The sequence below is a fragment of the Streptomyces sp. NPDC002403 genome (assembly GCF_053593015.1).
The window spans coordinates 1-56,203 of record NZ_JBSFBQ010000013.1 but is presented as its reverse complement, the minus strand read 5'-3'; the positions used below and the strand labels follow the sequence as shown (position 1 = coordinate 56,203).

General features: G+C 72.0%; 49 protein-coding genes and 1 pseudogene (1 of these 50 cut by a window edge). 25 read left to right on the top strand and 25 right to left on the bottom strand.

Annotated elements, in window-relative coordinates:
- From ACWCPY_RS16915 to ACWCPY_RS16890, 6 genes are all read right to left on the bottom strand, one after another.
- Positions 1-64, bottom strand: partial view of a 6-phospho-beta-glucosidase gene (locus tag ACWCPY_RS16915; RefSeq protein ID WP_451265616.1) — the start only. The gene continues 1,283 nt to the left of window position 1, outside the view; only the first 64 of its 1,347 coding nucleotides appear in the window; its start codon is at positions 62-64; its stop codon lies beyond the left edge, outside the window.
- A 99-nt stretch (positions 65-163) separates the two neighbouring features.
- The gene (locus tag ACWCPY_RS16910) at positions 164-1,702 is read right to left on the bottom strand and encodes a cytochrome P450 (RefSeq protein ID WP_451265614.1); all 1,539 of its coding nucleotides are present in this window, start codon (positions 1,700-1,702) and stop codon (positions 164-166) included.
- Between the two features lie 71 nt (positions 1,703-1,773).
- Positions 1,774-2,388 (bottom strand): GTP-binding protein, encoded by a 615-nt coding sequence (locus ACWCPY_RS16905; protein WP_072485036.1) that lies wholly within the window; start codon positions 2,386-2,388, stop codon positions 1,774-1,776.
- A complete protein-coding gene (locus tag ACWCPY_RS16900; protein WP_451265612.1) occupies positions 2,369-2,740 on the bottom strand; it encodes a DUF742 domain-containing protein in 372 nt (123 codons plus the stop codon). Before ACWCPY_RS16900 ends, ACWCPY_RS16905 begins: the two co-directional genes overlap by 20 nt.
- Positions 2,737-3,144, bottom strand: coding sequence for a roadblock/LC7 domain-containing protein (locus ACWCPY_RS16895; protein WP_072485038.1), 408 nt, complete (start codon positions 3,142-3,144; stop codon positions 2,737-2,739). The genes ACWCPY_RS16900 and ACWCPY_RS16895 overlap by 4 nt, the downstream gene beginning before the upstream one ends.
- The gene (locus ACWCPY_RS16890; protein ID WP_451265610.1) at positions 3,141-4,778 is read right to left on the bottom strand and encodes a sensor histidine kinase; all 1,638 of its coding nucleotides are present in this window, start codon (positions 4,776-4,778) and stop codon (positions 3,141-3,143) included. The genes ACWCPY_RS16895 and ACWCPY_RS16890 overlap by 4 nt, the downstream gene beginning before the upstream one ends.
- 430 nt (positions 4,779-5,208) lie before the next feature.
- Between ACWCPY_RS16890 and ACWCPY_RS16885 the strand changes: the two genes are divergently transcribed.
- Positions 5,209-6,033, top strand: coding sequence for an IclR family transcriptional regulator (locus tag ACWCPY_RS16885; protein WP_451265608.1), 825 nt, complete (start codon positions 5,209-5,211; stop codon positions 6,031-6,033).
- Between the two features lie 70 nt (positions 6,034-6,103).
- On the opposite strand, the gene thrS is transcribed toward ACWCPY_RS16885, so the two are convergent.
- From thrS to ACWCPY_RS16870, 3 genes are all read right to left on the bottom strand, one after another.
- Positions 6,104-7,318, bottom strand: coding sequence for a threonine--tRNA ligase (gene thrS / locus ACWCPY_RS16880; protein WP_451265606.1), 1,215 nt, complete (start codon positions 7,316-7,318; stop codon positions 6,104-6,106).
- 219 nt (positions 7,319-7,537) lie between these two features.
- The gene (locus ACWCPY_RS16875; RefSeq protein WP_451265604.1) at positions 7,538-8,044 is read right to left on the bottom strand and encodes a MarR family winged helix-turn-helix transcriptional regulator; all 507 of its coding nucleotides are present in this window, start codon (positions 8,042-8,044) and stop codon (positions 7,538-7,540) included.
- Entirely contained in the window at positions 8,041-9,654 is a 1,614-nt protein-coding gene (locus ACWCPY_RS16870; protein ID WP_451265821.1) for an FUSC family protein, read from the bottom strand. The genes ACWCPY_RS16875 and ACWCPY_RS16870 overlap by 4 nt, the downstream gene beginning before the upstream one ends.
- A gap of 236 nt (positions 9,655-9,890) precedes the next feature.
- Here ACWCPY_RS16870 and ACWCPY_RS16865 point away from each other — a divergent pair, with 236 nt between their 5' ends.
- Complete coding sequence (locus tag ACWCPY_RS16865) at positions 9,891-10,658, top strand: VOC family protein (RefSeq protein WP_451265602.1); 768 nt, start codon at positions 9,891-9,893, stop codon at positions 10,656-10,658.
- A 36-nt stretch (positions 10,659-10,694) separates the two neighbouring features.
- Complete coding sequence (gene pcaB, locus ACWCPY_RS16860) at positions 10,695-12,056, top strand: 3-carboxy-cis,cis-muconate cycloisomerase (RefSeq protein WP_451265600.1); 1,362 nt, start codon at positions 10,695-10,697, stop codon at positions 12,054-12,056.
- Between the two features lie 15 nt (positions 12,057-12,071).
- On the opposite strand, the gene ACWCPY_RS16855 is transcribed toward pcaB, so the two are convergent.
- Complete coding sequence (locus ACWCPY_RS16855; protein WP_451265598.1) at positions 12,072-13,274, bottom strand: amidohydrolase; 1,203 nt, start codon at positions 13,272-13,274, stop codon at positions 12,072-12,074.
- 55 nt (positions 13,275-13,329) lie between these two features.
- Positions 13,330-14,070, bottom strand: a complete 741-nt coding sequence (locus ACWCPY_RS16850; protein WP_451265596.1) for a GntR family transcriptional regulator — start codon at positions 14,068-14,070, stop codon at positions 13,330-13,332.
- Between the two features lie 226 nt (positions 14,071-14,296).
- Here ACWCPY_RS16850 and ACWCPY_RS16845 point away from each other — a divergent pair, with 226 nt between their 5' ends.
- Positions 14,297-15,805: an APC family permease gene (locus ACWCPY_RS16845; protein WP_451265594.1), complete on the top strand. Its 1,509-nt coding sequence runs from the start codon at positions 14,297-14,299 to the stop codon at positions 15,803-15,805.
- 53 nt (positions 15,806-15,858) lie between these two features.
- Here ACWCPY_RS16845 and ACWCPY_RS16840 read toward each other — a convergent pair whose 3' ends face one another.
- Positions 15,859-16,467 carry a GNAT family N-acetyltransferase gene (locus ACWCPY_RS16840; RefSeq protein ID WP_451265592.1) on the bottom strand — a complete coding sequence of 203 codons (609 nt, stop codon included), beginning with the start codon at positions 16,465-16,467 and terminating at the stop codon, positions 15,859-15,861.
- A 63-nt stretch (positions 16,468-16,530) separates the two neighbouring features.
- Entirely contained in the window at positions 16,531-17,112 is a 582-nt protein-coding gene (locus tag ACWCPY_RS16835) for a helix-turn-helix domain-containing protein (protein ID WP_451265590.1), read from the bottom strand.
- Between the two features lie 117 nt (positions 17,113-17,229).
- On the opposite strand from ACWCPY_RS16835, the gene ACWCPY_RS16830 reads away from it, so the two are divergent.
- The 5 genes from ACWCPY_RS16830 (at position 17,230) to ACWCPY_RS16810 (ending at position 21,658) form a co-directional block, all read left to right on the top strand.
- The gene (locus tag ACWCPY_RS16830; RefSeq protein WP_451265588.1) at positions 17,230-18,354 is read left to right on the top strand and encodes an aryl-sulfate sulfotransferase; all 1,125 of its coding nucleotides are present in this window, start codon (positions 17,230-17,232) and stop codon (positions 18,352-18,354) included.
- Between the two features lie 8 nt (positions 18,355-18,362).
- Entirely contained in the window at positions 18,363-19,718 is a 1,356-nt protein-coding gene (locus ACWCPY_RS16825; protein ID WP_451265586.1) for a uracil-xanthine permease family protein, read from the top strand.
- A gap of 125 nt (positions 19,719-19,843) precedes the next feature.
- Positions 19,844-20,266: a hypothetical protein gene (locus tag ACWCPY_RS16820; RefSeq protein ID WP_451265584.1), complete on the top strand. Its 423-nt coding sequence runs from the start codon at positions 19,844-19,846 to the stop codon at positions 20,264-20,266.
- A gap of 88 nt (positions 20,267-20,354) precedes the next feature.
- Positions 20,355-20,999 (top strand): DUF3105 domain-containing protein, encoded by a 645-nt coding sequence (locus ACWCPY_RS16815; protein ID WP_451265582.1) that lies wholly within the window; start codon positions 20,355-20,357, stop codon positions 20,997-20,999.
- A complete protein-coding gene (locus tag ACWCPY_RS16810; protein ID WP_451265580.1) occupies positions 20,996-21,658 on the top strand; it encodes a DUF305 domain-containing protein in 663 nt (220 codons plus the stop codon). Before ACWCPY_RS16815 ends, ACWCPY_RS16810 begins: the two co-directional genes overlap by 4 nt.
- A 76-nt stretch (positions 21,659-21,734) precedes the next feature.
- On the opposite strand, the gene ACWCPY_RS16805 is transcribed toward ACWCPY_RS16810, so the two are convergent.
- On the bottom strand, positions 21,735-21,914 hold the full coding sequence (locus ACWCPY_RS16805; protein ID WP_451265578.1) for a hypothetical protein: 180 nt from the start codon (positions 21,912-21,914) through the stop codon (positions 21,735-21,737).
- 364 nt (positions 21,915-22,278) lie between these two features.
- On the opposite strand from ACWCPY_RS16805, the gene ACWCPY_RS16800 reads away from it, so the two are divergent.
- Positions 22,279-23,532, top strand: coding sequence for an ROK family protein (locus ACWCPY_RS16800; RefSeq protein ID WP_451265576.1), 1,254 nt, complete (start codon positions 22,279-22,281; stop codon positions 23,530-23,532).
- A gap of 54 nt (positions 23,533-23,586) precedes the next feature.
- Here ACWCPY_RS16800 and xylA read toward each other — a convergent pair whose 3' ends face one another.
- Complete coding sequence (gene xylA, locus ACWCPY_RS16795) at positions 23,587-24,756, bottom strand: xylose isomerase (RefSeq protein ID WP_451265574.1); 1,170 nt, start codon at positions 24,754-24,756, stop codon at positions 23,587-23,589.
- Between the two features lie 205 nt (positions 24,757-24,961).
- Between xylA and xylB the strand changes: the two genes are divergently transcribed.
- The 5 genes from xylB to ACWCPY_RS16770 all read left to right on the top strand — a co-directional run bounded on the left by xylB (position 24,962) and on the right by ACWCPY_RS16770 (position 31,030).
- Positions 24,962-26,443, top strand: coding sequence for a xylulokinase (gene xylB / locus ACWCPY_RS16790; RefSeq protein ID WP_451265572.1), 1,482 nt, complete (start codon positions 24,962-24,964; stop codon positions 26,441-26,443).
- A 63-nt stretch (positions 26,444-26,506) separates the two neighbouring features.
- Positions 26,507-27,784, top strand: coding sequence for a VWA domain-containing protein (locus tag ACWCPY_RS16785; protein WP_451265570.1), 1,278 nt, complete (start codon positions 26,507-26,509; stop codon positions 27,782-27,784).
- Complete coding sequence (locus tag ACWCPY_RS16780) at positions 27,784-28,632, top strand: hypothetical protein (RefSeq protein ID WP_451265568.1); 849 nt, start codon at positions 27,784-27,786, stop codon at positions 28,630-28,632. Before ACWCPY_RS16785 ends, ACWCPY_RS16780 begins: the two co-directional genes overlap by 1 nt.
- Positions 28,633-28,903: 271 nt before the next feature.
- Positions 28,904-30,271, top strand: a complete 1,368-nt coding sequence (locus ACWCPY_RS16775) for a cytochrome P450 (RefSeq protein ID WP_451265566.1) — start codon at positions 28,904-28,906, stop codon at positions 30,269-30,271.
- 222 nt (positions 30,272-30,493) lie between these two features.
- The gene (locus ACWCPY_RS16770) at positions 30,494-31,030 is read left to right on the top strand and encodes a DUF4232 domain-containing protein (RefSeq protein ID WP_451265564.1); all 537 of its coding nucleotides are present in this window, start codon (positions 30,494-30,496) and stop codon (positions 31,028-31,030) included.
- An 82-nt stretch (positions 31,031-31,112) separates the two neighbouring features.
- Here ACWCPY_RS16770 and ACWCPY_RS16765 read toward each other — a convergent pair whose 3' ends face one another.
- Both ACWCPY_RS16765 and ACWCPY_RS16760 read right to left on the bottom strand, forming a co-directional pair.
- Positions 31,113-32,375 (bottom strand): cytochrome P450 family protein, encoded by a 1,263-nt coding sequence (locus ACWCPY_RS16765; RefSeq protein ID WP_451265562.1) that lies wholly within the window; start codon positions 32,373-32,375, stop codon positions 31,113-31,115.
- Positions 32,372-33,685, bottom strand: coding sequence for a cytochrome P450 (locus tag ACWCPY_RS16760; RefSeq protein ID WP_451265560.1), 1,314 nt, complete (start codon positions 33,683-33,685; stop codon positions 32,372-32,374). Before ACWCPY_RS16760 ends, ACWCPY_RS16765 begins: the two co-directional genes overlap by 4 nt.
- Before the next feature lie 347 nt (positions 33,686-34,032).
- Here ACWCPY_RS16760 and ACWCPY_RS16755 point away from each other — a divergent pair, with 347 nt between their 5' ends.
- Positions 34,033-36,705 carry a TIM-barrel domain-containing protein gene (locus ACWCPY_RS16755; protein WP_451265558.1) on the top strand — a complete coding sequence of 891 codons (2,673 nt, stop codon included), beginning with the start codon at positions 34,033-34,035 and terminating at the stop codon, positions 36,703-36,705.
- A gap of 66 nt (positions 36,706-36,771) precedes the next feature.
- Here the strand turns inward: ACWCPY_RS16755 and ACWCPY_RS16750 are convergent, their stop codons facing one another.
- Entirely contained in the window at positions 36,772-37,602 is an 831-nt protein-coding gene (locus ACWCPY_RS16750) for an SAM-dependent methyltransferase (protein WP_451265556.1), read from the bottom strand.
- Positions 37,603-37,727: 125 nt separating this feature from the next.
- Positions 37,728-38,552: an SAM-dependent methyltransferase gene (locus tag ACWCPY_RS16745; RefSeq protein ID WP_451265554.1), complete on the bottom strand. Its 825-nt coding sequence runs from the start codon at positions 38,550-38,552 to the stop codon at positions 37,728-37,730.
- A gap of 232 nt (positions 38,553-38,784) precedes the next feature.
- Here ACWCPY_RS16745 and ACWCPY_RS16740 point away from each other — a divergent pair, with 232 nt between their 5' ends.
- Positions 38,785-39,273 (top strand): GtrA family protein, encoded by a 489-nt coding sequence (locus ACWCPY_RS16740; protein ID WP_451265552.1) that lies wholly within the window; start codon positions 38,785-38,787, stop codon positions 39,271-39,273.
- Between the two features lie 106 nt (positions 39,274-39,379).
- Positions 39,380-41,209 carry a hypothetical protein gene (locus tag ACWCPY_RS16735; RefSeq protein ID WP_451265550.1) on the top strand — a complete coding sequence of 610 codons (1,830 nt, stop codon included), beginning with the start codon at positions 39,380-39,382 and terminating at the stop codon, positions 41,207-41,209.
- Between the two features lie 13 nt (positions 41,210-41,222).
- Here the strand turns inward: ACWCPY_RS16735 and ACWCPY_RS16730 are convergent, their stop codons facing one another.
- Positions 41,223-43,349 carry a tetratricopeptide repeat protein gene (locus ACWCPY_RS16730; protein ID WP_451265548.1) on the bottom strand — a complete coding sequence of 709 codons (2,127 nt, stop codon included), beginning with the start codon at positions 43,347-43,349 and terminating at the stop codon, positions 41,223-41,225.
- Positions 43,350-43,667: 318 nt separating this feature from the next.
- Between ACWCPY_RS16730 and ACWCPY_RS16725 the strand changes: the two genes are divergently transcribed.
- Positions 43,668-45,467 (top strand): AAA family ATPase, encoded by a 1,800-nt coding sequence (locus tag ACWCPY_RS16725; RefSeq protein ID WP_451265546.1) that lies wholly within the window; start codon positions 43,668-43,670, stop codon positions 45,465-45,467.
- Between the two features lie 3 nt (positions 45,468-45,470).
- On the opposite strand, the gene ACWCPY_RS16720 is transcribed toward ACWCPY_RS16725, so the two are convergent.
- Together ACWCPY_RS16720 and ACWCPY_RS16715 are read right to left on the bottom strand one after the other, a co-directional pair.
- Positions 45,471-46,286: a maleylpyruvate isomerase family mycothiol-dependent enzyme gene (locus ACWCPY_RS16720; RefSeq protein ID WP_451265544.1), complete on the bottom strand. Its 816-nt coding sequence runs from the start codon at positions 46,284-46,286 to the stop codon at positions 45,471-45,473.
- 661 nt (positions 46,287-46,947) lie between these two features.
- Complete coding sequence (locus ACWCPY_RS16715) at positions 46,948-47,592, bottom strand: dihydrofolate reductase family protein (protein ID WP_451265542.1); 645 nt, start codon at positions 47,590-47,592, stop codon at positions 46,948-46,950.
- A 104-nt stretch (positions 47,593-47,696) separates the two neighbouring features.
- On the opposite strand from ACWCPY_RS16715, the gene ACWCPY_RS16710 reads away from it, so the two are divergent.
- On the top strand, positions 47,697-48,194 hold the full coding sequence (locus ACWCPY_RS16710) for a winged helix-turn-helix transcriptional regulator (RefSeq protein ID WP_451265540.1): 498 nt from the start codon (positions 47,697-47,699) through the stop codon (positions 48,192-48,194).
- A 93-nt stretch (positions 48,195-48,287) separates the two neighbouring features.
- On the opposite strand, the pseudogene ACWCPY_RS16705 reads toward ACWCPY_RS16710, so the two are convergent.
- The 3 genes and pseudogenes from ACWCPY_RS16705 to ACWCPY_RS16695 form a co-directional block, all read right to left on the bottom strand.
- Positions 48,288-48,400, bottom strand: a pseudogene (locus ACWCPY_RS16705) (IS5/IS1182 family transposase); the annotation flags it as partial.
- Between the two features lie 81 nt (positions 48,401-48,481).
- On the bottom strand, positions 48,482-49,255 hold the full coding sequence (locus ACWCPY_RS16700; protein WP_451265538.1) for an ABC transporter permease subunit: 774 nt from the start codon (positions 49,253-49,255) through the stop codon (positions 48,482-48,484).
- Positions 49,252-50,172: an ATP-binding cassette domain-containing protein gene (locus ACWCPY_RS16695; protein ID WP_451265536.1), complete on the bottom strand. Its 921-nt coding sequence runs from the start codon at positions 50,170-50,172 to the stop codon at positions 49,252-49,254. The genes ACWCPY_RS16700 and ACWCPY_RS16695 overlap by 4 nt, the downstream gene beginning before the upstream one ends.
- Before the next feature lie 178 nt (positions 50,173-50,350).
- On the opposite strand from ACWCPY_RS16695, the gene ACWCPY_RS16690 reads away from it, so the two are divergent.
- The 5 genes from ACWCPY_RS16690 to ACWCPY_RS16670 all read left to right on the top strand — a co-directional run bounded on the left by ACWCPY_RS16690 (position 50,351) and on the right by ACWCPY_RS16670 (position 56,026).
- A complete protein-coding gene (locus ACWCPY_RS16690; protein WP_451265534.1) occupies positions 50,351-51,559 on the top strand; it encodes a sensor histidine kinase in 1,209 nt (402 codons plus the stop codon).
- A complete protein-coding gene (locus ACWCPY_RS16685; protein ID WP_451265532.1) occupies positions 51,556-52,302 on the top strand; it encodes a response regulator in 747 nt (248 codons plus the stop codon). The genes ACWCPY_RS16690 and ACWCPY_RS16685 overlap by 4 nt, the downstream gene beginning before the upstream one ends.
- A 489-nt stretch (positions 52,303-52,791) precedes the next feature.
- The gene (locus ACWCPY_RS16680) at positions 52,792-53,502 is read left to right on the top strand and encodes a response regulator transcription factor (RefSeq protein ID WP_451265819.1); all 711 of its coding nucleotides are present in this window, start codon (positions 52,792-52,794) and stop codon (positions 53,500-53,502) included.
- Entirely contained in the window at positions 53,492-55,471 is a 1,980-nt protein-coding gene (locus ACWCPY_RS16675) for a sensor histidine kinase (RefSeq protein WP_451265530.1), read from the top strand. The genes ACWCPY_RS16680 and ACWCPY_RS16675 overlap by 11 nt, the downstream gene beginning before the upstream one ends.
- A 126-nt stretch (positions 55,472-55,597) precedes the next feature.
- A complete protein-coding gene (locus tag ACWCPY_RS16670; RefSeq protein WP_451265528.1) occupies positions 55,598-56,026 on the top strand; it encodes a hypothetical protein in 429 nt (142 codons plus the stop codon).
- The last annotated feature ends 177 nt before the right edge of the window (positions 56,027-56,203 follow it).

Sequence of the window (56,203 nt, the reverse complement as noted above, 5' to 3'; positions counted from 1 at the left end):
CGAGCAGCGCCCCGTACACGAGTGGAACCCGGAATCCGCCGCCGCCCAGAATTGTCAGCTTCACGCTTGTGGATGGTACGGCCCGGGGCCGTGTCCGCGAAGGAGCGCCGTCTGCCCGCGGGGCAGGCGGGACTTCATGGACACGGCCCCGGAGCGGCTCGGATCAGCCGCCGCTCCACCAGCGCGAAACGGCCCGCCACAGCCGCGTCGGCGCGGACTCGCCGCGCTGCTGCGGGATCCGTCCGACGGCGGCCGGGGCGAAGGCCGCGCCCTCCGGCTCCTCGACAGCGGTGGCTGTCGCGGCCGTGGCCGGGGCGCGCCCGGGCGTGGGTGCGGTGTGCCGGACGGTCGACTGCACCTCCCAGTCCTCGCGCGGCGGGTTGGGCCTCCCCATGGACGGCGGCTCCTTGTCGTCCTGCGGGGCGCGCGTGGCGAAGTCCGCCGGGAGCTCCACCAGGTGCCGGCCCATGATGTTCCCGATCCAGCTCAGCTCGCTCTCCTCGACGGCGAGTTCGAGGTCCGGCAGTCGCATCAGCAGGGCGTCGACGCCGACGTCCGCGATGGCGCGCCCGATGTCCTGGCCGGGGCATTCGTGGGGGCCGCCGCTGAACGCGAGGTGGGCGCGGTTGCCCGCCATGTCGGCGGTCAGATCGGGCCGGACCACCGGGTCGGTGTTGGCCGGTGCGATGCCGACGATCAGCGCGTCGCCGGCCTTGATCTGCTTGCCGCCGAGCTCGGTGTCCCCGACCGCCCAGCGGCCGAAGACCGCGGTGAACGGCGGCTCGTCCCACAGTGTCTGCTCGACCGCCTCGGGCACCGTCATGTGCCCGCCGCTGAGCCTGGCCCGGAAGCGCGGGTCGGTGAGCACCATGCGCAGGACGTTGGCGATCAGGTTGGCGGTCGCCTCGTAGGAGGCGATGAGGATCAGCCGGAGGTGCTCGCTGACCTCCTGGTCGTTCAGCCCGGCGGGGTGTTCGACGAGCCAGGTGGCGAAGTCGTCCGCGGGTTCGCGCCGGCGGCGCTGGACGAGCCGGGTCAGCGCGTCGAGCACATAGGCGTTGCTGGCGACCGCGGTCGCCGTGCCGCGGGTCATGTCGCGGGCGGCCTGGACCATCCGATCGTTGTACTCCTCGGGCATGCCGATGATCGCGCACATCACCATCATCGGCAGCCGCTCGGCGAACTGGCTGACCAGGTCGACGCGCCCCTGCTGGCAGAACTCGTTGACGAGCCGGTTGCTGTAGCGGTTGACGTGGCGGCGGACGCCGCGGGTGTCGATCCGGCCCATGCTGTCGGTGACGGCGCCGCGCAGGCGCTCGTGGGTGGCGCCGTCGGCGAACACGCACATCGGCTGCCAGGTGAAGATCGGGGCCAGCGGGTGGTCCGGGGCGACGCTGCCGTCCTGCAGGGCCCGCCACCGCCGGGAGTCGCGGGAGAACTGCGAGGGCGTACGGGTCATGTGCAGGTTCTCGCTGTGCCCGAGGACCAGCCAGGCGGGCACGTCCCCGTGAAGCAGCACGGGGGCCACGGTGCCGTGTTCGGCTCGCAGCTTGTCATAGAGCCCGTGGGGGTCCCGCTCGGCCTCCGGGCCGTAGAACCGGCGCAGCCCGCCGGGGCCGATGCCGAGGCCGTGGGCCGGGCATCCGGGGGGCGGAACCGGCCCCTGGGCCGCTCCGGGCTCGTAGTGGAATGGGGTTGTCACGATCGCTCCAGGGATCAGGCTTCCAAGTACCGGACTGATGGGGATGCGCGCGGGGGGTTCTGGTACTGCGGTCAGGCGAGCGGGAGGGCCAGACTGTGCAGATAGCGCATCAGGGTCATCAGCACGTCGCGGCTGGAGCCGCGCAGTCGGGCGTCGCAGTCGATCATCGGGACCTCCTCGGGGAGGTCCAGGGCGCTCCGCAGCGCCTCGACGGGGTGTTTCGGGGCGTCGGGGAAGGTGTTGATGGCGACGACGAACGGCACGCCGCGCTCCTCCAGTCTCCCGATGACGTCGAAGCTGACTTCGAGACGCCGGGTGTCGATGAGGACCACCGCGCCGAGGGCACCCTCGAACAGGCCGTTCCACAGGAACCAGAACCGTTCCTGGCCCGGGGTGCCGAACAGGTAGAGGATCAGTTCCTCGCTGATGGAGATCCGGCCGAAGTCCATGGCGACCGTGGTGGCGGTCTTGCTCTCCACCCCGTAGTTGTCGTCCACACCGACACCGGCCTGGGTCATGGTCTCCTCGGTGGTCAGCGGCCGGATCTCGCTGACGGAACCGACCATGGTCGTCTTGCCGACCCCGAACCCGCCGACGATCACGACCTTCACCGCGGCTGTCGCCGTGGTGGGAAGGACGTCCTCGCGCCGGGGGCCGGTGATCGTGTCAGAGCTTCTGAAGTCCATGCATCACCGCTTCGAGAAGGGACCTGTCCGGGAGAGTGGCGCGGACGATGGGTGCGCGCGATTCGATGAGTCCGGCAGCGAGGAGCTCGGTGAGGAGCGAGGTCACCACGCTGAAGGGCAGACTGAGGTACGCCGAGATCTCGGCGACGGATAACGGCGCCTGGCACAGCCGCAGGATCACGGCCTGCTCGGGCTGGACCGTCGGCGTCGGCTGTGCCTGCGCGACGATCATCGTGACCAGGTCGAGCTGTGCCCGCTCGCTGCCGTCGGGATCGCCGGTGATCACATAGAGCCGTTCCGGATCGCTCAGAGCCGGATCGGCCTTTCGGCGTTCTCTTCGGGGAGAGTTCATCCGGCCTGCCCGTCATGGCGCGGCGGACTCGTCAGGTGGGCACCGATCCTGACGACCATGTCGCGCATCCGCGATCCGACGAGTCCCGCGTCGACCGTCTCGCCGGCGAGGACCGCGAGGTACGCGCCCGTTCCGGCCGCCATCAGGTAGAAGAATCCGCCGGTGACTTCGATGACGACCAGTCGCATCACGCCGTCGCTGTACGGGATTTCGGAGGCGACCGCGGCGGCCAGGCTCTGCAGCCCGGCGCAGGCCGCCGCGAGGCGGTCGGCGACATCGGGGTCGCCGCCGTGCCGGGCGATGCGCAGACCGTCGGCGGAGAGCACCACGATCTGGTGGATGTCCGGTACGTCGTCGGCCAGTTCCTTGAGCATCCAGTCCATGTTTCCCCGCTGCTGGATCACTTCAGGTCTCCCTTGTCCCACGCATCGTCAGAGTCTTCGTCGGTCGTCGGGTCCTGCGGCACGCCGTTGACCGCGTTGGTGAAGGCCTCCAGCCAGAGTCCGGGGGGCTGCTCCTTGCCGCCGGGTCCGTGACCGTTGGTGTGGCCGTTCGCGTGGCCGTTTGTGTGGCCGTTGGTGTAGCCGTTGCGCTGTCCTGCGGCGGGGTCGACGGGCTGGGCCGGGAGGTTGTGCGAGCCCAGGGGCGCCCGGCCGCGGCTGCGGCGCTGCGGGAGCCCACCCGCGGTCCACTCGGTCACCACGGGGACGTCTTCCTCCATGGCGGCCGCGGGAACGACCGGCCGGGTGACGGGCGCGACCGGTCCGGTGGCGGGTCGCTGGGCCACTGGGGTACGCGGCTTGCGGCGGGCCGGCACGACGTGCTTCATGGCCTCCTGGTCGATGTCGCTGGTGGGCCTCGACGTGGCACCGATGCCGTGCGCGATCCCGGGAGCGGGCCCGGTGGTGATCATGGCGCGGGGCACGATGAGCACGGCGCGGACACCGCCGTACGCGGACTGCCGCAGCGAGACCTGGAGGTCGTACATCCGCGAGAGCCGGCCGACGACGGCCATGCCGAGGCGCGGGGACTCGCCGAGGTCGTTCATGTTGGAGCCGGCCTGGGCCCTGGCGAGCATGTTCTCGGCCCGCGAGCGGGCCTCCTCGCTGAGCGAGACGCCGCCGTCCTCGATCTCGATGGCGATGCCGGTCTGCACCTCGACGGCGGTGACGTGCACCCGGGTCTGCGGGGGCGAGTAGCGGGTGGCGTTGTCGAGGAGTTCGGCGCAGGCGTGGATGAGCGGTTCGACGGCGGTGCCGATGATGGCGACCTTGGCGATCGAGTGCAGATCGACGCGGGGGTATTCCAGGATCCGCGACATGGCACCGCGCAACACGCTGAACAGCGGTACGGGCTTGGGCCACTGACGGCTGGGCCGGGCACCGCCGAGTACCGCGATGGAGTCGGCGAGGCGGCCGATCAGCGCGGTGCCGTGGTCGATGCGGAGCAGGTCGTCGAAGACGTCGGGGTTGCGCCCGTGGTGCTCCTCCATCTCGCGCAGTTCGCTCGCCTGACGGTGGACGATCGCCTGGACGCGCCGGGCGACGTTGACGAAGGCGCGCTGCGCGGAGTCACGCATCGCCTCTTCGTTGTCGATGATGTTCAGCACCGTGTAGACGAGGGTGCGCTGGGCGTCGGGGAGGTCGCGGTACAGCTCGTCCGCGTCGACGACGTCGCGGAGCACCTCTTCGGGCGAATTGCCCACGCGCAGCCGGTGGATGGCGGCCGGCAGGAGCTCCTTGCTGATCCGCACGGTCTCGTCGTCGTGGGTGGCGATGCGCCGCTCCAGCTCGGCGAAGCGCCGTTCGTACACCGCGCGCTGGCTGCGCAGGTCGCGCGCCCGGCGGGCGAGTTGGACGCTCAGCACGACGACCGCGACGGTGGCGACGGCGCCGCACCATACGACTGGTATGCGCGCGGCCGCGGAAACCAGTGCCACCGCGGCGGCGGTGGCGCCGCCCATCAGGAGCACGGGCAGCAACACGGCACGAGCGACGCGGACTTCTCGGTCGATCGGCGGTGATTCAACACGAACCATCTAGGACCTCTGGCGGTTGATTCGGGAGGTATGCACACTTGCAGGGCAGTCGGGAACAAGCGCTCGAATTCATATCAACTCGACTTCACTGCGCGTGAGCTTAGTCAGATCGAATCAGTGCTTCGGCACATTCACCCAACCCCCTGCGCGAGCGCTCCAGCGGTAATACACTCACGAGTTTTTGCACGCACCGCCGTCAGGCGCACACAGGGAGTGATGTTCGGGGTGGTCCGGCGAGACATCGAGTCATCCGTACCGGAGAACGGGACGGTTTCCGAGTCCGTCATGGCATCCGGTCGGGTCAACCCGCCCATCTCGTACGGTGGTTAAGGCGAAGGTGGCGCGATCCGCCCTGGTCTGCCACTCCATCGCGTCCCGCATCGCGGGACAGACGTACATGTGATCGAACCGGATCGAAAGGAGCACATTCATGTCGCATCGGCGGGTGGACGGCCCGGTCACCGAACTGACGTCGGAGCCGGAGGGGAAGGGACACCTCCCGGGGCCCGGCCGTGGCTGCACCATCGAATCGCTGGACACCGGGCTGCGGCTGATGCGGCTCTTCCTCACCCATGACATGCTCACCGTCTCCGAGGCCGCCGGGCTGCTCTCCGTGGGCCGGTCCACCGCGCACCGGGTGCTCAGCACCCTGGAGGGACGCGGTTTCGCGATCCGGGACTTCTCCGGCCGCGGTTACTCGGCCGGTCCGGAGCTGGTCCGGCTCGGCCGCCCGGCGGGATTCGGCACGGCCGTCCGCGAACGGCTGGGAGCGGTACTGGAGGACGCGCTGCGCCGCACCGGCGAGACGGTGCAGAGCACGGCGCTGATCGGCGACCGGATCATCGTCACCGACGGCCGCGAGTCGCCGCATCCGGTGCGGGTGATGCCCGGAGTCGGCGGTACGCACCCGGCCCACGCCACGTCGGGCGGCAAGATGCTGCTCTCCCGGATGGCGCCGGAACAGGTCTGCGCCCTCTACCCGCACGAGGAGCTGCCCGTGGCCACGCCGGCCGCCCCCGCCTCGCGCTCCGCGCTGCTCGCCGAGCTGGCAGAGGTCCGCTCCCGCGGATTCGCGGTCAGCCGGGGGGAGTCGGTCCGGGGCATGCACACGGTGGCCGTGCCACTGGCGGGTTCGAGCTGGCGCGACCGGCTCGCCCTGATGGCCTCGGCGCCCGCCGACCGCGGCGACGACGCGGCTCTCGCCCGCCGGGCCGGGGAACTGCGCCTGTCCGCCGCACTGTTGAGCGCGGACTGACCGTCCCCCGCGGTGCGGGAGGCGGCAGCGGACCGCCGCGCCGGGCGGGCCGCCGCCGCATCCGTCGGCCCTACGACCGGAGTTCGATGCTGTGCGCGTCCACCAGCGCGGCGATCCGGGCGAGAACCTCGTCCGCGGGCCGCGGATCGAGGCGGGTTCCGTCGCGCAGGCGCAGGGCCACGTGCCCCTCGGCCGCTTCCCTGGCCCCGATGACCGCCTGGCCGGGCGCCAGGCGGGCCTCCCGGATACGGGCTCCCAGGGTGCCGCGTTCCGGTCCGGCGATCTCGGCCCGCAGCCCCAGGCCGGCACACTGCCGGGCGAGCACCTCGGCCTCCGGCAGTTCGGCCCCCGAGACCGGGAGGATCGCCAGCTGGACGGGGGCGAGCCAGGCGGGAAGGGCCCCGCCATGTGCCTCGATCAGATGGGCGACGGCCCGCTCCACACTGCCGATGATGCTGCGGTGGACCATGACGGGCCGGTGTTTCGCGCCGTCGGCGCCGATGTAGTGCAGTGCGAACCGGACCGGCTGGTGGAAGTCGATCTGGACGGTGGACAGGGTGGACTCCCGGCCCGCGCCGTCGACGACCTGGACATCGATCTTGGGGCCGTAGAACGCGGCCTCGCCCTCGACCGCCTCGTAGGGCACTCCCGAGCGTTCGAGGACCTCGGCCAGCAGAGCGGTGGACCGCTGCCACATCACGGGGTCGTCGACGTACTTGCCGCCCGCTCCCGGGAGGGAGAGCCGGTAGCGGGCCGCGCTGATGCCCAGGGCGCGGTACGCCCCGCCGATCAGTTCCAGCGCGGCCCGCGCCTCCTCGGCCACCTGGTCCGGGGTGCAGAAGATGTGCGCGTCGTTCAGCTGGATGGAGCGCACCCGGGTCAGTCCGCCGAGCACTCCGGAGAGTTCGGAGCGGTACATGCCGCCCAGCTCGGCCATGCGCAGCGGCAGTTCGCGGTAGCTGTGCGAGCGGGAGCGGTAGATGACCGCGTGGTGCGGACACAGGCTGGGTCGCAGCACCATCTGCTCCCCGCCCAGGTCCATCGGCGGGAACATGTCGTCGCTGTAGTGCGACCAGTGCCCGGAGATCTCGTACAGCTCCCGCTTGCCGAGCACCGGCGAGTACACGTGCCGGTAGCCCGCCCGCTGTTCGGCGGTGCGGATGTACTCCTCCAGGGTGTGGCGCACGGCGGCGCCGTCGGGCAGCCAGTAGGGCAGTCCCGCGCCGATCAGCGGGTCGGTGTCGAACAGGTCCAGCTCGCGGCCGAGCTTTCGGTGGTCGTGCACGGTGGTCTCCTCGCGGTCGTCGGGCGGGTGACCGCAAGGCGAAGCCCCGGGGCACTCGCCCCGGGGCTTCTCACTGCACAGCTGTCAGCGCGCCGGGACACTCTCCGGCGTCGTCGTCATGGCAGCGCGCTTCATGCGGTGGACGCTAGCAGTGGCGCACCGGCGTCCGCGCGGCATTTTCCCGCGCGCTGCCGGCAGGGCCCGCACACCTGGCCCGGTTCAGCGCCGGCCGCCGCCGATCCGTCCCTCCAGCTGCACCAGCAACTCGCTGAGCTGGGCGCTGAGCCGAGTACGGGACTGTTCGTCGAGGCCGGAGAGCACCGCGCGTTCGTACGCGAGCTGCCGGGGCAGCAGCATGTCCACCAGCTCGCGGCCCTGCCCGGTGAGGCGGATGTGGTTGACGCGGCGGTCGCGGTCGTCGCCGCGGCGGTCGACGAGACCGCGCTCCTGGAGGATCCGCAGGCGCTTGGTGACCGCGGCGCCGGACGAGAAGGTCTCCCTGGCCAGTTCACCGGGGGTGAGTTCGCGGTCGGTACGGCGTACGGCACCGAGCAGGTCGAACTCGGCGCGGGTCAGCCCGGCGGCGCGCAGCGGGGCGTCCTCCGCCTGCTGGAGCAGGGCCGCGCAGCGGTTGATGCGGCCGATGAGTTCCATCGGTCCGGTGTCCAGTTCCGGGTTGACGGCCTGCCACTGCCGTACCACCGAGGCGACGATGTCGTCGGTCACACCGCTCCGTTCTCCGGGGCGTGGGCGATCGACCCCCGCCGTGTTGCTGTAGCGGCGAGCGTACGGTGTCCGGCCTGCTCGGCGGCGAGGACCTGCTCCTGGGGCAGGGCGCGCTGCCACCACTCGCCCGCCGCGGTGTCGTCCGCCTCGCGCAGTTCGACGAGCGATCCGGTCAGCCCGCGGTGGGCGGCGTCGAGCGCGGCAAGTGTGGCCTGCGGGGCGGCCAGTGTGCGTACGGCGTGGGCGCGGGCCAGGTCGGTGGCGGCCAGGGCCTTCTCCAGGCGCCCGGCGGCCCGGCGGTTGGTCACCAGCATGGCGGCGAGCAGGCCCGCGGCGGCGCCGATGACGGTGTCCAGCACCCGGTCGCCGATGAGTTCACCCGCCGGGTGGGTGCCGGCGAATTCCAGGACCAGCAGGGCCATCGGGGTGACGGCGACGGAGCCGAGCCAGTAGTTGCGGGTGATCAGGGCCTCGGCCGCGAAGCCGAAGAACAGACAGAAGCCGATGAGGGCCAGCGGTCCGGTGCGGCTGACCGGGAGGACGGCGGCGAAGACGAGGACACCGAGCAGATTGCCGAGGGTGCGCTGGAGGGCCCGGTTCCAGGACAGCGTCACGTTCGCCTGGTACAGGGAGGCGGCGGTGACGATCGCCCAGTAGGGACGTCCGACGCCGACCGCCTGGGAGACGTATCCGGCCAGGGCGCAGCCGACGAGCGCGCGGGCGCCGATGGGCAGCAGCGGGGAGCCCGGGGCGAGGCTGCGCAGCAGGGCGCGGCGGGCGTCGCGGCGGCCGCCACCGTGCCGGGCGGCCCGTTCGGCGGCGATGCCGGACAGTTCCTCGGACGTGCCGGGGGCGGCCGGCGGGGTGGGGACGGGGCCGCGGGCGCGGATCTGCCGGGCCCAGGTCCGGAGCCGGTCGGGGTCGGGTGCGAGCGGGGAGGCGCCGGGGGCGCCTCCGGCCAGGGCGGCTTCGGCATGGACCACGAGGCGTTCGAGAGCCCGGCGTGCGGGCGTGGGGCGTCCGGCGGCGAGCAGGGTCTGCCAGGCCCCGTGCACGGCGGCGGCCGCGGCGTGCCGGGTGCGGTGGCCGGGGCGGGCGAGGTACGCCGCGGCGGCGTCGAGGGCGCGCGCCGTCGCCCGGCGCTCCGGGCCCTCCCGGCGCAGGAGTGCGGGGCCGGCCGTGACCAGCCAGGCGATCGCGCCCGCTGCCAGGGTCAGCGCGAGATGGCCGGGCACCTGGCCGAGACGCTGTGGGGCGAAGAGCGCGGCGGAGGTGACGAAGGTGAAGATCACCGGTCCGGGCGGTCCGATGCGGGTGGCGTCGCAGAGCGTCTTCTGCCCGGCGGCGAGCAGGGCCCCGACCGCGATCAGCACAGCGGTGGCCCCGGTGAGAGAGGCCGCGACCAGGGATATCGCCATGCCGATGACCATGGCCACGACGACTCCGGCGACGGCCCTGGCACGGCGGGCGTACGGCAGGTTGTGGCCGTACAGCGCACAGAGCGAACCGGCCATCGTGTACATCACGAGGTCGAGCCGGTCGACGGCGAGGAGCAGCAGATCGGGTACGGCAGTGGCGACGACCACGCTCAGTGCCGGTTTGAACCACATGTCCGAGGGCCGGGCGAGACGCAGCGGGGACGCCAGCGGGAGTCTGCGGACGGAGGGCTGCCGGGACCAGGTAGTTGTATCGCTCACCCAAATACTTTAACAGGTATTACACCCGTAAAACATTCCTCCCCGATGGCCGCACCGGGCACGAGGTCATAGCGTTTCGACTGCGCAAGGACGGACAGGTTCGAACGCGCGCACGTATCCCTGTGTCGGCGTCTCACGGAGGAACCCGAATGAAGCTCACCGAACCGGTGACCGGCGGCCCCTGCTGGATCGAGCTGAGCACCTCCGACATCCCGGCCGCCAAGTCGTTCTACACGGCCCTCTTCGGCTGGCGCGCCGAGACCGATCCGCGCGAGGAGGCGGGCGGCTACACCATGGCGCACCTCGGCGACGCACGGGTGGCCGCGCTGAGCCCGATCTACCAGCCGGGTCAGCCGACCGCCTGGACGGTCTCGTTCGCCACCGAGGACACGGACGCCACGGTCGAGCAGGTGAAGTCGGCGGGCGGCTCCCTGCTGGTCGGCCCGATGGACGTGTTCGACCAGGGCAGGTTCGCGGTCGTCACCGATCCGTCCGGCGCGGTGTTCTCGCTGTGGCAGAAGCGCGCCTTCGCCGGTGCCGAGCGGCTGAACGACCCCGGCGCACTCGGCTGGGTGGAGCTCGTCACCCGTGAGGCCGACCCGGCGCTCGCTTTCTATCCCGCGGTCCTCGGGTGGACGGTGAACGCCGCGTCCGAGCGGTACACCCAGTGGGGCGTGGCCGGTGACGACTTCGGCGGGATGCTGATCATGGACGACAGGTTCCCGCCGGAGGCGCCGCCGAACTGGCTGCCGTACTTCGCCGTGACGGATGTCGACGCGACGGCCGCCACGGCGCAGGGGGCCGGCGGCGAACTGCTGATGCCTCCGACGGACATCCCGGACGGCCTGCGGATCGCGGTCGTCCGGGACCCGCAGGGCGCGGTGTTCGGCATCCACCGGACCGGCAGCGAAGGCTAGGGCCGAGTGGCCCCGGGGTTCCCTGGAGTTCAGCCGATGCACGAGAGCGACGCCGGACTGCTCGCCCCCGGGCGCGCCGGCTCCCCCGCCGAGACGGCCACCGGCGACAGCGCCCTTCTGCAGGCGATGCTCGACGCCGAGGCGGCGCTCACCCGCGCCCAGGCCGCGTGCGGGCTCGCTCCCGCCGAGGCGGGCCGGGCGGTGACCTCGGCGGCGGCCGACGCGGGCCGCTTCGACGTACGGGACCTGGCGCTGCGCGCACGAGCGGGCGGCGATCCGGTCGGCCCGCTGGCCATGACCCTCGCCGCCGCGGTGGAGCCGGACGTCCGGCCGTATGTGCACCGGGGCGCGACCGGCCAGGACATCCTCGACACGGCCGCCATGCTCGTCGCCGCGCGGACCCTGGCCCCGCTCCTCGACGACCTGGCACGGAGCGCGGACGCGGTGGCGCGGCTCGCCGTCGCGCACCGCAACACCCCGATGGCCGGCCGGACGTTCGCCCAGCACACCGCGCCGACCACCTTCGGGCTCAAGGCGGCGGGGTGGCGGTCACTGATCCTCGACGCGAGGGACCGGCTCTCGGCCGTACGGGAGTCGCTGCCCGTACAGCTCGGCGGCGCAGCAGGAACGTTGGCCGCCTTCGAGGCGTACGCGCCCGCCGAGGACGTGGACGGGATCGACCCCGGGCTGCCCCTGGTCCAGGCGTACGCGGGTGAACTCGGTCTCGCCGAACCGCTGTTGCCGTGGCACACCCTGCGCACCCCGATCGCCGATCTGGCGGGCGCCCTCGCGTTCACGGCCGGTGCGCTCGGGAAGATGGCGGCCGATGTGCTCGTTCTGTCCCGTACCGAGATCGGTGAGGTAACCGAGGGACAGGGCGACGATCCGTCCGTCATGACGCACCGGGCCGAACCGGTGCACGCCACGCTGATCGCGGCGGCCGCCCGTCGCGCCCCGGGACTGGCGGCGACGCTGTACGGCTCGCTCGCCGCCGAGGACGAGCGGCCGGCCGGGGCCTGGCACGCCGAGTGGGAGCCGCTGCGCGAACTGCTGCGGCTGGTGGGCGGGGCCGCGCACCACGCCGCCGAACTCACCGGCGCACTGCGCGTCGTCCCGTACGCCATGCGGGAGAACCTCCAGCTCACCGACGGGCTGATCGTCTCGGAGCGGCTGGCCGCCGTGTTCGCCGAACGGATCGGCCGCAGACGCGCCGAGGAAGTCCTGCTCGGCGCCGCCGACCGGGCCCGCGCGGAGACCACGGACCTGGCCGACGTGCTCGCCGACGTGCTCGACGAGGAGCCCGAACTCGCCGGCCTCGACCTGGGCGAACTGACCGACCCCTCCCGGTACACCGGCTGCGCGGGCTCCCTCACCGACCGCGCGCTCGACCGCGGCTGACCGGTCCGGTACGCCTCAGACCAGCCGGCCCTCGCGGGCGATGACCCGGCCGGCGCGGACGACCACGGCCGGAACCGGACGGTCCACGACGGCCTCGGGCAGCGAGCCGGCCGCCACCAGGACGAAGTCGGCCGGGTCACCGGGCTCCAGCCGGGAGGCGGGCAGGCCGAGCAGGGAGGCGCCGCCCTGGGCCACCGCCTCGTAGCAGGCGGCGAGTTCGGCATCGGTGCGGGCGTCCGTGCGGTAGGCGAGCAGATGGGCCCGGGCGATCATGTCGCCGTCACCGAACGGCGTCCAGGCATCGCGCACCCCGTCCGAACCGACGGCGACCCGCACACCGTGCGGGGTGAGCCGTGCGGGGTCCAGGACCGGGTCGCCGCCCAGCGCGCAGGTGACCAGGGAGACACCCGCATCGGCCAACTGCGCGGCCACACGGTCGCGTTCGGCGCCTTCGAGCTCGGCCACGGCGAAGGCGTGACCGAGGGTGACGCGTCCCCGCATCCCGGCGGCGACGGTGCGCCGGGCGATCTCGGCGACCTGGCGCAGGCCGTCGGGCCCGCCGTCGTGCAGATGGATGTCGAGCGGTACGCCCTTGCGCTCGGCCAGTGCGAACACGAAGTCCAGCTGGCCGTCCATGTCGGCGTCGATGCCGACCGGGTCGAGGCCGCCGACGACGTCGGCGCCCTCGGACAGGGCCTGCTCCATGAGCTCGGCGGTGCCGGGCTCGCTCAACAGGCCGAGCTGGGGGAAGGCGACGATCTGGACGTCGAGGAGGTCCTTGCGGGCGTCGGCCGCCGCCCGCACCCCGTGCACCCCGGAGAGGCCGTGGACGGGGGCGACATCCACATGGGCCCGCATCGCGCGGGTGCCATGGGCGATGGCCCGGTCCATGAGCGCCCCGACCCGCTCCTCCACCGGAGTCGTGAAGGCGTTCCTGGCCCGTACGTCGCCCTCGATCAGGTCCCGCAGCGTCCCGGCGGGTTCGCGGCTCAGCCAGGGCCCGCCCCAGGTCGACTTGTCCGGGTGGATGTGCGCGTCGACGGGCGAGGGCAGCGCGAGGGCTCCGGCGGCGTCCACGGTCGCACAGCCGTCGGGCAGCTCCGCCGGGTCGTACGCGGCGATCCGGCCGTCGGAGACCAGCAGCTCCCGGGTGCGGCCGTCGAGGGAGCGGACGGCGGTGAACAGGACGTGGGGGCGGGCGGGGGCGGGCGTCGCCATGGGGCGGGGTCTCCTTCGGTGGTGCGCGACGTCGCGCGCGGGACGGTCGTCTTGGTCAGGGCCGGCGCCGGGAGCCGGGCTCCGCCGGTTCGTCGGTGGCCGCGGTGGCGGCGGCGAGCATCTGCATCGCGGTCTCACGCGTCCCGGCCACATGAGTGCGGGCGATCCGTTCCGCCGCCTCCGCGTCGCCGCTCCTGATCGCCTCGTAGAGCAGTTCGTGCTCGCCGCACATCACCGGACCGTCTCCCGGCTCGGAAGTGAGGCTGAAGAGCCGGCGCAGCCGGCCGTCGAGCGGGGCCATCAGGCCCTGGAGCAGCGGATTGCCGGACATGACGACGATCTGCTGGTGGAAGTCGGCGTGGACCGAGCCCAGTTCGCGGGTCCGGCGGGAGGAGTCCGCGACGCGCCGGGCGCGGTCCAGGAGTCTTTCCAGGGTGCGCAGTCCGTCCCGGTCGGCGCGCCGGGCGGCCAGCGAGGCCGCCAGCGCCTCCAGGTGTTCGCGGATGTCGAAGAAGTCCGCGGCCTCGGCCGGGCCGAGCGGGGCGACGAACGCGCCCCTGCGCGCCTGGGCGGCGATGAACCCCTCGGTCTCCAGCCGCTGGATGGCCTCCCGTACGGGGATGCGGGACACCCCCAGCTCGTCCGCGAGTTCCCGTTCGACGATCCGGTGCCCGGAGGGGTAACGGCCGTCGATGATCCTCTCGCGCACTTCCACGTACACCTGGTCACGCAGGGACTGATGTGCCGCACCGATGGTGCCGGTGGCGGTGGGGCCGGCGGTTCGGCTGCTGCTCATGGACTCGCTTCCTGCCCGTCCGAGCCGGTCTCTTCCGACTCCCGTGCCGTGATCATCGCAGATTCCGGAAAGGTTCCGCAGACCCTTGCTTGGTATTCGGTATACCAGATAGCTTGAGCGCCGCGCCCAATCCGGCCGCCCTGAACTGGTCTTTTGCGCTGACCCATGCCTGGTGCAGGCAGCAGCTTCGGCGTCCAGTCGCCCGTTCGCACCTGAGGAACCACCGATGACGCAACCCTCGACGGCCGTCCCGCCGCCCGCCTCCCCCTCCTCCGACCTCCCGAACGCCGCCCCGCCGTCCGGCGGTCCGGCCGGGCGCCTCGCCAAGGGGCAGATCGGCACCTTCGATCTGGTCTTCTTCGTCGTGGCCGCGGCCGCGCCGCTGACCGTGCTGGCCGGTGTCGCACCGTTCGCCATCGGCATCGGCGGTCCCGGCACCCCGCTCGGCTATCTGGTCTCCGGCGCGCTGCTGGTGCTGTTCGCCGCCGGGTTCACCGCGATGAGCCGCTACGTACGCAACGCCGGAGCCTTCTACGCGTACGTCGCCCGAGGTCTCGGCCGGGCGCTGGGCGTCGCCACCGCCTACCTGGCGACGCTCTCGTACAACCTGGTCGCCCCGGGTGTCGCCGCCGGATTCGGCTACTTCGCCTCGACGACGCTGAGCGATCTCACCGGTGCGGAGCTGCCCTGGTGGCCGCTGTCGACCCTCTGCGTGCTGGGTACCGGGGTGCTGGGCTGGCTGCGGGTCACGCTGAGCGCGAAGGTGCTGGGGGTGGCGCTGGTCCTGGAGGTCCTGGTGCTGCTGGTGATGGATGCCGGGGTGCTGGCGGACCGGGGCACCGCCGCCCTGGACCTCACGTCCTTCGACCCGTCCGTGCTGGCCTCCTCCGGCGGTATGGCCGGGATGTTCGTCCTGGTCATCGGCGCGTTCACGGGCTTCGAGGCGACCGCGATCTACGCCGAGGAGGCACGCGACCCGGAACGCACGGTGCCGCGCGCCACCTTTGTCGCGATCGGGTTCCTGGCGCTGTTCTACGCCGTCGGGGTGTGGATCCTGATGGGCAGCTTCGGCACGGACGGGTCGGTCGCGATGGCCCGGTCGTCGGACGGCCCGCAGCTGACGTTCCACGCGGCCGACCGGTTCGTCGGGCCGTGGCTCGCCGACTCCATGCATGTGCTGATCGTGGTCAGCGCGTTCGCCGCCACCCTCGCCTTCCACAACGCCGCGGCCCGTTACCTCTACGCCCTGGGCCGCGAGGGCCTGCTGCCGCGCCGGCTGGGCCGGGTGTCGGCCCGGCAGGGTTCACCGGTGACGGCGGTCGTCGTGCAGAGCGCCTTCGGCCTGGTGATCGTGGTGGGCGGTGCGCTGATCGGCGCGGATCCGTACTCCGAGATCTTCCTGTGGACCAACAGCACCGGCGTCCTCGGCATCATGATCATGCAGGCGCTGGCCGCACTCGCCGTCTGTTTCTTCTTCCGCCGCGACCGGTGCGGCATGTCGGTCTGGCGGGTCGCGGTCGCGCCGCTGATCGCCTTCGTGGGTCTCGCGGTCCTGTCGGTGCTCGCGACGCTCCACTTCGATCTGCTCACCGGGCGCACGGGTGCGGTCAACACGGCGCTGCTGGTACCGCTGCCGGTGGCACTGGTGGCCGGGTTCGTGGTGGCACTGCGGATCCGCCGCACCGATCCCGGGCGGTACGCGCGGCTCACCGAGGTGGACGTCGAGCGGGACTGAGCAGCGGAGCTGCGCGGGGGTGACGCGCACGGCCGTCGCCGCGTCCGCCGCGGTCAGCCGCTCGCCCCGTCCCCGCGGAGCCTGGCGTGCAGATGCATGTCGTGCCAGCCGTCGGCGTGCAGGTGGGAGTGGCGCCGGGTGCCTTCCAGGGCGAAGCCCGTCTTGGCCGCGACCCGGCAGGACGCCTCGTTCCGCACGGAGTGCGCGAGTTCGAGCCGTTCGAACCCGATCTCGTCGAAGGCCCAGTGCGCGAGCGCCGAAACGGCCCGGGGCGCCACACCCCGTCCGCGGGCGGCAGGCAGCACCCAGTAGGCGCATTCCGCCTGACCGATCTCCGGGATCAGGGAGCGGAGCGAGGCCCGGCCGAGCACTTCCCCGCTCCCGTCGCCCGCTCCCCCGGGGCGCACGACGGCCCAGTGGGCCGCGGTCTCGCTGTACCAGGCGTCCTGCCACTGCTCGATCCAGTCGCGTGCCTCGTCCTCGCTGTCGGCCCGGCGCAGATGCCAGTGCTGGATCGCAGGATCGGAGAAGGCGGCCAGGACCGCCGGCGCGTCCTGACGCCGCCACGGCCGCAGGAGCAGGTCGTCGGCGACGGGCAGAGCCGGTTGGGCGGAGTCCGCGAGGCGGCCCGGAGGAAGGTGGGGCGGCACCAGGTACGGCATGGACGCATCTTCGCACGGGGGCGGATGCCGGCGGGGCCGGTCGCACACCGGCCGGCCCGCCCGTCAGCCCACCTGCTCGTCGGTCGCCTGGACATGATCGGCGATGCCGACCACGAGGACCCTGGTGTCCGGTTCGATGGGCCGCCACCGGTGGACGAGGCCGCCCGCGCAGTAGAGCGTGTCGCCCCGTTCGAGGCGGTAGAAGTTGCCGTCCGCCTCGACCTCCGCCGAGCCGTCGGCGACGTACAGGATCTCGTCGTTGCGGTGCCGGAACTCCCGCCCCCAGTCGTGCGCACCGGTGAACTCCAGGGCGTGCAGTCGCTGATGGCCCCGGACCAGCGGGCGCATCCGGCCGTCGCTCTCGCCCTGCGCCCCGGTCTCGCGCACGGCGGCGGAGCTGTGGCGCACCACGTCGACGGGGCGCGGGGCCTCCGCCGCCGACAGCAGCTGGACCGCGCTGGTGTCGAGTGCGTCGGCGATCCGCTGGAGGGAGCCCATGCTCGGCCGGGAGCGGCCGTTCTCGATCTGGCTGAGGAAGGGGACCGAGAGTCCGGCCCGCCGCGCGACCTCCGCGAGGGTCATCTCCAGGGCGCGGCGCCGTCGGCGAATTCCCGGGCCGACCAGCGGGGTGTCCGCCTCGCTCATCTCACTCACTCCGTGTCCTGAGTGCCGCACACCACAACCGGCGGGGCGGAGAGCAGCCTACCGGGCCGGTTAATCTTTTAAGTCCCACCTAAAAAAGTTAACCGGGAGGACCGATCCATGCCCCTCGTGGACCAGAACCAGCGACGACGCCGCGGCACCGGACTCATGGCCCTGGACGAGGAAGCCAGCTACGGCGGATACACCCTCTTCGCCCCGCTGACCGGCAGCGGCGAGGTGTACCTCATCGACATGCGGGGCGAGGTCGTCCACCGGTGGAACCTCCCCTACCGACCCGGCCGGCACGCCCGGATCCTGCCCAACGGCAACCTGGCGTACAGCGGTGTCCTCCCGGACGAGCCGGCTCTCTTCCCGATGTGGCACAAGTACCGCGGCGGGATCATGCAGGAGATCACCCCGGACGGCACGGTGGTCCGCGAGCACCGTGACCGCTACCAGCACCACGACGCGTACCACTACGGCGACGGCCGTCTGCTCTACTCCGCCCTGGAGCCGCTGACCGGCGAGGCCGCCGCCGCGGTCAGGGGCGGGGTGCCCGGCTCGGAGCCCGGGGGCACGGTGTGGGCGGACACCATCGTGGAGGTGGACGCCGAGGGCAGGACGGTGTGGGAGTGGAAGGTCTCCGAGCACCTGGACCGCGAGGCGTTCCCGCTGCACCCCGACTACTCGCGCGAGCACTACCCGCTGATCAACAGCGTGCTGCCGACCAGCGACGGCAACATCCTGGCGAGCTTCCGCTCCGTCTCGGCCGTCGTCGTCATCAGCCGTGGGACCGGCGAGATCATCTGGCGCAGCGAGCCCGGTGTCGTATCGCAGCAGCACTGCCCGACGGAGCTGGAGAACGGCAACTTCCTGGTCTTCGACAACGGCGTCTTCCGCCCGCACTGGGACGTCCCCTTCAGCCGGGTCATCGAGATCGAGCGTGCCAGTGGCACCATTGCCTGGGAGTACCACGACCCGGCGCGCGAGTCGTTCTTCGCCCCGTTCATGGGCAGCGCCCAGCGTCTGCCCAACGGCAACACGCTCGTCACGGACTCCCCGGCCGGCCGCCTCTTCGAGGTGACCGCGGACGGATATCTGTGCTGGGAGTACATCGTGCCGTTCTTCGGCGGCTACCAGGAAGAAGAAGTGCGCAAGCTGTTCCCGTCGGAGCCCAACGCCGTGTTCCGCTCCTACCGCTACTCGGCCCAGGAGCTCCCCTGGCTCGACGTCCCGAAGGGCTGAGCCGGACCATGGCCTCCGCCGACACCGCCGCCCCCGTCGCACCGGCCGCCTCCGTCGCCCCGGTCGACGAGCGGCTTCCCCTCCCCCGGCTGGCGCCCCTGGCGTTCCAGCATCTGCTCGCCGGGATCGCCGCCCCCGTCTCCTCGGTGATCCTGATCGGCACCACGCTCTCGCTGACGGCCGCCCAGACGGCTTCGCTGCTCAGCGCGACGCTGGTGCTGTGCGGTGTCGGGGCGCTGCTCCAGTCGCTGGGAGTCAGGGCGCTGCGCATCGGTGCCCGGCTCCCGTTCCTGATGCTGCCGGGCGGGGCGGCGGTGGCGATCTTCCTCCAGGTGGCGAAGGAGCACGGGCCGGCCACCGCCTCCGGCTCGGTGCTGATCGCCGCGGTCTTCCTGATTCTCGTACTGCCGCTGTACGGGCGTCTGGTGCGGTTCTTCCCGCCGCTGGTGATGGGGACCACGGTGGTTCTGATCGGCATCAACATGATCAAGATCACCGCGCCGATGATCGCCTCGGGACCGGGGCTCGGCTTCGCCACGCTCGGCATCACCGCGCTGTTCTTCCTCGTCATGCGGGGCGTGTGGCGGCAGATGTCGGTGCTGTTCGGCCTCGCGGGCGGCACCCTCGTCGCCGCGATCAGCGGTACGGCGTTCCACATGGCGCACGGCAGCACCTTCGCGCTGCCCGACCCGTTCCCGTACGGCACTCCGCATTTCGACCTGCTGGCCGCCGTGCCGTTGCTGGTCTTCGCGCTCGCCTCGCTCGCGGAGGCCACCGGCCAGACCGTGCTCAACAGCGAGGCCGTGGGCCGGACACCGGACGCCGCCCGTGACGTTCCCCGGATCTCGCGGGCCGACGCGGTGACCTCGCTGGGCGCCGGGGTCTTCGGTACGTCGCTGATGGTGACGAGCGCCGAGAACATCGGCATCGTCCAGCTCACCCGGGTGCGCAGCCGGTTCGTCACGGCGGGTGCCGGGGTGCTGCTGATCGTGTGCGGTCTGATCACGCCGCTCACCCGGCTGCTCGCCGCGATTCCGGAGCCGGTGGTCGGCGCCGCGGGGCTGATCATCTACGCGGTGATCGCGACGATGGGGTTCGGCATGCTCAGCCGCGAGAACCTCGGACACGGCACCAACGGCATCGTGGTCGCGCTGGCGCTCTGCGTCGGTCTGCTGCCGGTCTTCGCCCCGGAGATGTACGCGGACCTCCCGGTGTGGGCGCGCACGGTCTTCGGCAGCGGTGTCGCGGCCGGGGCGCTGGCCGCGGTGGTCCTCGCGGCCGTGTTCGCCAGACTCGGCCCGGACGAGGAGAAGACGGCGGAGCAGAAGGCGGAGGAGCGGACCGGGGCCGGAGCGGCCGCGTAGCGACCGGCCGCTGCCGCACACCCCGGGTGCCCCCTCGCACGGACGATCGCGCGAGGGGGCACTTGCCCGGCATCCACCCCCTCCACCCCCTCATTGAAACTTCACACACCGCGTACGATGGCGGGATGACCGGGCCGAGCGAAGAGACGCGCCGACGGACGCAGGGCATCTGCGCGTCGGCCGTGTTCGGCTGGCTGTTCGTGCTCTTCGCCATGGTCTCGTGCTGTTCGATCACGGCCCCGGCCGCGCACGCCTCCGACAACCGGCCGGCGGCCGTCGCCCGGACCATCACACCCACGCACCAGGCACTCGCGCGGATCGTGGTGGCCGACTCCCCCGAGGACCGGGGCATGGGCAGCTCCTGCCACGGAACCTCCGAGCACTCGACCCCGGTCGTGCTGCCGGGCCAGAGCGCCCCCGCGGCCCTTCCCGGCACGACCGTCACCGTTCCGGTCGCCCCGCTGACCGGCGCGGCCGCCATCCGCGGCCCGTCCAACGACGCCGTGCGGGAAGTCGACCATCTGCGTCTGCAGGTTCAACGGATCTAGAGGCAGGCCCCCGTTGCCCGGGACACCCGGACAACGGCCTCCGCATGCCCTCGACCCGATCATTTCCGTTGAACCGAAGGACTCCCCCATGGCATCCGCCAAGCAGCAGAACACCTCCGCACGCCGCGCCAAGCTGGAGGAGGCCCGCCGCAAGGAGCGGGCCCGCGAGCGGCGCGGCCGCGTCATCACCATCACCGCCTCCGTCGCCGTGGTCGCGGCGCTCGTCGCGGGCGGCGGCTATCTGATGTCCGCCGCCGACGACAAGGAGAAGGCCGAGGTCGAGGCCAAGTCCTCGCCGGTGAAGGGCGAGCGGACCTGGGGCAAGCTCACCCAGAACCATGTCGAGAAGAAGGTCGACTACCCGATGAACCCACCGGTGGGCGGCGATCACAACCCGGTCTGGATGAACTGCAACGCCGATGTCTACACCAAGGCGATACCGAAGGAGAACGCCGTCCACTCCCTGGAGCACGGCGCGGTCTGGGTCACATACACGAGCAAGGCGAAGCCGGCCGACATCGAGAAGCTCCGTGAGCGCGTCGGGTCGACGCCCTACTCGCTGATGAGCCCGGTCGAGGACCAGGCCGCCCCGCTCATGCTCAGCGCCTGGGGCAAGCAGGTGACGGTGACCGGCGCCGCCGACGCGCGCGTCGGGCAGTTCTTCACCAAGTACGTGCAGGGCCCGCAGACCCCGGAGCCCGGCGCGGCCTGCACGGGTGGGGTCGCCCAGTGACGTCCGCGATCCGTTCCTCGCGCCCGATGATGCTGGCCGGCGGTGTGGTGCTGCTGCTGGCGCTGGGCCTGGTCGTGCTCATGCTCGTACGGCCGTCCTCGTCCGCGGGCTCCGCGTCCGCCAAGGGCTCCGCCGCCGCCTCGGCGGCGCCCTCGGACACCTCGGTGGATGTCGGGTTCGCCCGTGACATGTCGATCCACCATCAGCAGGCGGTCGAGATGTCGTTCATCGTCCGGGACCGCACGTCCGACGAGGCGGTGCGCCGGCTCGCGTACGACATCATCAACACGCAGGCCAATCAGCGCGGCATGATGCTCGGCTGGCTGGAGATGTGGGGCCGGGCGAAGTCCTCCTCCGCTCCGCCCATGGAGTGGATGGGTCACGCCTTCACCCCGAGGGGCGACGGTTCGCTGATGCCCGGCATGGCGACCGACACCGAGCTCGACAGGCTGCGGGCGGCGAAGGGCAGGGACGCCGAGGTGCTGTTCCTGAAGCTGATGACCTCGCACCACCGGGCCGGCGCCGAGATGGCTCAGGCCGCGGCCGGCTCCGCGGACACGGATGCGATCCGGAACCTGGCGGCGGGCATGGTGCGGGGCCAGCAGTCGGAGATCGCGCTCATGGCGGACATGCTGGAGGAGCGCGGCGCGAAGGCCTGAGTGCCGGACGTTCCGGCACCCCACGCGCCCGGCTCGTTCGCGGCGGGCTCCTGCGCCGCGAACGAGCCGGGCCCGGTCATGACACGGCGACCTCCACCCGCGCGGGTACCAGCGCGGTCCCGTCCGGCAGCCGGAAGGCCAGCGTGATCCGCTGCGCTCCGGCCGCTGCCCCGGCGGTGGCGCGCACCGTCACCCCGGCGGCCGCGCCCCGGGTGCCGTGCACCTTCAGCGTGCCGCTCGCCGGTTCCAGTACCACGCCGTCGGGCGCGGTCGCCGTCCAGTGGACGGTGTGACCGGTGAAGTCGACATCCTGTGCCTCGACAACGAGTGCCGAGGCGTCTCCGTACCGGCCGAGCGCGAGGAATCCCGGGTCGCCGAACCCGGCGGCGGGGGCCGCGTAGGTGTCGACGACGTCCTGGCGGACCCTGGCGTCGTCGTACGGCGTCTGGGCCTGCCGGACCGTTCCAGCGCCACCACACCCGCTACCGGGTGGCCGCCCGCACCTCCAACACCCCGGACAGCACGACGGGCCACGGCGGATTCCTCTGCGCCCTCTGGGCGGGGGGCGGGGGCATCGCGGAAAGGGATCGCACAGGGGATCGCATAGGCTCGGCTCCGACATGAAGAGCAACGTCACACCGCTGGGGCCCAAGGCCGACAAGGACACCGTGCGCCGGAGCAACCTCAGCCTGGTACTGCGGGCCGTCCGCGACGAGGCCGAGGGCGGGGCGACCAGGGCCACGGTCGCCGCGCGGGTGGGACTGACCCGGGCCGCGGTCTCCTCGCTCGTCGAGCAGCTGCTCGGCATCGGTTTCCTCACCGAGTCCGGCAAGACCTTCAGCGGGCAGGCGGGCCGCCCCGGGACCGCGCTCAAGGTGGCGCGCACCGGGCCCGCCGGGCTCGGTGTGGAGGTCAACATCGACTACGTCTCGGTGTGCGTCGTCGACCTGGCGGGCACCGGACGGGTGCGGCTGACCGAACACCTCGACAATCGCGGCGCACCACCGGCCGAGGTCCTGGCGCGGGCGGCCGGGATCGCCGCACGCACCCTGGAGTCGGCGCGCGAGCAGGAGTTGTTCCCGGTGGGGGTGGCGCTCGCACTGCCCGGGCTGGTGTCCGGCGGTGCGGTGCGCCAGGCGCCCAACCTGGGCTGGAACCGGGTTCCGGCCGATGAACTCTTCGCCGCGGCGCTCGCCGCCGAGCGGCCCGGTGGTGCGGCGCTGCCGGTGCGTTCCGAGAACGAGGCCAATCTGGCGGCGCTGGCCGAGCTGTGGTTCGGCGGGCTCGACGCGGTCCGCAGCTTCCTCTATCTGACGGGCGAGATCGGTGTCGGCGGCGCCCTGGTCATCGGCGGTGAACTGCTGCGCGGCGCGCATGGGTTCGCCGGGGAGATCGGGCATGTGGTGGTGGACGCCGAGGGGCCGGAGTGCCGGTGCGGTTCGCGCGGCTGTCTGGAGCAGTACGCGGGACAGGCGGCGCTCCTGCGGGCCGCCGGGATCGGGGAGCCGGGCGGCGGGGCCGGGGTGGCGGAGCTGGAGCGGCGCGCCCGGGCGGGGGACGAACGGGCGGTGGCCGCGGTCGCGGAGGCCGGCCGGATGCTGGGGCGGGTGCTGTCCGGGGCGGTGAATCTGCTCGACCCGGACGCGGTGGTGCTCGGCGGGATCTACCGGAACCTGATGCCGTGGCTGTCGCCGCCCGCCGACGAGGAACTGACCGGCCGTGTGGTGTCGGGGCTCTGGTCCCCGGGCGGCGGGCGGCTGCGCGCCTCCTCCGTCGCGGGTGACGCGGCACGGGGCGCGGCGGCGCTGGTGCTGACCGAGGTGCTGGCCGACCCGGTGGCGTACGCGGGCCACGCGACCGGCCCAGCGGGCTGAGCGGGACACGGGAGGCGGCCCGTCCGGCCTCCCGTGTCCCGCGGGCCCCCCGGCTCAGCGGACCCCGAGCAGGTGGTCCATCGCCAGCTGGTCCAGGGCCTCGAACGCCATCCCCCGCTCCGCGGCCGCGTCCACGTCGAACTCCTCGAACGCCGACCGGTCGGCCAGCAGCCCGGCCACGCCGTCCTGTGCGGTGGGGCGGGCCAGTTCGTCGAGCCGGGACGCGCGCAGCGCCTCCCGTACGGCGGGATCGGCGCGGAACGCGGCGGCGCGCTCCTTGAGGATCAGATAGTTGCGCATGCAGCCCGCGGCCGACGCCCAGACGCCGTCGAGGTCCTCGGTGCGCGGCGGCTTGAAGTCGAAGTGGCGCGGGCCCGTGTAACCACCCGTCTCCAACAGGTCGACGAGCCAGAACGCCTGGCGCAGATCGCCCGCGCCGAAGCGCAGGTCCTGGTCGTACTTGATGCCCGACTGGCCGTTCAGGTCGATGTGGAAGAGCTTGCCCGCCCACAGCGCCTGCGCGATGCCGTGCGGGAAGTTCAGCCCGGCCATCTGCTCGTGCCCGGTCTCCGGGTTGACGCCGACCAGCTCCGGGCGCTCCAGGCGCTCGATGAAGGCGAGGGCGTGACCGATGGTCGGCAGCAGGATGTCGCCGCGCGGCTCGTTCGGCTTGGGCTCGATGGCGAACCTCAGGTCGTAGCCCTGCTCGGTGACGTAGTCGCCGAGCAGGTCGAAGGCTTCCTTCATACGGTCGAGGGCGACCCGGATGTCCTTGGCGGCGCCGGACTCGGAGCCCTCGCGACCGCCCCAGGCCACATAGGTGGTGGCGCCCAGCTCGACGGCGAGGTCGATGTTGCGGAGGGTCTTGCGCAGCGCGTAGCGGCGTACGTCGCGGTCGTTGGCGGTGAACGCGCCGTCCTTGAACACCGGGTGGGTGAAGAGGTTCGTCGTCGCCATGGGAACAACCATCCCGGCCGCGTCCAGCGCCTGCCGGAACCGCTTCACGATCCCCTCGCGCTCGGTGTCCGTCGAGCCGAACGGGATCAGGTCGTCGTCGTGGAAAGTCACCCCGTACGCGCCCAGCTCCGCGAGGCGCCGCACGGATTCGGCCGGGTCGATCGGTGCGCGGGTCGCGTCACCGAACGGGTCGCGCCCCTGCCAGCCCACCGTCCAGAGCCCGAAGGTGAACCTGTCGTCGGGGGTGGGCGTGAAGCGTTCCGTCATCTTCTGGCCGCCTTCGGTGCCGTCGGGCCCAGGGCCGGTCGAGGCAACCGGGCCTTATTTGTTCAGTGCCATGACTAATGATGCACGGGCCGCGCCGGACACGTAACCCCTCGCCGCGAATCACTGTCGGGCAGGCCCTGTGTGACGTAATTTGTTCTGCACACGATCAAATCCCGCGCCGCACACAGCACAGGAATGAGGGCCCATGCCGCCGCGTACCGTCGTCATCGGTGTGGACAGTTCCACCCAGTCCACCAAGGCGGTCTTCGTCGACGCCGAGAACGGACGGCTGCTCGCCGTCGGCCGCGCCCCGCATGCGGTCAGCGGCAGGGCGGGGGCCCGCGAGAGCGACCCGGAAGGGTGGTGGCAGGCCCTGTGCGAGGCCGTCGCCGCCGGGCTCGCGCGGTCCGGAGCCGCCGCTTCGGCCGTGACCGGCATCGCGATCGCCGGCCAGCAGCACGGGCTGGTCGCCCTCGACCGGTCGGGCCGACCGGTGCGCCCCGCGATGCTGTGGAACGACACCCGCTCCGCCCCGCAGGCGGCCGCGCTGACCGAGGCCCTCGGCGGACCGGGCGCGTGGACCGCGCGGACCGGGTCGGTGCCGGTGGCCGCCGTCACCGCGTCGAAGTGGCGGTGGCTGCGGGAGAACGAGCCGGAGAACGCCGCCGCGACCGCGGCCGTGCGCCTTCCCCACGACTTCCTGACCGAACGGCTCGCGGGCACCGCCGTCACCGACCCCGGCGACGCCTCGGGCACCGGCTGGTACTCCACGGCGACCGGCACCTACGACCCGAAGATCCTCGAACTCCTCGGTCTGGACGCCGCGTTGCTGCCCGAGGTGGCCCGGACCGGCGCGATGCGCGTCGGCTCGCTGACCGCCGAAGCGGCCGAGGCGCTCGGGCTGCCCACCACGACCGCGGTGGCCGCGGGCACCGGGGACAACATGAGCGCCGCCGTCGGCCTCGGGCTGGGCGGCGCCGGACTCCTCGACCACCCCGTCCTCAGCCTCGGAACCTCGGGCACGGTCTTCGCCGCCTCCCGGGCCCGGCCCGACTCACCGGCGCTCTCCGGCTTCGCCGCGGCGGACGGTACGTACCTCCCGCTGGCCTGCACCCTCAACTGCACGCTCGCCGTGGACAAGGTCGCCGCACTGCTCGGCCTGGACCGCGACGACACGTCCCCCGGCGGCGAGGCCGTGCTCCTGCCCTACCTCGACGGCGAACGCACCCCCGATCTGCCCACCGCCTCTGGCCTGCTCACCGGACTCCGGCACGACACCACGCCGCGGCAACTCCTCGGCGCGGCCTACGAGGGCGCCGTCGTCACCGTGCTGCGCGCCCTCGACGAACTGCTGCGGGCCTGCGGCCTCGACCCCGCCGATCCCGAGGTGGCCGCCCGGCCGCTGCGTCTGATCGGCGGCGGCGCGCAGGGGCGGTCCTGGGTGGAGACGGTACGACGCCTCTCCGGCCGTCCCGTGATCGTGCCCGGCGGCGGCGAACCGGTCGCGATGGGCGCCGCCGCACTGGCCGCGGCTGCGGCCACCGGAGCCGACCCGGTCGCGACCGCCGCCGTCTGGGGATCCGGCGAGGGCACCCAACTTCCGCCCATGGAAAGGGACTCGGCCACCTGGGAGCGGATCGGTTCGGTGCTGGACCGGGCCTCGGGCCCACTGCTCGGAGGTTTCTGACGGTCCCACGGCCGGCCCCGGACCGGTTTGGGGTAGCGAAGCGATCTTCACTACTATCCGGCGATGATCATAAGAAAAAGGCTGACGGTCGGGGTGGGCATCCTGCTCGCCACTCTGACCGCCGGGCTCGGTTCGGCGCTCCCCGCCGCCGCCGACGAAGCCCCCGCCAAAGCCTCCCCCAAGGTCGAGCTGGTGCTCGACGTCAGCGGCTCCATGCGGACCCGTGACATCGACGGCCAGTCCCGGATGACAGCCGCCAAGCAGGCTTTCAACGAAGTCCTGGACGCGGTGCCCGAGCAGGTGGAGCTCGGCATCCGGACCCTCGGCGCCGACTACCCGGGCAACGACCGCAAGGTCGGCTGCAAGGACACCAGGCAGCTCTACCCGGTCGGCCCGCTGGACCGCACCGAGGCGAAGACCGCGGTCGCCACCCTGGCCCCCACCGGCTGGACCCCGATCGGCCCGGCCCTGCTGGGCGCCGCCGACGATCTCAAGGGCGGTGACTCCACCCGCCGGATCGTACTGATCAGTGACGGCGAGGACACCTGCGGCCCGCTCGACCCGTGCGAGGTCGCCCGCGACATCGCGGCCCGCGGCATCCACCTCGTCATCGACACCCTGGGCCTGGTGCCCAACGCGAAGATCCGCGAACAGCTGACCTGTATCGCCGAGGCCACCGGCGGAACGTACACCGCGGTCCAGCACACCGATGAACTCTCCGGCCGCGTCAAGCAGTTGGTCGACCGGGCCGCGGAGCCCGTGGTCACCCCGGTGGCGACCGAGGGCGCGGACAGCTGCTCCTCGGCACCGCAGCTCAAGCCCGGCCTGTACACCGACCGCGAGAAGTTCGGCGAGCACCGCTGGTACCGGGTCGATGTGCTGCCCGGCCAGGAACTGCGCGCCTCGGTCAGCGTCTTCGCCGACCGCGCCGTGAACAACGACTACGGCGTGCTGCTGCGCGCGCTGACCGTGCACGGCCGGGAGATCGTGCGGGGCTCGGAGTCGGGCACCGGCCGTACGGACGCGATCTCCTCCGGCCTGCGCTACCCCAAGCCCGAGGTGGACGGCGCGGACAGCGATGACAAGCCGGCTGCCGAGACCGTGTGCATCCAGGTCGGCAACTCCTTCTCGGCCCCCGCCTCGGTGAAGACCTCGCCCGGCATGCCGGTCGAGCTGACCGTGGACCTGGTGGACGCCCCGGACGCCGCCGCGGACGCCGCAGCGTTCGGTCTCGGCCGCGGCTGGTGGCTGCTGGGCGTGCTGATCCTCACCGGACTGATCGCGGGCCTGCTCTTCGGCTGGATCTCGCGCTGGCGCGTCGCTGTCTGGAGGACCAACTGATGATGCGTAGAACACGTGCGTTCGCGGGTGCGCTGCTCGCCGGGCTCGCCCTGCTGACCTCGGCGGGCGCCGCGGCGGCCGACGACCCGTCGGCGAGCCCGGGCCCGAGCGCCTCCGAGGACGGGGCCGGCCCCACCGAGGCCGGCACCACCTTCCGTACGGCGACGGCCCTCCAGCAGAACCAGCGCGCCACCGCCGGGGCGTCCACGGGCGACTACCTGTACTGGGTGTTCCCCGCCGACGCCGGCCAGCGGGCCACCGTCAAGGCGAAGATCACCCTGCCCGAGAGCGCCGCCCGGCACGGCGCGTCGACCTGGCAGGTCGACGTGTACGACGGGCTGCGGCGCCGCCAGGCCTGCATGTACGGCCGCCAGACCGGCAAGGCCGCCGCCGACGCGACGGCGGTCGAGCTGACCTGCGTGCTGCGGACCGTCCGCGCCTGGTCCGAGCCGTGGGCCAACGACCCGCTGCCGGGCAGCTACTACGTACGCCTGACGGTCGTCGATCTGCCCTCGGCCGACCTCGGCCTCCCGGTGCGGACCGAGGTCGAGATCACGGCCGCCGACAAGGGCGGCGCCGCCGATGTCGACGGCACGCTCGCCAAGCCGCTGGTACCCGGCGTGTCCTCCGTCGAGCAGGCCTCGGACGGCTCGGCGGACGGCGGCGAGGACACCTCGTCCAAGGTCTCGCTCGGCAGCGAGCCCGAGGACGGCTGGGCCTCCGGCTGGTGGACCGACCGCTGGCTGTGGACGGTCGGCGGCGGGGTCCTGGGGGCGCTGGCGGCGCTCTTCGGCTACTCCCTCACCCGCGGCAACGGCCGCCCGTCCCGGGTTCCGCCGGGCGTCTGACCCGCGCACCTCGCGACACGGCCCCGGACCGGGCCCGTGTCGCGAAACCGCACCGCCGGACGGGCCCGGGGCCCGGGGCCGTCCGGCGGTGGCGGACCGTCTCTTCTCCGCCATCCCTGCCGCCCGCCCGTCCCCGGGAACGGCACCACGCGACTAGTCTCGACAACTCACGTACCGCACAGGGCCGATGGCATGTTCCACGGCAGGCGGTAGCACTGATGTCAGGTCGCCGCGCACCGAGTCGGGTGCGCCACAAGGAGCGGAGACTCTCATGTCCACGGAGACCGGCCCGGCCGTCGTCGCCGAGCCGCGGAGCCACAGGATCGTGCCGGGCCCGAAGGGGCTGCCGTTCCTCGGGAACCTGCCGCAGTTCGGAAAGAACCCCCTCGCCTTCTTCGAGCGGCTGCGCTCCCACGGGGACATGGTGGGCTGGCGATTCGGCCCCAACTCCTGCGTGTACATAGCCGATCCGGACTGCATCGGCGAGCTGCTCACCGAGACGGAACGCTCCTTCGACCAGCCGGCCCTGGGCATCGCCTTCCGGACCGTGATGGGCAACGGCGTGGTCGTGGCCCGGGGCACGGACTGGCGACGGAAGCGGTCGCTGGTGCAGCCCTCCGTCCGGCCCAAGCAGGTGCGGTCGTACGCGGCGACGATGGCGGGCAGCACGGTGGAGCTGGCGGACACCTGGTCGGGCGGTGAGCGCATCGACGTCAAACGGGAGATGGCGGCGCTGACGCAGCGGATCGCGGTGCGCACCATCTTCGGCGTCGACACGGCGGCCGACGCCGAGGCGATGGGCCGGGCGATGGATGTGGCGCAGCAGGAGATCGGCAAGGAGTTCGCCGGGATCGGCGCCCTGTTGCCGGACTGGGTCCCGACCCCCGGACGGGCCAGGATCAAGAAGGCCGCGGCGGTCATCGACGCGGAGGTGGGCCGGGTCGTCGCCCGTCACCGCGACGGCGGGGACGAGCGGCCCGATCTGCTGAGCCGGCTGTTGACCGCGGTCGACGAGACCGGTGTCCACCTCACCGACCGGGAGATACGCGACGAGACGGTCACGCTGTACATCGGCGGCCACGAGACGACCAGTTCCACGCTGGTGTGGGCCTGGTACCTGCTGTCCCGAGATCCGCGGGTGCGTGCCGCGCTCACCGAGGAACTGGACCGGGTGCTCGGCGACCGGGAGCCGGAGTTCGACGACTACGCACGGCTGACGTACACCCAGTCCGTGGTCAAGGAGACGCTGCGCCTCTACCCGACGATCTGGCTGGTCACCGGTGTCGCGAAGGAGGGGGCGCACATCGGCGGTGTGCCGATGCCGGAAGGCACCCGGGTGTGGACCAGCCAGTGGGTGACACAACGCGACGCCCGGTGGTTCCCCGAGCCGGAGGAGTTCCGCCCCGAGCGCTGGGATCCGGAGGAGGGCGACGACATCGCGGAGTACGCCTGGTTCCCGTTCGGCGGCGGCCCCAGGGTCTGCCTGGGCACCCGGTTCGCGATGGTCGAGGCGGTGCTGATCCTGGCGGTGCTGGCGCGCCGCTTCGAGCTGGACGTGGACCCGGGCGACATCGGCCCGGTGCCCTCGCTGACGCTCCAGCCGGACCGGGAGGTGATGGCCACGGTCCGGGCGCGGTGACGGCGCGCGGGACGGGGCTCGGCTCGGCTCGGCTCGGCGAGCAGCGGGCGGCCCGCCCCGGTCCACGCGTGCGACCCGCTCCGGCACCGCATACAGCGAAGCGACATGTCCGATCTGTCGCGGAGATCGGGTCATACGGTTCACACTGTCCCTGTCGGCCGCACGGGCCGGCAGGGCCGTCCGGCCGCTTCCGCAGGCTGTCGATCCAACGGGAGAAACACCATGCGCCTCCGTTCCGCACTCACCCCCGCGCTCTCCGTGACGGCCTTCCTGGCCCTGGCCGGCACCGTTGCCCCGACAACGGCCGGCGCCGCGCCCGCCGGCACCGCGAGCCGCCTCGGAACCTGCCCGGAGAAGGCCCTCGAAGTGCACGCCGAACCCGGTGGACAGCGGAACGTCGCCCGGATCAGCGTCACCAACAACGGCGCCCGGGACTGTGTGGTGGACCGGATCCCCACGATCACCTTCAGGGGCCTGGACGGCTCCGCCGAGGCGGTCCCGCCCGCCGGGAGCGGACCCTACGTACTGGCCGGCGGCGAGCGGGCGTACGCCGCCGTGCGCACCGCGGACCCGGCGGCCGGCGAGGGCCATGTCGTCGGCAGCCTGTCCGTCGCGGCGGACCCCTCCCATCTGGGCGTCACCTTCCGCGGGGCCTCCGTGGGCATGCCCGCGGGAGTCCACGTGTGGGAACCGGTGACCACGCTGTGGCAGGAGTCGCGCGCCGCGGCGGACAGTGCGCTGGCGGACGCGCTGGGCTGACGGGCCTGCCGGACGGGCGCCGCGGGCCGCAGGACGCGCCGCCGACTCCCACGGACGGCGGTGCCCGACGGGTGGCCGGGTCTCAGCCGCGCAGCAGGGCCGGGAAGGCCTCCATGTCGTTCTGCGTCATCACCGGGAGCTTGCGGACCTCTCCGTCCGCGACGGCCGCCCGCAGTCCGGGGAAGCGCGCGAACAGTGCGGGCAGGGCGATCCCGGCCTCGACGCGGGACAGGGCCGCCCCGGGGCAGATGTGGGGGCCGTGGCCGAAGGTCATGTGGCGGATCGGGGTCGGCCGGGTGATGTCGAAGTCGTCGGCGTCGGGCCCGTGGTGCTCGGTGTCACGACCGATGGCGCGGTAGGAGATCACCACTCCCTCGCCCTTCGCGATCACTTCGTCGCCGACCTGGATGTCCTCCGTGGCGAACCGCATCAGCAGATGGGTGGTGGGGGTGTCCCAGCGCAGGGTCTCCTCGATCACCGTCTCCCACGGGATCTCGCCGTCGAGCACCTTGCGCAGCTGCTCGGGGTGGGTGAGCAGGGCTCGTACGGCGTTCAGGATCAGCCCGATCGTGGTCTCGTGCCCGGCGGCCACCATCGCCTTGAGGGTGCCCACCACCTCTTCCTCGGTGAGCGGTTCGCCGCCCTCCTCGGCAAGGATGAGCGCGCTGGTGAGGTCGTCGGCCGGACGCGCTGCCTTCTCACGCACGAGAGCGGTGTAGAAGACGTCCAGCTCGGCGAGGAGCGCCAGGCGTTCCTCCTGCGGGGTGAGCATGGAGAAGAACGCCTTGTACCGCTTCATCAGCATGGGGTGCTCGGCCTCGTCCACCCCCATCAGCATGCCGACGACCCGCATCGGCAACGGCTGGGCGAACACGGACTTGAGATCGACCACACCGTTCTCGCTCCTCTCGCCCTGTTGGGCGAGGGCGTCGAGCAGTTCGTCGGTGAACTTCTCGATGTCCGGGCGTATTTCCTCCAGTCGGCGCGGTGTGAGCGCCTGGGAGGTCTTGGTACGCAGCCGCCGGTGCTCGGCGCCGTCCACGGTGAACATGGAGCGTCCGGCATCGATCATGCCGATCAGCGGCCACTCGTGGGTGACCTCGCCGCGCTGCCAGAGCCCCCAGGCGTCGAGGTCCTTCACCAGGCGTGGGTCGACGAGCAGTCGGCGGGCGAGGGCGTGCCGGGTGACGGCCAGGGCCGGGACGCCGAGCAGTTCGATCCGGGCGAGCGGACCGGCGTCACGCAGCCGTGCGGTCTCACCGTCCAGGTCCTGGACCAGTGGGTCGATGACGACGGCCGCGCCGCTCGAAGCGGTCTCCCGGGCTGCTGCGTGCGGGCAGTTCAAGACGGGTCTCCTGTCGGACGTACGGGGGCGAACCGAACGGGCAGCGCGGTCGTTCCCCGCAGGAAGGCGGACTGTCTGCGGACCAGTTCCTGCGCGGGGACGGCCAGTTCGAGGTCGGGCAGCCGGTCGAGAAGCACCTCGATCCCGGTGCGGGCGATGATCTCGGCGATCTCCTGCGCGGGAAAGGGGCAGCGGTACTCGCCGTGGCTGAACGCCAGATGCGCGCTGTTGCCGCTGTGGCCGGACGGACCCGGCGAGGCCGAGAGGTGCTGCCGGATGTGCGGATCGGCGTTGGCGGCGCCCAGACCCAGCAGCAGCATGTCCCCGGCCCGGATGTTCCGGTCCCCCAGCCGGGTGTCGCGGGCCGCCCAGCGACCGGCGAGGATCTGCGTGGGACCCTCCTCCCAGAGGACCTCGTTCATGGCCTCGGCCACGCTGTGCCGGCCGCCGGAGAGCGCGACGGCGAACTGGTGGTCGGTGAGCATCAGCCGCAGCGAGCTGCCGATCCAGTCGGCCGTGGTGAGGTGTCCCGCGGCCGTGATGGCCATCAGGTCGAGTACGTACTCCTCGTCGGTGAACTCCCCGCCGTACGCCAGCATGCGCGAGGTCACGTCGTTTCCGGGCGCGGCCCGGCGGGCCGCCAGCAGCCGCTGCATGTGCCCGCCGAACCGCAGATGGGCCTCCTGCGCGTCCGGCCCCCCGTCGGCCAGGTCCCTGAGCACCTCGGCGATCCGCGGCCCGTCGGCATCGGGGAATCCGAGCAGCCGGGCGAGGACGAGTACCGGCAGCGGTACGGCGAAGTCGGCGATCAGGTCCGCCGTACCGCGGTCGCAGAACCCGTCGGTCAGACGGTCCGCCAATTCCTCGCAGACTCTGCGGAGTTCGAAGTGCTCGACGTCCTCCAGGGCCTGCCCGACCATCGCGGCGTGGCGCCGGTGCTCGGCCCCGGCGGTGAAGTAGATGGAGGGCATCGGGCGGCCGACCATCGGTAACAGCGGCCAGTCCTCGGGGATGTTCCCCCACTGGTTCCACAGCCCGACGTCCCGGGGGAACAACTCGCCGTCGCTGGTGACCTGGTGGAGTTCGCGGTAGCCGATGACCAGCCAGGCGGGAACCCCGCCGGGCAGTTCGACAGGTACGACCGGGCCGTGTTCGCTCCGCATGGCGCGGTAGACGACCTGGGGTTCGGTGTGGAACCCGGGACCGCTCAGCGGTACGGCGGCCGTGCCGCCGCTCACCGGGCAGCCCCCGGCCGCGGGCGGCGGGGACATGGACGGTCGCTCGGGCACCGCGGATGCGGGCGTCGTCATCGTACGGAATCTCCTGCGACGAAGGCTTCGCTCGGTGCGGTGGTCGGTTGATCAACGCGGCTTCACTATAAGGAAATTCAGTGAGCCTTTCGGCACTGTTCGCGACCGTTCTCGCCATTTTTTCGATCTCGCGAGACCGTTTTCTGAGCATGGCTGACCAAAAGGATGAGGTTGTTCCCCACCCCGCCCGCATCGGCGCAACGCCGCGGGCGAGGCGGTCATCACCCACCGGAACGTTGACATGCACCGGTCGGGCGGTGAATTCTGATGCGCGAATCTCCGGAGTTTCAAGCATGTCTGCGCAGGCATCACCTACTTAACTGTTCGGTACGAACGGAGAACACTCCTTGCGGATCCTTCAGAACCGTTCCAGCCAGGCGGCGGCCGGCACGCTGTCGGTGATCGTCCTCGCACTCACCGCCCTGACCGCACCGGCCCCGCAGGCGCACGCCGCGGCCACGCCCTCGGGCACCCTGGACAGCACCACGAAGAGTGTGACCTGGCAGAGCCCGGTCTACGCCGAGGGAACCGTCGACTCGCCCGCCAAGTGCGGCACACCCGACGAGGACCCCGACAACGCGGTCTGCGCCCGGTTCGACCTGACCGTCGACCCGCCCGCGGGCCAGTGGGACGACAACCCCGAGGGGGGTGTCCCCGTCTCCATCCAGTGGGAGACACCCACGGACGACTTCGACATGTACATCTACGACTCGGCCGACAAGCAGGTGGCCTCCAGCGCGGGCACCGCCGACCCCGAGTCCACGGTCATCCCGAAGGCCTCCGGGACCTACCACGTGGTCGTCGTCCCCTACGACGTCCACAACAACTCCTTCACCGGCAAGGCCTACCTCCGAGAGGCCACCGACGCCGGGAACCTCACCGGATTCAACGGCTCGCACGGCAGGTACGAGTTCGAGGCCGGTGCGCTCAGGGCCCGCGCCGAGTTCTTCACCGACGACACACTGCGGCTTCAGGCATCCCCGGACGGCGTGATCGCCGACCCGAAGGACAGCCACATGATCCGGCGGCAGCCCACCGCCCAGCCGCACACCACGTCCTTCGACGCGGGCGGCTATTACGGCATCCGCTCCAAGGGCGTGGTGCTGCGCGTGTACAAGAAGCCGCTGCGCTTCGCCCTCTACAAGGCCGACAACCGCACGGCCGTCTGGCAGGAGGCCGATCCGCTGCGCTGGACCGGCGGCGGCATGCGGCAGAGCCTGAAGCGCGGCACCGACGAGCAGTTCTTCGGCGGCGGCGAGCAGAACGGCAGCTTCTCGCACCGCGGCCAGGTGATGAACGTCGGCAACAACACCAACTGGAACGAGGGCGGTTACAACAACTCCCAGCCGTTCTACCTCTCCACGGCGGGCTACGGCGTGTTCCGCAACACCATGACGCCCGGCATCTACGACTTCGACTCACCGGTACGCACCGGTCAGCAGGAACGGCGCCTGGACGCCTACTACTTCACCGGTGACACCAAGACGGTCATCGGCAAGTACACCTCGCTGGTGGGCAAGCCGTTCATGCCCCCGGTGTACGGGCTGGAGCCCGGGTCCGCCGACTGCTACCTCCACAACGCCAACCGGGGCGAGCGCCACACCCTCGACGCCCTGAAGGTCTCCGACGGCTACGTCGACAACGGGATGCCGCTCGGCTGGATGCTCGTCAACGACGGCTACGGCTGCGGATACGAAGACCTTGCCCAGACGGGTACCGGCCTCAACAAGAACCATGCCCAGCTCGGCCTCTGGACACAGAACGGACTGCCCGACGAGGCCGCGGAGGCCAAGGCCGGGGTACGCGTCCGCAAGCTGGATGTCGCCTGGGTCGGCGGTGGCTACGGCTTCGCGCTGGACGCCTGCGACCAGGCGAAGGCCGGCATCGAGAACAACAGCGACGCCCGCGGTTTCGTCTGGCTGCCGGTGTCCTGGGCCGGTGCGCAGCGCTGCGGTGTGCTGTGGAGCGGGGACCAGAGCCTGTCCTGGGACTTCATCCGCTGGCAGATCCCGACGTACGCCGGCGCGACGATGTCCGGCATCGCGTACAACACGGGTGACGTCGGCAGCATCTACCGTCACGACCCCGAGATGTACACCCGTGACCTGCAGTGGAAGGCGTTCCTCCCGGCCATCATGACCATGGACGGCTGGGCCAGCGACATCACCACCAAGAAGCCGCACGACCAGCAGCCGTGGCTGGACGGCGAGCCGTACACCTCCATCAACCGCAAGTACCTCCAGCTGAAGGAGCGGCTGCTGCCGTACATGTACACCCTGTCGAAGGAGGCCACGAGGACCGGCGTCGGCCCGGTCCGGCCGCTCTCGCTGGAGTACCCCGACGACCCGGCGGCGCTCGGCCCGGACGCGAAGTACGAGTTCCTGGCCGGACCCGACTTCCTGGTCGCGCCGGTGTACAGCGACACGGACGTCCGCAATGGCATCTACCTGCCGAAGGGCACCTGGACCGACTACTGGACGGGCAGGACCTACCAGGGCCCGACCACGGTCGATGGCTACAAGGCACCGCTCGACACCCTGCCGCTCTTCGTCAGGGGCGGATCGATCGTGCCGATGTGGCCCGAGGGCACGCTGTCCTGGGAATCCCGGGACAAGTCCCGGCTCGGCTACGACATCCACCCGCAGGGCACCTCGGAGTACACGCTCTACGAGGACGACGGTGTGACGAGGAAGTTCGCGGAGGGAGCCTCGGCCACCCAGCAGGTACGGGTCCAGGCACCGGCCCGTGGCAAGGAGGGCAGCACCACCGTCAGGATCGGTGCGAGCGTGGGGCATTACGACGGCAAGGTGTCCACCCGCTCTTACGACCTCACCGTGCACGGCGGGAAGGCCCCGTCGCAGGTGGTCATGGACCACAGCCGGCTGCACCGGGTGAACTCCGCGGCGGAGCTCGCCGCGGCCGGATCGGGCTGGTTCACCGACCCGGCGACCGGGGTCACAGAGATCAAGACGCCCTCCGTATCCACCGGGCGCGGCTTCACCGTCGAGCTGCGGAAGTAGCCGGCGGGCGGAGCACCACAGGGCCGGGGCCGTCCGCGGACGGCCCCGGCCCATGTGCCCGGCACGCTACGGCTTGCCGGCGACCGCTCCGTAGATCGGCACCGGCTGCGTCTCCACCGGGAGTTCGCCGATGCTGAGCTCCGGATGCCAGTCGACGACCTGGACGAGCCCCGGCTCCACCACGTCCAGCCCGTCGAAGAAGCGGGCGACGCCGCGGCGCGACCTCGGCACGAGCGTGACACCACCCGCCGCGTACGAGGCCACGCCCTTCTCCACGCTCTCGGGGTCGAAGTCACCGGTGAGCTGCGACAGCACGAGGAAGCTCCCGGCGGGAAGTCGCTCCACCAGCCGTTCCACCAGTGCGTACGCCCCCTCCCCCGCCCCGTCGCCGTCGCCGTCGCCCACGAAGTGCAGCAGGGCGATGAGGGAGAGCGCGACGGGCCGGTCGAAGTCGATCACATCTGCCGCGAGTCGGAGGATCTTCTCCGGCTCGCGCACGTCGGCGTCGAGATACGCCGTCACACCTTCCGCGCTCCCGCTCAGCAGCGCTTCCGAATGGGCCAGCACGATGGGGTCGTTGTCCACGTACACGACCCGTGCGCCGGGAGCCGAGCCCTGGACGATCCGATGCAGATTGGGCTCGGTGGGAATGCCGGAACCGATGTCGAGGAACTGCCGTATCCCCGCCTCGCCCGCGAGCCAGCGCATCGCACGGTGCATGAACCACCGGTTGTGGCGCGCGATGCGCTTCGTGTCCGGTGAGAGCCCGGTGATCTGCCTGCCGAGTTCCTCGTCGACGGGATAGTTGTCCTTCCCGCCGAGGAACCAGTCGTACACCCGCGCGGGATGCGGCCTGGTGGTGTCGATGCGGTCCGCACCGGATCCGTACCCTGTCATATGGCACTCCCCCTGGTACTGATCGGCTTCCTGCCCCGGCATTCAGCATCTTGCAGCAAACACCCCGCCGGACAGCGGACATCCGCGGTCCGGCGGCCGGATCCGGGCTCGGGCTCCGGGACGCGTCACTCCTTGACGCCGATGCCCCCGAAGGCGTCGACCTCCGCGGGCACGGTCGCGCTGTCGGCGTCGGGCCGCCACTCGCTGAGCCGGACGAAGCCGGGGTCGAGGATCCGCAGCCCGTCGAAGAGCGTGACGATCTCGTCGGGCTCGCGCACGTAGTACGGCACCGCGCCGCTCTCGATGTACGCCTTCTCCGCGGCGATCATGCCCTCGCTGGTGCGCGTCCCGTCGTACACCACGAGGAAGCTGCCGGCCGGCAGCCCGGCCATCAGCCGGCCCACCACCTCACGGGCCTTCGAGAAGTCTCCCGCGTGACCGAGGATGCCGAGCAGCATCAGCGCCACGGGCCGGTCGAAGTCGAGCGTCGTCGCCGCCTGGGCCAGGATGGTGTCCGGGTCGTAGAGGTCGGCGTCGATGTAGTCGGTGACGCCCTCGGGGGCACTGGTCAGCAGCGCACGGGCGTGCGTCAGCACGAGCGGATCGTTGTCCACGTACACGATGCGCGACTCGGGCGCGATGCCCTGGGCCACCTGATGGGTGTTGTCCGCCGTGGGCAGGCCCGTCCCGATGTCCAGGAACTGCCGGACCCCCCGGTCCTCCACCAGATGGGTCACCGAACGGCGCAGGAACTGCCGGCCCGCCACCGCAACGTCGACGAGCCCCGGGAAGAACGCCTTGATCTGGTCACCGATCTCGCGGTCGACCTCGTAGTTGTCCTTGCCGCCCACGAAGTAGTTCCAGAACCGCGCGGAATGGGGCCTCGTGGTGTCGATCCGGTCCGGCACCGGCCCGGCAGGAGGGGTGACGGACGGCTGCTGCTCACTCATGGAGACCTCCGGACACGAGAACGATCAAGTTCTGGCCTTAACCTACCTGGGCGTGGCGGGACTTATGGCCGGATACGTATCGGATCCTGTCTCCCGTGGCCGGCCCGGGGTCGTTTCCGGGCCGCCCCTCACCGGATACGAGGTTTATCCGGTCGCCCGGACGTCGCCGACTCCGTAGGTTCTGGGGTGGATTCGAATCACCGTTCCCCACTCAGCTTCCGGAGGCCGGCCCGTGACCGCCCCGACGCGTCGGCAGACGCGCGACTTCCGCCCACTCCTCGCGGCCTTCGTGCGATTCGTCGTATGCGGCGGCGGAGTCGGACTGGCGTCGAGCGGGGCGGTCCTGCTGCTCAGCGAGCAGCTCCCGATGGCCCTCGCGAACGCGCTGGTCACCGTCGTCTCCACGGTCGTCGCCACCGAGTTGCACCGGCGGATCTCCTTCCGGAGCGGGCGCAAGGGGTGGCGAGTCCACCTCCAGTCCGGGGTGACGGTCGCCGTGAGTTACGCGTTCACGACGGGGGCGCTGCTCTGCCTGTCCGCCGTACGGACCGATCCCTCGCCCCTGCTCGCACAGTCGGTCTATCTGTCGGCGTCCGCCCTGGCGGGCGCCGGGCGGTTCGTGTTGCTGCGGGTCGTCGTCTTCGGCGACCGGAGCCGGGGCGCTGCCCATGATCCGCCCGAGGAGGTGCTGAGCAAGGCCTCGGTGGCCATGGCCGTCTGACGCCCCCTCGGTGTCCGGTACGGCATCGTGCTGGTTGACTGTCGAGGCCGTTCGCGTGGGCGGCACGAGGGCCTCGGGCGGGCCCGGACTGATGAGGGGCGTGCGGATGGGGTTCGGGCGGACCGGCTGGGTGCGGGTGCCGGTGGGGGACGACGCGGCACGGTGGGCGACGCGGGGGACGTGCCTGCGGGTGCTGGTCGTCGTGCACAACGTCACCGCCGCGACCCGGCTGCTCGACGTGCTGCCCCTGTTCGACGACGATCTGCGGGTCCAGCTGCTGGCGACCTGCACCGGCTCATCGGCGTTCGCGGCCGGCACCGCCGAGTTGCTGGCCGACACGGGAGTGCCGGTGCTGCCCTGGGAGCAGGCCGTCGAGACGAGGGTGGACCTGGTCGTCTCCGCCAGCTTCGGCGGCCAACTGGACGTGTTTGCCGGGCGGTTGGCCATCCTCTCGCACGGTGTTGGTTACACTAAGAGGCTGGCGACACCGGACACCGGACACCGGACACCGGACACCGGGTCGGGGTCGGGGTCGGTGCCTGCGCCCGTGTTCGGGCTCGCGCCTCAGTGGCTGCTGTCGCCCCGGGGCACTCCCGTCGCGGACGCTCTCGTGCTCTCCCATCCCGAGCAGTACGAACGGCTGCGCGCCGCCTGTCCCGAAGCCGCGCCGAGCGCCGTGCTCGCCGGGGACCCCTGCTACGACCGGATCCTGGCCGCCCGGCCCCGCCGCGAACGCTTCCGCCGTGCGCTGGGGGTCCGGCCGGGACAGCGGCTCGTCCTGCTCAACTCGACCTGGAACCCCGAGTCGCTCTTCGGTGACGGCGGGGAGGTCCCGGACGGGAGCGATGTCGTCGCCGCCCTGCTCAGCCGCGTGGCCGACGAGTTCCCCGTGGACGAGTACCGGTTCGCGGCCGTACTGCACCCCAACATCTGGCACGGGCACGGCCCCGGTCAGATCCGCGCCTGGCTCGATCGCGCGCGGCGCGGCGGGCTGGCGCTGATCGACCCGCTGAACGGATGGCGGCAGGCCCTGCTGGCCGCCGATGCCGTGATCGGGGACCACGGATCCGTCACCTTCTACGCCGCCGCCCTCGGCACCCCCGTGCTCCTGGGGTCCGTGCCGCTCCACGCCCTCGACCCCGACGCACCGATCTCCGCGTTCATGCGGGAAGCCCCGCGGCTCGACCCCGACGCGCCCCTGTTGCCGCAGATCGAGGAACTCATGGCCCGTCACCGGCCGTTGCCGGGCCCCGCCGAGTTCACCACCGCCGTGCCGGGCGAGTCCGCGGCCCGCCTCCGAGAGCTCTTCTACTCGATGATGGGTGTGCCGGAGCCAGGCCGGCCCGCGTCGCTGGAGCCGCTCCCACTGCCCGGTTACGAGCCCGCAACGGCCACCGTCCCGTTGCGGGTCCTGACACGGGTGCTCGGGCCGGGAGAGATCGCGGTCGGCCGCTGGGCCGGTGAGAGCCCGGAGACCGGATCGGCTCCCGACGGCGAACTGCACATCGCCGTCCACGAGGACACCCGCGACGTGGACCGGCTGGACCTGGCCGACATCGTCTTCCGCGACGGCGCACCCGACGACCCGCGCTTCGGCTCCCCGTCGGTCTGGACCGCCGAGGTGCTCCACCGCCACCGGGACTGCTCCCTGGCCGCCTATGTGACCGGCCCGTCCGCGTGCGTGGTCCGGGTGCGCGGCGAGGCGCCGCTCCGCATGGTGGCGATGCCCGCCACCGACGCGTCGGACGTGTCCGCCGCGGACCCCGCCGTGTACGCCTCCGCCCTGCACGCCTGGCTGGCCACGGGCGGTCACCAACCGGGCGCGCTCGAAGAGCGGCTCGCGCGGGCCGTGGCCGACGGACTCGTCGTGCGGACGGGTGACCGGCTCCACCGCGTACGGGTGGTTCCCCTGCCCCCGGAGGAGGCAGCGGCCTGAGCGGGACGCGGGTTCACCCCGTGACGCACGCCTCCCGCATCTGCCGCAGGTACAGCAGCTGGTACTCCGCGCTCTGCCCGTCGAGCACCGTGATCGCCGCATCGATCAGCGGCAGCGCCGCTTCGGTGTTCTCCTCGTCCAGCCGGCTCTCGGCCAGATCCGTGAGCGTCCGCGCCATGTTGTACGTGTCGCCGCCGGACCGGAAGTACCGCAGCGCGGTCTCCAGCCTTTCCCTGGCCTCCTCGCGGCGGCCGGGGCCGCGCAGTGCCCGTCCCCGATGACGCTCCAGCAGGGCCCGGGCGCGCGGCAGATCGGCGGTGCCCTCGTCCCCCTCGCCCATGGAGTCCAGGATGCCGCCCGCTTCCTCGAAGCACGCGTACGCCTCCGGGTACCGCCACTGGCGCAGCCTCAGCAGGCCCAGGAACTCGACGGCCGAGGCGTGACCCCGTTTGTGGCCGGCCGATTCCTCGGCCCGCGCGGCCGCCCGCGCCGCCGTCTCCGCCTCCTCCCAGCGCTTCAGCTCGGTGAGGGTGTGGGCGAGCTGCGCGTGCAGTGCTCCGGCGTCGGGGCTCGCGGGGCGGTGCGTGTCGACGAGGCGCGTTCCGATGCGGAGCGCCGGCAGCAGCATCTCGTGGTGGCCCGCCTTGAGCTGGAGCGGCCACAGGGAACGGCACAGGCGTACGGCGGTGTCGGGGTCGCCGGACTCCTCGGCGCAGCGCACCGCCTCGACCAGATTGCCCGCCTGAGCGAGCAGCGCGTCGAGGGCGGCGCCCCGGTCCTCGTACCGCTGCCCGGCACGGCCCTCGGCCGGCGCCGGGACCCGCCAGCTCTCCGGGAGTGCCTGGTGGGCGGCCGACGCCGCCAGGTCCGCGTATGCGCCCAGGGTGCGGGCGAGAGCGGCCGAGCACGCCGCGATCCCGTCCTCCCGGACCGCTGCCGCCTCGGCGTGTGCGCGGACCGCGTGGCGGTAGTGGTAACGGCCGTCGCCGGTTCCGTCGGCGCCGCGCTCCAGGAGCATCCGGTCGGAGAGGTCCTCCAGGAGTTCCGCCGTGGCATCGGGGTCCAGGCCGGTGGTGCGGGCGGCAGCGACGGCGTCGACAGCGGGCCAGGCGCGCAGCGCCATCAGCCGGTACAGCCTGGCGGATTCCGGCGTCAGGAGCCGGTAGTTGTCCTCGGCGGCCCCGCGTACCGGGTCGCCGTCCGTCTCGGTACGACGTGGCGGAAGGGTGGGCGCGGAGAGCTGGTACGCCGCGGCGCGCAGGGCGTACGGCGACCCGCCGCAGCGCCGGAGCAGCGAGGGCAGCGCGGCACGGGCGGCGGCGACCGTGGACTTGTCGGTGACGGCGGTGAGCAGCCGCTCCGCGTCCTTGTCCGAGAGCGGACCGACGGGCACCCGCAGGGCGTCGATGCCGGGGAAGGGGGCACGGGCGACCAGGATCGTGAACACCCCGGGTGCCGAGGTGAGGAACGGCCGCACCTGCCCGGCGGAGTACGCGTGGTCGAGCACGACCAGGAGCCTGCGGTCCGCCACACAATGGCGGTAGAACTCGCCGAGCTCGTCCGTGCCGGTCGGCATCTCCTCGTCCGGTACACGCAGTTGGCGCAGCAGCGCCCGCAGTACGGTTCCGATGTCGCGCCCGCCACCGCCGCCTCCGAGGTCGGCGTAGATCTGCCCGTCGGGGAAGAGGCGGGTCGGCTGTGCTCCGAAGTGCACGGCGAGCGTGCTGGATCCCATTCCGTCCGGGCCGTGCACCAGCGCGAGACGGGGCCGGCCGTCCGGGCGGCGGGACGCCTCTCGCTGGAGCTGCTTCATCGCCTCCTTGCGATCCGTGAAGAACCTGATGGAGGCGGGGAGGCTGGACCGCACGGCCCGTGCCGGGGCGGGGGCGCGGCCCACCCGTGCGGCGAACGCGGTCCAGGAGGAGGCGAGTTGCGGATCGGCGCGGAGCCGTTCGTGGACCATGCGGGCCACGTGGTCCCGCTCCTCCGGGGCGACGGGGGCGGGGACCTCACGGCCGGTGATCCTCCGCACGGCCGCACCGGTCGACTCCCAGGCCCATTTGCCGGCCTCGTTGGCCATTCCCGAGCCGACCGCGCCGAGTACCGCCGAAATCGCCGCCACCGAAGTGGGATCCAGCATGTCGCGCACTCCTCGTCCCCGGTGTTCCGCGCGGTGCGCACTCCCCGGCACCGTCGCTGTCACCGTGCGGGGCAACGTTAGCGCCAACGGGTCGATGTCCCCCGGGCATCGCGACGGTGATCGCCCGGACCCGATGCGGATCGGCCGTTCATCCGTCCGGAAACCGACCTTTCACCGGCCTCCGGGCGGATTCGGCCGCATCCGCAGTCTTCAGCGGCCGCCACGCCGTGTTGGATATCCTGGCGGTTGTTCCAGGTCATCACGGCGAGCCCCGTCGGCCGTCGGCGCGCGGGCCGGGGCCTGTCGAGGGGAGTAACTGTGCAGGGAGCAGCCGCGAGCCGGGGCTCGGCCAAGAAGGCCGAGCAGGCTTGGCAGCAGGCGATGGTCCTGCTGCAGCAGGGCGACGAAGCGGCCGCCGCCGAACGGTTCTCGCTCGCCGCGGCGCACGACCCGCTGGCCGCCGACGCCTGGCTGGGGCTGCATGCCACGGGGCGGCGTCAGAAGGAGGCGCTGGACGGCATGGTCCGCGCCTCCGGGTCGTTCGGCGCTCTGCGTTCGAAGTTCGGGATGCCGCTGCGCTCCCGGTTCCAGCTCGGTCACTACGTCACCTTCCGGCTCGAGAACGCCCGGGACCTCTGGGTGGCGGCCATGACCTCGCTGCTGGACGCCGGGAAGCTCGACGAGGCCTGGGCCGGGCTCTCCACCGCGCAACTGGACTGTGACGAGACCCGGTTCGTCTGTACGCGCTACGCCTTCCTCAAGGAGGACTGGGCCCTGGTCCTGCGTTTCGCCCCGGGGATCCGTGACGCGTTCCTGCACGACGAGGCTCAGTTGTACGTGGGCGCGGCACTGTTCGCGCAGGGGGTCTGCCACGAGGCGCTGAACGTGCTGGCGAAGCTGCCGAGGAAGCTGGAGTCGGGGAGCCGTTTCGACGCGGAGGTCACGTACTTCATGGGCCGCTCCCTGGAGTCGCTGGGCCGGCCGGAGGAGGCGCTGAAGCGGTATCAGTACGCGTACCGTTGTGCGCCGGGCCTGTTCGACGTGGACGTACGGGCCCAGGCCCGTACCTCGGCTCCGACCGCGTCGGCCGTGGCCGGGCAGTCCTCCACACCCTCCCCCGCCCCTTCCGCCCCGTCCCCTGCGGCGCCTCCGGAGGTCCGTACGGCCGCTCCCGTGTCCACGGCCCGGGCGGCCGGTCCGGAGGCCGGGGAGGGCGACGGGGACGGGCTGTCGCGGGAGGAGAGGGCGCTCCTGCTCGCCCAGGCCCAGGAGGCACTGGACGGCATGATCGGCCTGGAGCCGGTGAAACGGCAGGTCCTCACGCTGATCGCGCAACTGCGCATGGCGGCGCTCCGGGAGGAGCAGGGGCTGCCCGGCGGCGCCCGGCCCCGGCACTTCGTCTTCGCGGGGCCACCCGGCACCGGGAAGACCACCGTCGCCCGCATCATCGGCAAGGTCTTCGCCGGTCTGGGGCTGCTGCGCTCCGGCCATGTCGTCGAGGCCCAGCGCGTCGACCTCGTCGGGCAGCACCTGGGATCCACCGCCATCAAGACCAGCAAGGTCATCGACTCCGCCCTGAACGGCGTGCTGTTCATCGACGAGGCGTACGCCTTGTCCAACAGTGGGTACAGCGGTGGCGACGCGTTCGGCGACGAGGCGCTCCAGGTCCTCCTGAAGCGCGCCGAGGACGACCGGGACCGGCTCGTCGTCGTGCTCGCCGGCTATCGCGAGGAGATGACCGGTCTGCTCGCCGCCAACCCGGGTCTGGTGTCCCGGTTCAACACCCGCGTCGACTTCCCCTCGTACTCCGCGCAGGAGCTGCTCCTGATCGCCCGGTCCATCCTGTCCGGTCAGGGCGACGAACCCGACGAGGAGGCCGCGGCCGCACTCGGCACGCTCTTCGCCTCGGCCGTGGACGAGGGCATGGCCGACACCCTCGGCAACGCCCGTTTCGCCCGCGAACTCTGCCAGAAGGCCGCGGCGCAGCGCGATCTGCGCCTGTACGCCGAGCACTCGGGCGGCACGACGCCCACCCGGGCGGAGATCGTCACCGTGCTCACCCAGGACGTGATGGCGGCCCACCAGGAGCTCATGGAGTCCCACGGGCACCCGGCATAGGACTCAGGGGGCCTTGAACAGTCCGGGGAACCGGGGAGCCAGCCAGGGCCTGCGGCCCCAGGCGAACACCCGGCCCCGGGCCATGGCGCCATAGGGGTCGGTGCGGCCGAGCGCCATCAGGAAGAAGGTGACCGGCTCGATGAGGATGGTGCAGTCGGGACGGTCCGGCGGCCGAGGGGTGACGGTCACGGCGCCGTCGGTGAACGTGACGCCGAAGCGGGAGCCGCCCCACAGGCGGATCGTGTACCTCGCGGTGAGCCGGGCGGTGGCGGCGGCATCGGTGACCCTGGGCATGGCGGCGATCAGGAACGGCAGCGACAGCTCGACGCGTTCGCGGTCGACCATGTGACGGCGCCGCAGCGCACGGGCCAGGTCGTAGCCGTGGCCGAGCATGTGCGTCAGCAGGTACGAAACCAGCACCTCCCGGTTCATCGGCCCCAGCGGAGTGAGGACGTCCCCGGCCCCCGCGGCGCTCCGCTCGACGGCCGTGAGGCAGGCGTCCGCGTGCGCGACGATCAGCCCGGCCAGCGGCTCGGCGGCCCGCTCGTCGAACCCGGCGAGAGCACGCTCGTTGGCCGCGGCCAGGCTCTGCGGCGTGCCGTCCCCGTAGGGGCGCTTCTGCCCGGCCGCGAGCTGGGCCATCAGCTCGTTGGCCTGCGCCAGATGCGCCGCGGCCTCGCCCACCGTCCACTGCGAACCGGGCACCGCGACACTTGTGTCGGCAACCCCGCGCAGCACCGCGGCGATCTCCTCGGCGGTGGCCCGGCAGGCCTCGCCGAGCCCTGCGGGCAGCACGCCCCGCGCATCGTGTCCGGTCACCGAATCCACACTTCTCCCCACTCTTCCCAGCCCCGGCCGCACCTGCGCGTGGATGGGCCGCCGACGGTACACAAGACCAGGCATCCTGCCCCGCGACAAGAGCCGGCGCCCATTCGTCCAGCGGGAGCAGGACTGACGGCACCCGATGTCCACCCATCAGTAACTGCCGTTGCCCTGTTGGGCGGCACCGCTTCCACCCCCTCCCTCACGCAGTTGCCCTGACACCGCCTCCACGTGGGCGTCGGTGGAGTCGTACCGGGCGCCGGGCGTGCGGATTGGACGGCGCGGCCGTCAGCCCGCCCCTTCCCGCCGGGGACAAGGCGTCGAACACCACGGTCATGGCGCCTACGTGGTCTCCCGGCGTGAACGTCGCACAGCGGCCGCTGGGTTCACCGGACGTGTCGCGGAGCCGGCGACGGGCGGACCGCCGCGATGCCGCGGCACGGCTCCGCGCACTGAGCCTGGTGCCGCTGATGACCGTTGTGCGCGCGTTCCTCGCGGTTCCGGCCGAGAGGCCACGCCGATAGGCACGGGCGGGGCCCATGGCAGACGGGGCAGGCACAGGTTCCGTGATCACCGGGTTGCGACGCTCTGTGACCATCGGAGATCCTGTGCCTGCGATGCCTTCATGTCGGCGAGCCCGGCCACGGTCGCGCGGTCGCTACGGCCGGGTGAAGGTCATGTGCGTGACGCCGCTGGAGGTTGTCACGGACTCGGCCTGAAAGCGCTTCTCGAGTCCTTCGAGTCCGTCCCACAGGCGCTCGCCACGGCCCAGAACGATCGGGACGACGGCAATGTGCAGATGATCGATGAGGTCTTCGACGAGGAACTCGCGGATCGTGGTCGGCCCGCCACCGATCCTCACGTCCAGGTCGCCTGCGGCCTCGCGTGCCTGACGGAGTGCCTCCTGCGGCGTGGCGTCGATGAAGTGGAACGTGGTGCCGCCCTCCATCTCCACCGAGGGGCGAGGGTGGTGGGTCAGGACGAACACCGGGGTGTGGAAGGGCGGGTTGGGCCCCCACCAGCCGTTCCAGTCGTCGTTCTCCCATGGCCCGCGCTGGGGGCCGAACTTGTTGCGGCCCATGATCTCCGCTCCGATCCCGGCATCCCAGGTGCCGGCGATGGCGTCATCGACGCCAGTACTCCCACCCGGCTTGCCCAGCATCTTCTGGAAGGTCGTGGTGGGGAAGAACCACTCATGGAGCCGCGTGCCGGCGTGACCGAACGGGGCGTCGATACTCTGCCCTTCACCGGTGGCGAATCCGTCGATGGAGACGGAGAAGTTGTGGACCCTCACGCGGGACATTGCACGGACCCCTGCCCTCGAAGCGATGTGATTGCGAACTGCAATCACTAGCCGTGGGCGAGCCTAGACTCGGTGATGGCAGAATGCAATCACTGGAGGTGGGCATGCGAGACGAACCGCGGTCCGGATGCGCGGTCAACGCGGCGGTGGAGGCCCTCGGGGACCAGTGGAGCCTCATCGTCCTGCGTGACATGGTGTTCGGCGGGCGCCGACACTTCCGCGAGTTGCTCAACCACTCCGAGGAGGGGATCGCGTCGAACATCCTCAGCAGCCGTCTCAAGGCCCTCGTCGCCGGCGGTCTCCTCACGCAGGAACAGGCCGAACGAGGGCGTCGAGCGACGTACAGCCTCACAGAAGCGGGCATCCAGACAGTCCCCATCATGGTCGCGCTCGGCTCCTGGGGAATGCGGCACCGCCCGACCTCACCCGAACTCAGCGTCCGCGCTCGCCTCCTGGAGGACGGCGGCCCGCAACTCCGGGAGGACCTCATGGACGAACTCCGCGAGGTGCACCTGGGTATTCCCCGCCCGAACCCCAACCGCACCCGGGCCTCCGAACTCCTTCAGGCAGCCTACGAACAGGCGCTCACGGAGGCGCACTGACACACCCCTCCGGCCGGCATCGAGATCGCTCGGAGTACTGGCTCCTCCACCGATACCCATCTTTCCGCGCGGACAGGCGGCAGGCCATGCGCGGTGGGCTCCGGCCAGGACACGGCCGAGGGGACGCCTGCACCCGAGCGTTCGAGGCCCTGTTTGCCGCGGCCGACCGGTGAGCGACCGGCTGCCTCACCGCCTCCGGGGACCTTGTGCCCCGCAAACGAGCAGAACTTCACGGCAATCCCTGAGCGCCTGTTGCCGGACGGGCGGCGGAAGAGTACGAGCCGGTGTCAGGCGTCCTGTCGGCGCAGTACCAGGTAGCCGCTGATCAGGGCGGCGGCCGTCCAGGCCAGCAGGATGGCGAGTGCCGCCCCCGATCCGTAACCGGGTCCGTAGCGTCCGTCGTCGGACGGCCCGGCGATGTGCATCAGTTCCAGGCCGGCCTGGTCGGGCAGATACCGCAGGACGGGCTTCAGAGCGGGAATGTTGCCGAGCCCCTGGGAGCCGAGGAACAACAGCGGGAGCAGGATGCCCATCGAGATCGCCGAACTGCGCACGACGGTCGCGATCCCCATGGAGAAGGCGCAGATCAGGGTCAGGTAGACGACGGCCCCGGCGAGCGCGGCCGGCACTCCGTCCGCGGTGAGGCCGGTTCCGTACGGGCCGAGCGCCGCCTGTGCCGCGACGAACGTGATGAGGACGATCACCGTCGAGGCGGCGAGGGCCGTCAGAGTGCCGGCCAGCACCTTGCCGCCGTAGAACAGACCACGTCCCGGCACAGCGGCCAGCGAGGTCCGGATCGATCCGGACGAGTACTCGGCACCGACGAGCAGGACACCGAGCACGACGAGGGCGAGCTGCCCGAGGGTCACGCTGTACAGGGCGGCGACCAGCGGATCGAAGTTCACGACGTGCTCGATGTCGTTGCGCCAGTTGGACGCGACGAGCGTGCCGATGCCTGTGCTGAGCACGAAAGCCAGCAGCAAGGTGCAGGCGGTCGAGCGCACGGTCCATACCTTGGTCCATTCGGCGGCGAGCACCGCCCGGGGCGAGTTGCTGGTCATCGCTGTGCTCCTCCCGGCCGCTCCGCCCGGTACTCGACCGCGTCGGCGGTCAGCCGCATGAACGCCTCTTCCAGCGATGTGTGACTCCGTGCCACCTCGTGCACCGGCACCGCGTGGGCAGCGACCAGTTCACCGATCCGCTCCGGGCCGGCAGCCGCGCTCAGGCTCCCGTCCGCGCATTCGGTGACCTCGATCCCGGCGCCGGCCAGCACGTCACGCAGCCGCTGCGGTTCCGGGGTGCGCACCCGCACCCCTGCTTCCGTGTGTTCGTCGATGAACGCGGTCAGGCCGGTGTCCGCGAGGAGCCGGCCGCGGCCGATCACGACCAGATGATCGACGGTGAGTGCCGCCTCGCTCATCAGGTGACTGGAGATCAGCACGGTGCGCCCTTCGGCCGCCAGGTCCCGCAGGAGGCGCCGGATCCACAGGACGCCCTCCGGATCGAGCCCGTTGACCGGCTCGTCGAGCACCACGACGGCCGGTTCGCCGAGCAACGCCGCGGCGATTCCCAGTCGTTGGGCCATGCCCAGCGAGAACGTCCCCATCCGTCGGCGCGCGGCGCTCGCCAGCCCCGCCAGCTCGATCACCTCGTGCACACGGCGTGCCGGGATCCGGTTGCTCCGGGCCAGACACCGCAGATGGTCCAGTGCGGTCCGGCCGGGGTGCACGGCCCTGGTGTCGAGCAGAGCGCCCACCGTACGCAGCGGATCGCGCAGCTGTCGGTACGGTGCGCCGTCGATCCGCACCTCGCCGGCGGAAGGGCGGTCCAGGCCCAGCATCATGCGCATCGTGGAGGACTTTCCGGCGCCGTTGGGGCCGAGGAATCCGGTCACCAGGCCGGGCCGTACCCGGAAACTGAGCCCGTCCACCGCCGTGGTGTTCCCGTATCGCTTGGTCAGGTCGGTCGCTTCGATCATGTCGGCGATGTTCGGGGACGAGAGGCCGCTGCCGCATCCTGCCCGGGGCCTACCGCCTTTCCTCCACCCACGGGTGGAGGGGGCCGACACAGGAGCCTGTGCCTCCACCCCTGGGCGGAGCGCCAGGTTCAACTGCCGGACGGAGGTGGCGGGCCCTGCGCCTGGATAGGGTCGAGAGGTGCGCGCACGTACTACTGAGGTGGACCCGGACTATCATCCGATCCTGGCCCGGCGGCTGAGCCGACGCCAACACATCGCCCTGGACTGCCTGTTCGTATTCGTCTATGCGGCCGCACTGTTGCTGACCGGCTCGACGGCCGCCGCGCCGTCGTCCACGGCACCCTCCCCGGTCCCGGTGCCATGGGAGCGGCTCGTACTCATCGCGGCGGCCACCGCGCCCGTCGCCGTGCGGCGGATCTGGCCGTTGCCCGTGTTCGTGTTCGTTCTGGGGGTGACCGTCGTCGCCGTAGTACGGGACGCCACCTGGGACCCGTTCCTGGCGGCGGCGTTCGCCATGTACACCGTCGCCCTCACGGTGCCGTCACGCCGTTGGTGGCAGCGGTGGCTGCCCGGACTGGCGCTGGCGGTCCTGTCCCTGGCCGGCGCCGCCGGAGCGACGCACGCGGGCGACGCGTACTGGTGGCGCGGCGGCCCAGGGCTACTGCTGCTCGGCTTCACCGCGCTGCTCGGCGCCTGGCAGCTGGGACGGGCCGCGCGGCAGAGACGCGCGTTCGCCATCCGGGCGGTGGAGCAGCTCGCGCAGCGAGCCGTCACGGAGGAACGCCTGCGGGTCGCCCGCGAACTGCACGACGTCGTCACCCACAGCATGGGCCTGATCGCGGTCCAGGCCGGTGTCGCCAACCATGTCCTGCACGTCAGACCGCAGGAGGCGCACGACGCGTTGCAGGTCATCGAGCGCACGAGCCGCACCGCACTGAACGACATGCGCCGGATGCTCGGTGTGCTGCGCACCCCCGAGGGCGAGCGGCAGCCGGCCTCTCTCGGCCCGGTCCCCGGCGCTGCCGCACTTCCCGACCTCGCCGGGCAGGCCGGTGCGCAGCTGACGATGCGCGGTGTCGAGAACCTGCCCGACGGAGTCGCTCTGGTCGTCTACCGCATAGTCCAGGAGGCGCTCACCAACGTCGCCAAGCACGCCGCCCCGGACTCCCGTTGCCAGGTGGAGGTCGTCGCGAACGGCCGCGACGTCCGGATCGACATCACCGACGACGGCGGAGGGCGGGCGCCCCTGACGAAGACGACCGGCGGCCATGGCATCGTCGGCATGCGCGAGCGCGTCGCCATGTACGGCGGGACGCTCACCACCGGACCGCGTCCGGAGGGCGGCTTCGCGGTTCACGCGTCCCTGCCGTACGAGGAGAGCACATGACCAGGCCCGCCGGCTCGCCCGCCGGCTCGCCCGCCGAACCGCCCGCTGTTCCGTCCAAAGATCCGGTCCGGGTCCTGATCGCCGACGATCAGGCCCTGCTGCGCGGCAGCCTCCGCGTGCTCGTCGATGCCGAACCCGGCCTGGTGACCACATCGGAGGCGGCGAACGGGACGGAGGCGGTGCGCTGCGCCCGGCAGGACCCGCCGGACGTGATCCTGATGGACGTACGGATGCCCGGGATGGACGGCATCGAGGCGACCCGGCAGATCTGCGGTTCTCCCGGCACCGCGAACGTCAAGGTGCTGATGCTGACGATGTTCGACCTGGACGAGTACGTCTATGCCGCGCTGCGGGCCGGCGCGAGCGGCTTCCTGCTCAAGGACACGCCAGCCGGCGAACTGATCGCGGCGATACGGGTCGTGGCCCGAGGCGATGCGCTGCTGGCACCGGCCGTGACGCGGCGCCTGATCGCGGAATTCGCGCATCGCCCACAGCCCTCGCAACCACTGCCGCACACCCTGGACGGTGTGACCGGGCGCGAGCGCGAAGTCCTCACCCTCATCGCCCGCGGCCTGTCCAACACCGAGATCGCCGAACGGCTGTACCTCGGCATCGCCACCGTGAAGACCCACGTCGGCCATCTGCTCACCAAACTCGACTGCCGCGACCGCGCGCAGTTGGTGATCGTCGCGTACGAGAGCGGCCTGGTCACGGTGGTACGCCCACCGGCGACCGGTCCTTGAGGGCCGCCTTCCTGCGCCGCGGCCGGAGGCCTCACCCCGCCGCGGACGATGTGGGCCCCGAAGAGGTGCGGGTTGTGTTCCGGCATTCCGATCACCACAGCACCGCACGATGCGGCGTCGATCGCAGACCACGGACCGCGGACCACAGACCCGGACTGTGTCTGCTGCCCCACCGGACACGGTCCCACCGCTCGCTACCAGGACGCTCGTTATGGTCGGCGAGTACCCCGGCCAGGGCATCGGCAGGCAGGCCCGCCCACCGGATCAGTTTCTCCGACGCCATTCGCCAACGTGACAGTGCCACCTTCGGTGAGAGGTCGTGGAGCACGTCGACGTCGGTGAACCGTGCGGGGCAGGGACGGAATCTCTCCGACCACTACCCGCTGGTCGCGCCGGTTCGGTAGCGCGCCGGCTCGTCCGGTGTCCCGCCCCGGGAAACCGGACGAGCCGTGCGGACCCTCTACGATCGATCGCGTGTGCGCAAACGTGATGGTCGCCGAAGACGACGAGAAACAGGCCGAACTCGTACGCCGCTACCTGGAGCGCGAGGGCCACTCGGTCAGGGTCGTGGGCGACGGCCTCGCGGCGCTCGCCGAGGTCCGGCACCGGGAGCCCGATCTGCTGGTGCTCGATGTGATGATGCCGAGGGCCGACGGCCTGGACGTGGTACGCGTGCTGCGTGCCGAGCACCGGGAGCTGCCGGTGCTGATGCTGACGGCCCGCAGCACCGAGGACGACCTGCTGCTGGGGCTGGATCTCGGTGCGGACGACTACATGACGAAGCCGTACAGTCCGCGTGAGTTGATGGCGCGGGTGCGGACCCTGCTGCGGCGCAGCCGGCGGGGTGCGCAGGACACCGGCCCCACCGCGGACCAGAGGTTGCGGGTGGGTGCGCTGGTGGTCGATCCGGACCGGCACGAGGTGTCCGTCGAGGGCCGGTCCGTGGACTGCACCCCCGGAGAGTTCCGGATTCTGGTCGCCATGGCGACCGAGCCCGACCGGGTCTTCACCCGGCAGCGGCTCCTTGAGGAACTGCACGGCTTCGACCGGTACATCAGCTTCCGTACGGTCGATGTGCACATCATGAACCTGCGCAAGAAGATCGAGCCGGCGCCCCGTCGGCCGGCCCGGCTGATCACCGTCTTCGGTGTCGGATACAAGCTGACCGACCCGGCGAGGAACGCTTCCGTTGCGCCGTGAGCAGCGGCGGACCCGGCTGCCGCTCCGCAAGAGCCTGTTCGGCCGTCTGCTGGCCGCGTCCGCGCTGGTGGCCGCCTGTTCGGTGGCCGCCACCGCCTGGCTCGCCGTACAGACCACGTCGGGCGCCATCAAGCAGGAGCAGGGCCAGAACCTCACCGCCGACGCCCGGATCTACAACACCCTGCTCGGGTACGCGGCGGGTCACCCCACCTGGGACGGCGTCGAGAGCACCGTGCGCGACCTGGCCCGGCAGTCCGGCCGGCGGATCACGCTCACCACTCAGCAGCGTCACCCGCTCTCCGATTCCGCCGCCCGGTCGTCACCGCCCGCGCTGCCGCCGCAGGCCTCGGCGATCGTCGATCCGCTGTCCGTGGACACCGCCCTGTCCCGGACGACCGACCGGGCGGGTGCGGCGGCCGACCGTGTCGACCCGCGCGCGGTCGGTCCGTTCCGGCTGCCCGCCGCCGAACGTACGGCGCTGCGGCACGCCGCCGACCGGAGCGCGGCGTGCCTGAACCGGGCCGGGATCGCGGCGGACGTGGTCGGGGGCCCGAGCGGACGCCCGCGCGTGGAGATCGTGGGCAATGATCCGGACCGTGTACAGAACACCCGGTGCACGACCGACGAGCTGGACTCCCCTACCGCGACCGAGCAGAAGGCCCTGGACGCGCTCAACCAGCTCGCCAACGCCTGCCTGAAGCGCCAGGACCGTCCGGGCATACAGCTCGATCTGAACCTGTCCTGGGGAGACGGCTCCGTGGCGAAGGTCCCCTCCGATGCCCGCCCCGTGACTCCGACACCCGCGCCGCCGCCGAGCATCCGCACCGGCGAGGACGACCGGGCCACCGCCTCCTGTGTGGACACGGCCCGCCGGGAGCAGCTCAGCTCCTACGTCGCCTCGCCCGCGCTGCTGTTCATCGGCGACGAGGGCGGCACGACCGTTCCCGGTTTCGACCTCTCCCCCGCGAACACCGCGAAGATCGCGGGCGCCGCGGCGCTCGTCCTGGCACTCACCGTCGGAGCCACCGTGCTCGCCGGGTCCCGGCTCGTACGGCCGCTGCACGCCCTGACGGGCGCGGCACAGCGGATGCGGGACGGGCAGGACTCCGCGCCCGTGCTGGTCAGCGACGACAACGAGATCGGCCGGCTCGCCGCGGCCTTCAACGACATGGCCGACCACCGCGCGCGTCTGGAGACACAGCGCAAGGACATGGTCAGCGACGTCGCCCACGAACTGCGCACCCCGCTGAGCAATATCCGGGGCTGGCTGGAGGCGGCTCAGGACGGCCTGGCGGAGCCCGATCCCGCGTTCATCGCCTCGCTGCATACGGAGGCCGTGCAGTTGCAGCACATCATCGACGACCTCCAGGATCTCGCCGCGGCGGACGCGGGGGCCCTGCGTCTGCACCCCGAGCCGGTACGCGTCGAGGACGTGCTCGCGCAGGTCGCCGCGGCGCACCAGGTCCGGGCCGAGACCGCCGGGGTGGCGCTCTCGGCACTGCCGGCGCCGGACGACGCTCCCTGCCCCGCGTTGTGGGCCGACCCGGTCCGGCTGCGCCAGGCCATCGGCAACCTGGTCTCCAACGCAGTGCGTCACACCCCGTCGGGCGGACGTGTGACGGTGCGCGCGTTCGGCGCGGGGGCAGCCGAAGAGGTCGTGGTGGAGGTCGCCGACACGGGCTGCGGTATCTCCGCGGAGCACCTGCCGCATGTCTTCGACCGCTTCTGGCGTGCCGAGAAGTCGCGCAACCGACGCACCGGGGGCAGTGGGCTGGGCCTGGCGATCGTACGGAAACTCGTGGAGGCGCACGGAGGCTCGGTGAGCGCGGTCAGCTCCGAGGGGCGGGGCTCGGTGTTCACGCTCCGGCTGCCGGTGGGGCAGGCCGGCCCGCAAGGTCCCGCCGGTCCGGCACGGGCCCGGCCGGAAGGGGCGGACGACGGCGCCTCGATTGGGACGGACCATGTCTGATGCGATGACCACAACGTTCTGACAGCTTCTTCATAACTTCGCGCCAGCCTGTCGGCATGCCTCGCGTCCCGGGTGCGAACCAGCACCCGGGCACAACCGAGGCCGATCTGGAATGGAGCGATGTCCATGCCCCACCGACTGTCCCTGCGCACCGCCGTCCTCGCCGCTGTCGCGGCCGGCGCGGTGCTCGTACCGTCCGCCGCCGCCTTCGCCGACGCCACGCCCTCGCCTTCGGCGCCGTCCGTGAAGAGGTCCGCGGCAGCCCGCGCGGAGGGCGGCGCCACCGCCGAGCCCAAGGCGGCCGCACAGCCGTCGGTGACGCCCCGTGGCGGTGTCGCCGCGGGCGACAGCCCGGCTCCGGTGGCGGCCGAGCCCGCCGTCAAGCGTTCCGGGGCCGCCGCTCCGCGCGGTGGCGTGGCCGCCGGTGAACGCCCGGCCGGGACCTCCGACGACCGGACCACCGCCCTTGCCGGATCGGCCGCGGCCGCCCTGCTGGTCGCCGGAGCGGGAACGATCGTGCTGCGCCGCCGCTCCGCCGCGCAGCGCAACGGCTGACCGGCCGGCCGCAACCGCACCGAGTCGACCGACGCCGCAGCCCGGTTGATCCGAGGCGCCGGTCGACACCCCTTCGTGGGGGGGGCCCGGGGGGGGGGGCGGCCCCGGCGCGGTACGCCCCACCAAGGGGCCCCCCCGGAGACACACAAACGAGCGTCGGGGGGGGGGGGGGAATGG

Excerpts from the sequence above, each read along its gene's own strand:
- ACWCPY_RS16835 (WP_451265590.1), bottom strand. The coding sequence starts at position 17,112 with ATGAGCGAGGCGGACACCCCGCTGGTCGGCCCGGGAATTCGCCGACGG.
- ACWCPY_RS16670 (WP_451265528.1), top strand. The coding sequence starts at position 55,598 with ATGCCCCACCGACTGTCCCTGCGCACCGCCGTCCTCGCCGCTGTCGCG.
- ACWCPY_RS16820 (WP_451265584.1), top strand. The coding sequence starts at position 19,844 with ATGACCGGGCCGAGCGAAGAGACGCGCCGACGGACGCAGGGCATCTGC.
- ACWCPY_RS16710 (WP_451265540.1), top strand. The coding sequence starts at position 47,697 with ATGCGAGACGAACCGCGGTCCGGATGCGCGGTCAACGCGGCGGTGGAG.
- ACWCPY_RS16785 (WP_451265570.1), top strand. The coding sequence starts at position 26,507 with ATGATCATAAGAAAAAGGCTGACGGTCGGGGTGGGCATCCTGCTCGCC.
- ACWCPY_RS16905 (WP_072485036.1), bottom strand. The coding sequence starts at position 2,388 with ATGGACTTCAGAAGCTCTGACACGATCACCGGCCCCCGGCGCGAGGAC.
- ACWCPY_RS16865 (WP_451265602.1), top strand. The coding sequence starts at position 9,891 with ATGAAGCTCACCGAACCGGTGACCGGCGGCCCCTGCTGGATCGAGCTG.
- ACWCPY_RS16695 (WP_451265536.1), bottom strand. The coding sequence starts at position 50,172 with ATGATCGAAGCGACCGACCTGACCAAGCGATACGGGAACACCACGGCG.
- ACWCPY_RS16885 (WP_451265608.1), top strand. The coding sequence starts at position 5,209 with ATGTCGCATCGGCGGGTGGACGGCCCGGTCACCGAACTGACGTCGGAG.
- ACWCPY_RS16830 (WP_451265588.1), top strand. The coding sequence starts at position 17,230 with ATGCCCCTCGTGGACCAGAACCAGCGACGACGCCGCGGCACCGGACTC.
- pcaB (WP_451265600.1), top strand. The coding sequence starts at position 10,695 with ATGCACGAGAGCGACGCCGGACTGCTCGCCCCCGGGCGCGCCGGCTCC.
- xylB (WP_451265572.1), top strand. The coding sequence starts at position 24,962 with ATGCCGCCGCGTACCGTCGTCATCGGTGTGGACAGTTCCACCCAGTCC.
- ACWCPY_RS16780 (WP_451265568.1), top strand. The coding sequence starts at position 27,784 with ATGATGCGTAGAACACGTGCGTTCGCGGGTGCGCTGCTCGCCGGGCTC.
- ACWCPY_RS16680 (WP_451265819.1), top strand. The coding sequence starts at position 52,792 with ATGGTCGCCGAAGACGACGAGAAACAGGCCGAACTCGTACGCCGCTAC.
- ACWCPY_RS16730 (WP_451265548.1), bottom strand. The coding sequence starts at position 43,349 with ATGCTGGATCCCACTTCGGTGGCGGCGATTTCGGCGGTACTCGGCGCG.
- ACWCPY_RS16855 (WP_451265598.1), bottom strand. The coding sequence starts at position 13,274 with ATGGCGACGCCCGCCCCCGCCCGCCCCCACGTCCTGTTCACCGCCGTC.
- ACWCPY_RS16735 (WP_451265550.1), top strand. The coding sequence starts at position 39,380 with ATGGGGTTCGGGCGGACCGGCTGGGTGCGGGTGCCGGTGGGGGACGAC.
- ACWCPY_RS16775 (WP_451265566.1), top strand. The coding sequence starts at position 28,904 with ATGTCCACGGAGACCGGCCCGGCCGTCGTCGCCGAGCCGCGGAGCCAC.
- ACWCPY_RS16900 (WP_451265612.1), bottom strand. The coding sequence starts at position 2,740 with ATGAACTCTCCCCGAAGAGAACGCCGAAAGGCCGATCCGGCTCTGAGC.
- ACWCPY_RS16850 (WP_451265596.1), bottom strand. The coding sequence starts at position 14,070 with ATGAGCAGCAGCCGAACCGCCGGCCCCACCGCCACCGGCACCATCGGT.
- ACWCPY_RS16845 (WP_451265594.1), top strand. The coding sequence starts at position 14,297 with ATGACGCAACCCTCGACGGCCGTCCCGCCGCCCGCCTCCCCCTCCTCC.
- ACWCPY_RS16800 (WP_451265576.1), top strand. The coding sequence starts at position 22,279 with ATGAAGAGCAACGTCACACCGCTGGGGCCCAAGGCCGACAAGGACACC.
- ACWCPY_RS16750 (WP_451265556.1), bottom strand. The coding sequence starts at position 37,602 with ATGACAGGGTACGGATCCGGTGCGGACCGCATCGACACCACCAGGCCG.
- ACWCPY_RS16770 (WP_451265564.1), top strand. The coding sequence starts at position 30,494 with ATGCGCCTCCGTTCCGCACTCACCCCCGCGCTCTCCGTGACGGCCTTC.
- ACWCPY_RS16890 (WP_451265610.1), bottom strand. The coding sequence starts at position 4,778 with ATGGTTCGTGTTGAATCACCGCCGATCGACCGAGAAGTCCGCGTCGCT.
- ACWCPY_RS16685 (WP_451265532.1), top strand. The coding sequence starts at position 51,556 with ATGACCAGGCCCGCCGGCTCGCCCGCCGGCTCGCCCGCCGAACCGCCC.
- ACWCPY_RS16745 (WP_451265554.1), bottom strand. The coding sequence starts at position 38,552 with ATGAGTGAGCAGCAGCCGTCCGTCACCCCTCCTGCCGGGCCGGTGCCG.
- ACWCPY_RS16715 (WP_451265542.1), bottom strand. The coding sequence starts at position 47,592 with ATGTCCCGCGTGAGGGTCCACAACTTCTCCGTCTCCATCGACGGATTC.
- xylA (WP_451265574.1), bottom strand. The coding sequence starts at position 24,756 with ATGACGGAACGCTTCACGCCCACCCCCGACGACAGGTTCACCTTCGGG.
- ACWCPY_RS16825 (WP_451265586.1), top strand. The coding sequence starts at position 18,363 with ATGGCCTCCGCCGACACCGCCGCCCCCGTCGCACCGGCCGCCTCCGTC.
- ACWCPY_RS16700 (WP_451265538.1), bottom strand. The coding sequence starts at position 49,255 with ATGACCAGCAACTCGCCCCGGGCGGTGCTCGCCGCCGAATGGACCAAG.
- ACWCPY_RS16840 (WP_451265592.1), bottom strand. The coding sequence starts at position 16,467 with ATGCCGTACCTGGTGCCGCCCCACCTTCCTCCGGGCCGCCTCGCGGAC.
- ACWCPY_RS16815 (WP_451265582.1), top strand. The coding sequence starts at position 20,355 with ATGGCATCCGCCAAGCAGCAGAACACCTCCGCACGCCGCGCCAAGCTG.
- ACWCPY_RS16760 (WP_451265560.1), bottom strand. The coding sequence starts at position 33,685 with ATGACGACGCCCGCATCCGCGGTGCCCGAGCGACCGTCCATGTCCCCG.
- ACWCPY_RS16870 (WP_451265821.1), bottom strand. The coding sequence starts at position 9,654 with ATGTGGTTCAAACCGGCACTGAGCGTGGTCGTCGCCACTGCCGTACCC.